The 53735-nt window shown below is 72.6% G+C and carries 52 protein-coding genes and 2 pseudogenes; 27 read left to right on the top strand and 27 right to left on the bottom strand.

Features of this window, described 5'->3' with window-relative positions; all coding sequences use genetic code 11:
• Nucleotides 1–190 (bottom strand): annotated as a pseudogene (locus BXA11_RS37735) (hypothetical protein); the annotation flags it as partial.
• A 152-nt stretch (nt 191–342) separates the two neighbouring features.
• The gene (locus BXA11_RS37740; RefSeq protein WP_076442474.1) at nt 343–1941 is read right to left on the bottom strand and encodes an MFS transporter; all 1599 of its coding nucleotides are present in this window, start codon (nt 1939–1941) and stop codon (nt 343–345) included.
• Nucleotides 1942–2089: 148 nt separating this feature from the next.
• On the opposite strand from BXA11_RS37740, the gene BXA11_RS37745 reads away from it, so the two are divergent.
• The 4 genes from BXA11_RS37745 to BXA11_RS37760 all read left to right on the top strand — a co-directional run bounded on the left by BXA11_RS37745 (nt 2090) and on the right by BXA11_RS37760 (nt 4845).
• On the top strand, nt 2090–2695 hold the full coding sequence (locus tag BXA11_RS37745) for a helix-turn-helix domain-containing protein (RefSeq protein WP_083744866.1): 606 nt from the start codon (nt 2090–2092) through the stop codon (nt 2693–2695).
• Nucleotides 2696–2827: 132 nt separating this feature from the next.
• A complete protein-coding gene (locus BXA11_RS37750; protein WP_076442478.1) occupies nt 2828–3700 on the top strand; it encodes a class I SAM-dependent methyltransferase in 873 nt (290 codons plus the stop codon).
• A gap of 197 nt (nt 3701–3897) precedes the next feature.
• A complete protein-coding gene (locus tag BXA11_RS37755) occupies nt 3898–4539 on the top strand; it encodes a gamma carbonic anhydrase family protein (RefSeq protein WP_076442480.1) in 642 nt (213 codons plus the stop codon).
• Nucleotides 4540–4668: 129 nt separating this feature from the next.
• On the top strand, nt 4669–4845 hold the full coding sequence (locus BXA11_RS37760; RefSeq protein WP_197042922.1) for a hypothetical protein: 177 nt from the start codon (nt 4669–4671) through the stop codon (nt 4843–4845).
• A 64-nt stretch (nt 4846–4909) separates the two neighbouring features.
• Here the strand turns inward: BXA11_RS37760 and BXA11_RS37765 are convergent, their stop codons facing one another.
• The gene (locus BXA11_RS37765) at nt 4910–5452 is read right to left on the bottom strand and encodes a winged helix-turn-helix transcriptional regulator (protein WP_076442482.1); all 543 of its coding nucleotides are present in this window, start codon (nt 5450–5452) and stop codon (nt 4910–4912) included.
• A 107-nt stretch (nt 5453–5559) separates the two neighbouring features.
• On the opposite strand from BXA11_RS37765, the gene BXA11_RS37770 reads away from it, so the two are divergent.
• Together BXA11_RS37770 and BXA11_RS37775 are read left to right on the top strand one after the other, a co-directional pair.
• Nucleotides 5560–7014, top strand: coding sequence for an MFS transporter (locus BXA11_RS37770; RefSeq protein ID WP_063754729.1), 1455 nt, complete (start codon nt 5560–5562; stop codon nt 7012–7014).
• Between the two features lie 232 nt (nt 7015–7246).
• The gene (locus BXA11_RS37775) at nt 7247–7561 is read left to right on the top strand and encodes a hypothetical protein (protein WP_239105306.1); all 315 of its coding nucleotides are present in this window, start codon (nt 7247–7249) and stop codon (nt 7559–7561) included.
• A 7-nt stretch (nt 7562–7568) separates the two neighbouring features.
• Here the strand turns inward: BXA11_RS37775 and BXA11_RS37780 are convergent, their stop codons facing one another.
• Nucleotides 7569–8141, bottom strand: a complete 573-nt coding sequence (locus BXA11_RS37780; RefSeq protein ID WP_076442484.1) for a CGNR zinc finger domain-containing protein — start codon at nt 8139–8141, stop codon at nt 7569–7571.
• Nucleotides 8142–8162: 21 nt separating this feature from the next.
• On the opposite strand from BXA11_RS37780, the gene BXA11_RS37785 reads away from it, so the two are divergent.
• Nucleotides 8163–8606: a VOC family protein gene (locus BXA11_RS37785; protein WP_076442486.1), complete on the top strand. Its 444-nt coding sequence runs from the start codon at nt 8163–8165 to the stop codon at nt 8604–8606.
• A 4-nt stretch (nt 8607–8610) separates the two neighbouring features.
• Here BXA11_RS37785 and BXA11_RS37790 read toward each other — a convergent pair whose 3' ends face one another.
• The 5 genes from BXA11_RS37790 to BXA11_RS37810 form a co-directional block, all read right to left on the bottom strand.
• Nucleotides 8611–9216, bottom strand: coding sequence for a response regulator transcription factor (locus tag BXA11_RS37790; RefSeq protein WP_030511877.1), 606 nt, complete (start codon nt 9214–9216; stop codon nt 8611–8613).
• On the bottom strand, nt 9213–10337 hold the full coding sequence (locus BXA11_RS37795; protein WP_076442488.1) for a sensor histidine kinase: 1125 nt from the start codon (nt 10335–10337) through the stop codon (nt 9213–9215). The genes BXA11_RS37790 and BXA11_RS37795 overlap by 4 nt, the downstream gene beginning before the upstream one ends.
• A gap of 20 nt (nt 10338–10357) precedes the next feature.
• Nucleotides 10358–11083: an ABC transporter permease gene (locus tag BXA11_RS37800; RefSeq protein ID WP_076442490.1), complete on the bottom strand. Its 726-nt coding sequence runs from the start codon at nt 11081–11083 to the stop codon at nt 10358–10360.
• Nucleotides 11083–11979 (bottom strand): ABC transporter ATP-binding protein, encoded by an 897-nt coding sequence (locus BXA11_RS37805; protein WP_030511880.1) that lies wholly within the window; start codon nt 11977–11979, stop codon nt 11083–11085. Before BXA11_RS37805 ends, BXA11_RS37800 begins: the two co-directional genes overlap by 1 nt.
• Before the next feature lie 109 nt (nt 11980–12088).
• Nucleotides 12089–12823, bottom strand: coding sequence for an alpha/beta fold hydrolase (locus tag BXA11_RS37810; protein ID WP_076442492.1), 735 nt, complete (start codon nt 12821–12823; stop codon nt 12089–12091).
• A 42-nt stretch (nt 12824–12865) separates the two neighbouring features.
• Between BXA11_RS37810 and BXA11_RS37815 the strand changes: the two genes are divergently transcribed.
• Nucleotides 12866–13885, top strand: a complete 1020-nt coding sequence (locus BXA11_RS37815; RefSeq protein WP_076442494.1) for a helix-turn-helix transcriptional regulator — start codon at nt 12866–12868, stop codon at nt 13883–13885.
• On the opposite strand, the gene BXA11_RS37820 is transcribed toward BXA11_RS37815, so the two are convergent.
• Nucleotides 13867–14706 carry a helix-turn-helix transcriptional regulator gene (locus BXA11_RS37820; protein WP_076442496.1) on the bottom strand — a complete coding sequence of 280 codons (840 nt, stop codon included), beginning with the start codon at nt 14704–14706 and terminating at the stop codon, nt 13867–13869. The two genes, BXA11_RS37815 and BXA11_RS37820, sit on opposite strands and share 19 nt — an antisense overlap.
• Before the next feature lie 220 nt (nt 14707–14926).
• Here BXA11_RS37820 and BXA11_RS37825 point away from each other — a divergent pair, with 220 nt between their 5' ends.
• The gene (locus BXA11_RS37825) at nt 14927–15688 is read left to right on the top strand and encodes an SDR family NAD(P)-dependent oxidoreductase (protein WP_076442498.1); all 762 of its coding nucleotides are present in this window, start codon (nt 14927–14929) and stop codon (nt 15686–15688) included.
• A gap of 57 nt (nt 15689–15745) precedes the next feature.
• Here BXA11_RS37825 and BXA11_RS37830 read toward each other — a convergent pair whose 3' ends face one another.
• The 4 genes from BXA11_RS37830 to BXA11_RS37845 all read right to left on the bottom strand — a co-directional run bounded on the left by BXA11_RS37830 (nt 15746) and on the right by BXA11_RS37845 (nt 20007).
• On the bottom strand, nt 15746–17107 hold the full coding sequence (locus tag BXA11_RS37830) for a glycosyltransferase family 4 protein (protein ID WP_076442500.1): 1362 nt from the start codon (nt 17105–17107) through the stop codon (nt 15746–15748).
• A 116-nt stretch (nt 17108–17223) separates the two neighbouring features.
• A complete protein-coding gene (locus BXA11_RS37835) occupies nt 17224–17907 on the bottom strand; it encodes a class I SAM-dependent methyltransferase (protein WP_076442502.1) in 684 nt (227 codons plus the stop codon).
• Between the two features lie 121 nt (nt 17908–18028).
• Complete coding sequence (locus BXA11_RS37840) at nt 18029–19312, bottom strand: erythromycin esterase family protein (RefSeq protein WP_076442504.1); 1284 nt, start codon at nt 19310–19312, stop codon at nt 18029–18031.
• 44 nt (nt 19313–19356) lie between these two features.
• Nucleotides 19357–20007 (bottom strand): CatB-related O-acetyltransferase, encoded by a 651-nt coding sequence (locus BXA11_RS37845; protein ID WP_076442506.1) that lies wholly within the window; start codon nt 20005–20007, stop codon nt 19357–19359.
• Nucleotides 20008–20167: 160 nt separating this feature from the next.
• Here BXA11_RS37845 and BXA11_RS37850 point away from each other — a divergent pair, with 160 nt between their 5' ends.
• Nucleotides 20168–20779: a TetR/AcrR family transcriptional regulator gene (locus BXA11_RS37850; protein ID WP_239105307.1), complete on the top strand. Its 612-nt coding sequence runs from the start codon at nt 20168–20170 to the stop codon at nt 20777–20779.
• A gap of 133 nt (nt 20780–20912) precedes the next feature.
• Here the strand turns inward: BXA11_RS37850 and BXA11_RS37855 are convergent, their stop codons facing one another.
• A complete protein-coding gene (locus BXA11_RS37855) occupies nt 20913–22037 on the bottom strand; it encodes an Rv2578c family radical SAM protein (RefSeq protein ID WP_076442510.1) in 1125 nt (374 codons plus the stop codon).
• Nucleotides 22038–22172: 135 nt separating this feature from the next.
• Here BXA11_RS37855 and BXA11_RS37860 point away from each other — a divergent pair, with 135 nt between their 5' ends.
• Nucleotides 22173–22430, top strand: a complete 258-nt coding sequence (locus BXA11_RS37860) for a DUF3040 domain-containing protein (protein ID WP_030511891.1) — start codon at nt 22173–22175, stop codon at nt 22428–22430.
• 102 nt (nt 22431–22532) lie between these two features.
• On the opposite strand, the gene BXA11_RS37865 is transcribed toward BXA11_RS37860, so the two are convergent.
• Both BXA11_RS37865 and BXA11_RS37870 read right to left on the bottom strand, forming a co-directional pair.
• On the bottom strand, nt 22533–23765 hold the full coding sequence (locus BXA11_RS37865) for an RNA polymerase sigma factor (protein ID WP_076442512.1): 1233 nt from the start codon (nt 23763–23765) through the stop codon (nt 22533–22535).
• Nucleotides 23743–24087, bottom strand: a complete 345-nt coding sequence (locus tag BXA11_RS37870) for a YciI family protein (RefSeq protein ID WP_030511893.1) — start codon at nt 24085–24087, stop codon at nt 23743–23745. The genes BXA11_RS37865 and BXA11_RS37870 overlap by 23 nt, the downstream gene beginning before the upstream one ends.
• 225 nt (nt 24088–24312) lie before the next feature.
• Here BXA11_RS37870 and BXA11_RS37875 point away from each other — a divergent pair, with 225 nt between their 5' ends.
• On the top strand, nt 24313–24813 hold the full coding sequence (locus tag BXA11_RS37875) for an SRPBCC family protein (RefSeq protein WP_076442514.1): 501 nt from the start codon (nt 24313–24315) through the stop codon (nt 24811–24813).
• A gap of 125 nt (nt 24814–24938) precedes the next feature.
• Here BXA11_RS37875 and BXA11_RS37880 read toward each other — a convergent pair whose 3' ends face one another.
• Together BXA11_RS37880 and BXA11_RS37885 are read right to left on the bottom strand one after the other, a co-directional pair.
• Nucleotides 24939–26561 (bottom strand): penicillin-binding transpeptidase domain-containing protein, encoded by a 1623-nt coding sequence (locus tag BXA11_RS37880; protein WP_076442516.1) that lies wholly within the window; start codon nt 26559–26561, stop codon nt 24939–24941.
• A 58-nt stretch (nt 26562–26619) separates the two neighbouring features.
• On the bottom strand, nt 26620–27243 hold the full coding sequence (locus BXA11_RS37885) for a lysophospholipid acyltransferase family protein (RefSeq protein WP_051762661.1): 624 nt from the start codon (nt 27241–27243) through the stop codon (nt 26620–26622).
• 176 nt (nt 27244–27419) lie between these two features.
• On the opposite strand from BXA11_RS37885, the gene BXA11_RS37890 reads away from it, so the two are divergent.
• The 5 genes and pseudogenes from BXA11_RS37890 to BXA11_RS37910 all read left to right on the top strand — a co-directional run.
• Nucleotides 27420–27977 carry a TetR/AcrR family transcriptional regulator gene (locus BXA11_RS37890; protein WP_076442541.1) on the top strand — a complete coding sequence of 186 codons (558 nt, stop codon included), beginning with the start codon at nt 27420–27422 and terminating at the stop codon, nt 27975–27977.
• A 28-nt stretch (nt 27978–28005) separates the two neighbouring features.
• Nucleotides 28006–28590 carry a DUF4865 family protein gene (locus BXA11_RS37895; protein WP_239105310.1) on the top strand — a complete coding sequence of 195 codons (585 nt, stop codon included), beginning with the start codon at nt 28006–28008 and terminating at the stop codon, nt 28588–28590.
• 290 nt (nt 28591–28880) lie between these two features.
• The gene (locus BXA11_RS37900; protein WP_231514163.1) at nt 28881–29414 is read left to right on the top strand and encodes a GNAT family N-acetyltransferase; all 534 of its coding nucleotides are present in this window, start codon (nt 28881–28883) and stop codon (nt 29412–29414) included.
• Nucleotides 29414–30412 carry an NAD-dependent epimerase/dehydratase family protein gene (locus BXA11_RS37905; protein WP_076442520.1) on the top strand — a complete coding sequence of 333 codons (999 nt, stop codon included), beginning with the start codon at nt 29414–29416 and terminating at the stop codon, nt 30410–30412. The genes BXA11_RS37900 and BXA11_RS37905 overlap by 1 nt, the downstream gene beginning before the upstream one ends.
• Before the next feature lie 4 nt (nt 30413–30416).
• Nucleotides 30417–31553 (top strand): annotated as a pseudogene (locus BXA11_RS37910) (pyridoxal phosphate-dependent decarboxylase family protein); the annotation flags it as partial.
• A 322-nt stretch (nt 31554–31875) separates the two neighbouring features.
• Here the strand turns inward: BXA11_RS37910 and BXA11_RS45140 are convergent.
• Nucleotides 31876–32781 carry an alpha/beta fold hydrolase gene (locus BXA11_RS45140; RefSeq protein ID WP_076442522.1) on the bottom strand — a complete coding sequence of 302 codons (906 nt, stop codon included), beginning with the start codon at nt 32779–32781 and terminating at the stop codon, nt 31876–31878.
• Between the two features lie 66 nt (nt 32782–32847).
• Between BXA11_RS45140 and BXA11_RS37920 the strand changes: the two genes are divergently transcribed.
• Together BXA11_RS37920 and BXA11_RS37925 are read left to right on the top strand one after the other, a co-directional pair.
• Nucleotides 32848–33393 carry a helix-turn-helix domain-containing protein gene (locus BXA11_RS37920; protein WP_030511903.1) on the top strand — a complete coding sequence of 182 codons (546 nt, stop codon included), beginning with the start codon at nt 32848–32850 and terminating at the stop codon, nt 33391–33393.
• Nucleotides 33390–34094 carry a sulfite exporter TauE/SafE family protein gene (locus tag BXA11_RS37925; protein WP_239105308.1) on the top strand — a complete coding sequence of 235 codons (705 nt, stop codon included), beginning with the start codon at nt 33390–33392 and terminating at the stop codon, nt 34092–34094. Before BXA11_RS37920 ends, BXA11_RS37925 begins: the two co-directional genes overlap by 4 nt.
• A gap of 126 nt (nt 34095–34220) precedes the next feature.
• Here the strand turns inward: BXA11_RS37925 and BXA11_RS37930 are convergent, their stop codons facing one another.
• Genes BXA11_RS37930 through trpB form a run of 3 tightly spaced genes read right to left on the bottom strand, consistent with a single transcriptional unit; the run spans nt 34221 to nt 36990 of the window.
• Nucleotides 34221–34976, bottom strand: coding sequence for a GntR family transcriptional regulator (locus tag BXA11_RS37930; RefSeq protein ID WP_030511905.1), 756 nt, complete (start codon nt 34974–34976; stop codon nt 34221–34223).
• On the bottom strand, nt 34973–35788 hold the full coding sequence (trpA, locus tag BXA11_RS37935) for a tryptophan synthase subunit alpha (RefSeq protein ID WP_083744868.1): 816 nt from the start codon (nt 35786–35788) through the stop codon (nt 34973–34975). Before trpA ends, BXA11_RS37930 begins: the two co-directional genes overlap by 4 nt.
• Nucleotides 35785–36990, bottom strand: a complete 1206-nt coding sequence (gene trpB / locus BXA11_RS37940; RefSeq protein ID WP_076442524.1) for a tryptophan synthase subunit beta — start codon at nt 36988–36990, stop codon at nt 35785–35787. Before trpB ends, trpA begins: the two co-directional genes overlap by 4 nt.
• 239 nt (nt 36991–37229) lie before the next feature.
• Between trpB and BXA11_RS37945 the strand changes: the two genes are divergently transcribed.
• The 3 genes from BXA11_RS37945 (at nt 37230) to BXA11_RS42810 (ending at nt 40947) form a co-directional block, all read left to right on the top strand.
• Nucleotides 37230–37610: a PLD nuclease N-terminal domain-containing protein gene (locus BXA11_RS37945; protein WP_076442526.1), complete on the top strand. Its 381-nt coding sequence runs from the start codon at nt 37230–37232 to the stop codon at nt 37608–37610.
• Between the two features lie 62 nt (nt 37611–37672).
• Entirely contained in the window at nt 37673–40234 is a 2562-nt protein-coding gene (locus tag BXA11_RS37950) for an AfsR/SARP family transcriptional regulator (protein WP_083744869.1), read from the top strand.
• Nucleotides 40231–40947 (top strand): tetratricopeptide repeat protein, encoded by a 717-nt coding sequence (locus BXA11_RS42810; RefSeq protein ID WP_143734764.1) that lies wholly within the window; start codon nt 40231–40233, stop codon nt 40945–40947. Before BXA11_RS37950 ends, BXA11_RS42810 begins: the two co-directional genes overlap by 4 nt.
• 28 nt (nt 40948–40975) lie before the next feature.
• Here the strand turns inward: BXA11_RS42810 and BXA11_RS37955 are convergent, their stop codons facing one another.
• A complete protein-coding gene (locus BXA11_RS37955; protein ID WP_076442528.1) occupies nt 40976–41788 on the bottom strand; it encodes an ABC transporter permease in 813 nt (270 codons plus the stop codon).
• An 83-nt stretch (nt 41789–41871) separates the two neighbouring features.
• The gene (locus BXA11_RS37960) at nt 41872–42843 is read right to left on the bottom strand and encodes an ATP-binding cassette domain-containing protein (RefSeq protein WP_083744870.1); all 972 of its coding nucleotides are present in this window, start codon (nt 42841–42843) and stop codon (nt 41872–41874) included.
• Nucleotides 42844–42995: 152 nt separating this feature from the next.
• Here BXA11_RS37960 and BXA11_RS37965 point away from each other — a divergent pair, with 152 nt between their 5' ends.
• Nucleotides 42996–43652: a maleylpyruvate isomerase N-terminal domain-containing protein gene (locus tag BXA11_RS37965; RefSeq protein ID WP_076442548.1), complete on the top strand. Its 657-nt coding sequence runs from the start codon at nt 42996–42998 to the stop codon at nt 43650–43652.
• A gap of 16 nt (nt 43653–43668) precedes the next feature.
• On the opposite strand, the gene BXA11_RS37970 is transcribed toward BXA11_RS37965, so the two are convergent.
• Nucleotides 43669–46446: an ATP-binding protein gene (locus tag BXA11_RS37970; RefSeq protein ID WP_239105309.1), complete on the bottom strand. Its 2778-nt coding sequence runs from the start codon at nt 46444–46446 to the stop codon at nt 43669–43671.
• A 190-nt stretch (nt 46447–46636) separates the two neighbouring features.
• Here BXA11_RS37970 and BXA11_RS37975 point away from each other — a divergent pair, with 190 nt between their 5' ends.
• Nucleotides 46637–46993 (top strand): VOC family protein, encoded by a 357-nt coding sequence (locus BXA11_RS37975; RefSeq protein WP_030511914.1) that lies wholly within the window; start codon nt 46637–46639, stop codon nt 46991–46993.
• Nucleotides 46994–47070: 77 nt separating this feature from the next.
• A complete protein-coding gene (locus BXA11_RS37980; protein WP_076442535.1) occupies nt 47071–47682 on the top strand; it encodes a VOC family protein in 612 nt (203 codons plus the stop codon).
• 138 nt (nt 47683–47820) lie between these two features.
• Here BXA11_RS37980 and BXA11_RS37985 read toward each other — a convergent pair whose 3' ends face one another.
• The gene (locus BXA11_RS37985; RefSeq protein WP_076442537.1) at nt 47821–49194 is read right to left on the bottom strand and encodes an FAD-binding oxidoreductase; all 1374 of its coding nucleotides are present in this window, start codon (nt 49192–49194) and stop codon (nt 47821–47823) included.
• 335 nt (nt 49195–49529) lie between these two features.
• On the opposite strand from BXA11_RS37985, the gene BXA11_RS37990 reads away from it, so the two are divergent.
• Together BXA11_RS37990 and BXA11_RS37995 are read left to right on the top strand one after the other, a co-directional pair.
• Nucleotides 49530–53036: a S8 family serine peptidase gene (locus tag BXA11_RS37990; protein WP_076442539.1), complete on the top strand. Its 3507-nt coding sequence runs from the start codon at nt 49530–49532 to the stop codon at nt 53034–53036.
• A gap of 403 nt (nt 53037–53439) precedes the next feature.
• Nucleotides 53440–53735 (top strand): hypothetical protein (locus tag BXA11_RS37995; protein ID WP_143734765.1); only part of this gene is annotated, 296 nt, incomplete at its 3' end.

The raw sequence follows: 53735 nt of genomic DNA on the forward strand, positions 1-53735 counted from the left end.
AACCCCAGCCGAACAGCTTGTCCAGGAAGGCCCACAGGAACACCCAGCCGACGGCGATGCGGGCGGCGGCCCACACGTACCGGACCGGGCCGGCGGTTGTGGTCTGCGTCGTCGCCATGGGCGCGGGGGTCTGGGCCGGGACGGGGGGAACGGCGTCGTACACGGGGTTGCGCCTCTCGATGGTGGCCATGACCGGCCCCTTTCAACGTCTTTCTCTCTTTTCGACATCTCAAGGAAACCGCGATCACCGGCCGTGCCGCAGGAGCCGTACGGCACCCCGCGGTCGGCTCGAAGTCCCGTGATCGTGGGACTTTCGGTCCACGCCCGTCAGCGAGGCCGCGGTCACCGGACGGCGACGGTCTCCGTGGTCTCCGCCTCGTCCGCGATGGCGAGGTCTGAGCCCTTCGGCCCGCGAAGAGCGATGTAGACGAGCAGCACGCCCATGACGGCGGCGCCTGCCCACATGGCCTGCTGCCAGCCGTCGACGAAGGACTGCCGTGCGGCGTGCAACAGGTCCTGGGCGTGGCTACCAGTGCTCGGGGCCACCTCGACGGCGTTGGCGATGCCTTCACGTGCGGTGTCCGCCGTCCCCTGGGGGATGCCGCCGAGCCTGTCGTCGATGGCGCTGCGGTAGCCGACGGCCAGGAGCGCGCCGAGCATCGCGACGCCCAGGGCGGTGCCGAATTCGCGGGTGACGTCGTTGAGGGCCGAGGCAACACCCTGCTTGGCGCGGGGCAGGGAGCCGGTGATCGCCTCGGTGGAGGGCGTCATCGACAGGCCTATGCCGAGGCCCATGGCGAGCATGCCGGCGAGGATGGACAGGTAGCCGCCGTCGAGGGAGACGAACAGCGCCATCAGCGCGAGGCCGAGGGCGGACAGGGCGATGCCCACGGTCATGGTGGAGCGCGCGCCGATCTTGGCGGCCGTCTTGGGGGCCAGGCCGGACGTCGCCATCATCATGATGGCCATGGGCATCATCGCCACGGTGGACAGCAGGCCCGACCAGCCCAGCACGGCCTGGAAGAACGGGAAGAGCACGACGGCGATACCGGCCTGGACGCCGAAGACGACGAGCAGCGTGATGGAGCCGCCCGCCAGGCCGCGCTCACGGAAGAGGCGTACGTCCAGCAGGGCTGCGTCACGGCGGTGCAGCTCCCAGGCCACGAAGACGACGGCGGCGACGACGCCGACGGCGAGGCCGATCAGGGAGACGGGGTCGGTCCAGCCGCGCTCGGGGCCTTCCTGCAGGACGAAGATGAGTCCCATCACGGCGATGGCGGACACCACTGCGCCGACGGTGTCGAAGGATCGGGTGGAGCGTTCGCGGGAGTCGGGCACCGACCTCAGGGTCATCGCCAGCGCGACGACGGCCAGGGCCACGGGCAGCACGAACAGCCACCGCCAGCCCGCGACGTCCACGAGGAACGCGGAGAGGAACATGCCCAGGATGCCGCCGCCTCCGGCGACGCCGGTCCATACACCGACGGCCTTGCCCCGTTCCTCCTCGGGGAACGTGGAGGTGATGACGGCCAGCGTGATCGGCATGATCATCGCGGCGCCGACGCCCGCGGCCACGCGGGCGCCGATCATCACTGCGGCCGATGGGGCGAGCCCGGCGACGACGCCGGCCGCGCCGAAGACGATGAGTCCGGTGAGCAGTATGGGCTTGCGGCCCCATCGGTCACCGATCGCGCAGAGCGGCAGCAGCAGAGCGGCCAGGGCAAGGGTGTGGACATTGATGATCCACAGGACGGTGGTCTGCGAGGCGCCCCACTCGACGGCCAGGTGGGTCTGGGCGACGTTGAGGCCGGACACCGACGCGATGACGGCCATCAGCGCGATCGACACGGTGATCAGGATGGCGCGCAGCTGACGCGCATCCGGCGTACCCGCGCCGCTTACCGGCGCGGACGCCGCCTGGGGAGGCTGGTTGCTACTCATGTTTTCCTCTCAGAAAGGGCATGCGGAATCAGCGCCGGGACAGGACTTCGCGCGGATCGCCGGCTGCGGTCCGCTCGGATCAGACCGACGGGCGGATGGGGATGTCCCAGTTAAGCCCGTATTGCGGCCATGGCATAGCATGTTGCCTATGACGCAAGAAGGCGGGGCGCTGGACGGCCTCGTACGCAAACGGATCCGCGCACTACGCGTCGCGCAGGGCTGGTCCCTGGAAGAACTGGCCACCCGCGCCAACCTCAGCCAGTCGTCGCTGAGCCGGATCGAGAACGGACAGCGCCGCCTCGCCCTGGATCAGCTCGTCACCCTCGCCCGCGCCCTGGACACCACCCTCGACCAGCTCGTGGAGAGCGCCGCCGACGACGTCGTCGTGAGCCCGATGATCGACGGCGCACACGGCCTGATGCGCTGGGCCATCAAGGGCGACCCCGGCATGAGCGTCATGCGCCGGCGCATGACCGACCCGCCGCCGGACAATCCCGCCCGTATGCGTGCCCACCCCGGCCGCGAATGGCTCCTCGTGCTCTCCGGCACCGCGATCCTCATGCTCGGCCACCGCCGGTTCCGCATCGAGACCAACCAGGCCGCCGAGTTCCCCACGATGATGCCGCACGCGATCGGAGCCGAGGGCGGCCCGTGCGAGATCCTGGGCATCTTCGACCGCGACGCCCGCCGCGGCCACCAGCGCGACGCGGGCGAGACCGATGAGGGCGACGGCGTGCGCGGTCCCCGCGAGTAGCACCCTCGTGAGTACGGAGTTCCGCCGCCGCATGAGGGACGGTCTTGCGCCGCGCGCAGCACATCACGCCACCTGTTTGCGTATTTCGCAAGGAGTCGTGCGGCACGCGCATGAGGTGCTTACGGTGATGTCATGACCTCAGCGCACGAGCACATCACTCACCACGGCGGCTCGCACGGCCACCACCAGGAGCACGACGACAGCGGGCAGGCGGAGATCCTCGACCTGGACGCCGAGGTCCTCGCCGAGCACATCGCGTCAATCACCGCCTGGCTGCCGCTGAAGGCCGAGCCGCGCCGGATCGTGGACCTGGGCTGCGGCACCGGCGCGGGCACCTTCGCGCTCCTCGAACGCTTCCCCGAGGTGCACGTCACCGCGGTCGACGCCTCCGTCGGTCACCTGCAGCTCCTGCGTGAGAAGGCGTGCGCCCGCGGCGTCTCCGACCGGGTGCGCACCGTGCAGGCCGACCTCGACACCAGCCCCTGGCCCGACCTCGGCGCACCGGACCTGGTGTGGGCCTCGGCGTCGATGCACCACCTGGCCCACCCCGGCCGCGCACTGCGTGGCGTCTACGAACTTCTCGCGCCGGGGGGACTGTTCGCCGTCGTCGAGCTGGACGGCTTCCCCCGCTTCCTGCCCGCCGACGCCCCCGAAGGCCGGCCGGGACTCGAGGAACGCGCCCACAGCGAGACCGACAGCCTCCACGCCGAGCACGTCCCGCACCGCGGCGCGGACTGGGGGCCGATGCTGGCCGCCGCCGGATTCACCGTCGAGGACGAGCGAACCATCACCGTCCACATCGAGGGCGATCGCAGCGAGGCCGTCGGCCGCTACGCCCACCGCAGCCTGCGACGCATCCGCGGTGCGGCCGCGTCCGCGCTCGGCCCTGAGGACCTCGCCGCCCTCGACGAACTCCTCGACGTCGACAGCCCGCACAGCATCCTGCGGCGCGACGACCTCGCCGTACGCACCGAGCGCACCGTCTGGGCGGCCCGCCGCGCCTGATGCCTGGGCTGCCCGATTGTCTATCGGGCAGCGGCGCGCTCACGCCGCGCTTCGAGCCGTCCGGAACTGCTCGGCTAGTGCCGCATCAGCCAACGTTCGCCCTGGAGTGCCTCAGATCGCGGATGGCACAGGTCTCGACGAACGCGATGTCTGAAACCCGCGAGCATGCCCGCGGTCGGTCGGGCGAGAATCCGCTCATGGTCGCTGAAACGCAGGCAACCCGCATCCGGCATCGCGGGCATGAACCGCAGGTCCATCCCACCGCCTACGTCGCCCCGACGGCCACGCTGGTCGGTGATGTCCGCGTGGGACCGAGGGCGCGGGTGATGTACGGAGCGGTGCTCGATGCCGAGGGGTCTCGGATCGAGGTCGGGGAGGCGGCGGTGATCTGCGAGAACGCGGTGCTGCGCGGGTCTGCGGTCGCCGGCGATCAGCCGGTGCTTGTCGGTGACCACGTCTTCGTGGGGCCGCATGCCACGCTGCTGGGCTGCGAGGTCGGCAGGTGCGTCTATGTGGCGACCACGGCGACGGTTCTGCAGCGCGCACGGTTGGGGGCCGGCTCGGTTGTCGCTGTCGGCGCGCTCGTCCATGCGCGCACCGTTCTGCCGGACGAGTACTTCGTGCCGCCGCACACCGTGGCGCTTGACGCGCCGGTGCGGCTGCTGGCCCCTGGTGATCCGGGCTTGGCCGAGGCCGTCGGCCGGGTGGGCTTCGCGCAGGTGGCGTTCGGTGTCGACGCGGAGTGGACCGACCGGATCAGCCGGTACGAGCAGGTCGCGGAGGTGCGCGTCGCCGAGTTCGGCACGCACGCGGACGATGAGGTTCTGAATCTCGGCTAGCGCCGCATCAGTGACCCTTGTGCAGGCCCTGCCGCCTCGCCAGCTCGCCGTGCTCATCTTGCGTGACGTCCTGGAGTTCCCCGCCGTTTCTGTGCCGGCGTCTTTGGCTCGGGCCGCAGGCTCGACCTCGTGCCGACGCGGGCCAAGGGGAAACCCGCGCTGGGTGTCTACCTGACCACCTCCACCGGCATCCGCCACGGGACCGGCTTGTTCGTCCTCACCCTCGCCGGCGACCGGATCTGCGCCATGACGCGCTTCGACGACAGCGTGCTCCCGTGGTTCGGGCTACCGCGATCGCTCCCGTAGCCGGACCACCCGCCGTCGGGATCACGACTCGCCGGGCCGGGCCGCTGAGACGTCGAGCACGACGTCAACCCGCGGTGCCGTCAGTCAGCTGAAGCGGAGTCAGCAGACGGTGGGGACGGGCGAGCGCGCGCGAGACCGGGTCCTTTCGGAGGCTCGCATCCGCGCCGGGGCCGGGCCGTATCGTGATGTCCTCCGGGGGCACCGGCCCACCGCAGGCCGGGCAGTTGCCCGCGCGGTCCAGCCGGGTGCTGCAGGTGAAGTGGCTGAAGATCGTCCGCACCTTGCCGTTTGAGGCGTTGCGCTCGCCCCATTGGGCCAGCCCGTAGATCGGCTGCCAGAGTTCGCGGCCGGCCTGCGTCAGCACGTAGCTGTAGCGCACCGGCGACCGCAGATACGGCTGCTTGGTCAGCACCCCCGCCGCCACCAGTGCCTGCAGGCGCGTGGTCAGGACGGCACGAGGAATCTCCAGGTGCACGAGGAAGTCGTTGAACCGGTGCACGCCGTAGAAGGCGTCGCGAATGATCAACATGGTCCAGCGCTCGCCGACCACCTCCAGTGTGCGCGCCAGCGAGCAGTCCTGGAATGCGTAATCGGTGCCCAGTGCCATGGCGGAAGTCTAGCCGAGAGTTCGTTCACCAGACCGTGACTGGTAAAGTCCCCAAAGTTCGTTCACCGAACCGACACCATCTCCGTCGTCGATACCGAGGACCTGACATGACGCCGAGTCCGGCCACTTCCCCCCGCCACCGCCCCGGCCTCACCCTGCTGACGACCGGCTTCGGCACCCTCCTGGTGCTGATCGACTACACCGCCCCGCTGACGACCCTCACGCCCAACGCCGCCGCCCTCCGCATGGGGCCTTCGGCGCAGACCTGGGTGCTCACCGGAACACTGGTCGGCTTGGCCGCCCTGCTTCTCACGATGGGCAGTGCCGCCGACGACTACGGCCGCAAGCGGGTGTTCGGGGCCGGCGCGGTCCTCCTCCTGATCTCCACCCTGCTCTCCGCGCTCGCGCCCGACACCGCCGTGTTCCTCGCCGGCCGGATACTGCAGGGGTGCGCGGCGGCCGCGATCCTGGCACCGACCCTGGGCCTGATCGGGAACGTCTACCCCGCCGGGCCCGCACGGGTGAAGGCTCTCGGCCGGTGGAGCGCTTCGATCGGCCTGGGCATCGCCACCGGCCCGATCTACGCGGCGTTCCTGGAAGACGCCGGCGGCTGGCGCACGGTCTACGCGGTGCTGGCCGCGCTCTCCGCGGTGCTCATCCTGCTCACCGCCTACGGCCTGGACGAGTCCGGCACCGCCCGACCGCGCAAGCTCGACCCGTTCGGCGTGGTCACCCTCGCCGCGGGGTCGTCCTGCCTGGTCGCGGGCCTCGCCGAGGGCCGCGACGGCTGGGGCCGCGCCCCGGTCCTGATCCTGCTCGTCGTCGGAGTGCTGTTTCTCGTCGGGTTCGCGGTGGTTGAATGCCGAGTCGCCGAACCGATGCTCGATGTCACCCTCTTCCGCAACTCGGGCTTCGTCGCCTCGAGCGCCGGCGCGCTGTTCACCGGCCTGTCGATCGTCGGCCTGATGAGCTACCTGCCCACCGTGCTCCAGAAGTCCCTGGGCGAGACGTCGCTGACCGCGTCTCTGGTGCTGGCGATCTGGTCCGGACTGTCGGTGGTCTCCGCCCTCCAGGCTCGACGCCTGGCAGGAGTGGCCGCCACGACCCAGGTCGCCGGCTCGCTCCTGGTCTGCGGGATCGGTGAGGCGGCCCTACTGGGACTGCACGTGGGCAGCTCGTGGACGCACCTGGTTCCCGGGCTGGTCATCGCCGGCATCGGCAGCGGCATCCTCAACGCCGCGCTGGCCCGGCTGGCGGTCGGCAGCGTGCCTTCGCACCGGGCCGCCATGGGCTCCGGCGCCAACAACAGCTTCCGCTACCTCGGTTCGGCACTGGGGGTCGCGATCGTGGCCACCGTGGTGAGCCAGGCGACCTCGCCCCGGGGACCGGCGTATGCCATGGCCGACGGCGCCAACAGGGCCACGGCGGTCACGGCCCTCCTTTGTGCGATCGGTGCGACCGTCGCCCTGTGGGCGCGGATCGCCGGAGCCCGCGCCACGGCTGACGGTCCCTCCGACTCCGGTCGCACGGCCTCTCCTGCCTTCGACACCACAGGCTCGTGAAACGGAGTTCACGCCACAGGGCGGCAGGCACGGCTCCCATAAGCGGATCAACTCGGCCTGCCGGTGAGAGCGGTGCTCGAAGACTGGGAGTCCACGCGGCCATGGTGGCGCGAACCCTTCCCCGGCCCGCTCGACCACATCGTCTATCACTACCGGGTCCGGGCCTCCTTCACCCAGGGGCAGGGGGTCATAGAGGTGCGCCACCAGGACGAGGGGCTGGTTCGTCACCGCGGTGCTCGACGGCGAGGTCCGGATTGCGATCGTGCTCGACGACTTTTCCCCGCACCTGACCACGAAGAAGGACTCCCGGGTCGGCGACTGGGCCGCAGCCAGCAACGTTGAGTTCGCCTACACGCCGACCAACAACTCCTGGCTCAACCGCATCGAGGCCCAGTTCACCGCCCTGCGCTACTTCGCGCTGGACGGCACGGACCATGCCGGCCACAAGGAGCAGGGCAGCATGATCCGCCGCTACATCATCTGGCGGAACAAGCACGTCGCCTACGAACGGCTACGTGAAGTGGTTGACAGGGCGAACGGTGCCTGATGCGGCTCTAGCTTTCGCGGGAGCGGTGCGCGCGGACCTTGTGGCGGTTGCCGCACCGCTCCATGGAGCACCAGCGCCTGCTCCCCGGGCGTGAGGTGTCGACGAAGATGAGGGCGCAGTTGTTTCCCGCGCACTCCCGCACGCGATCCGCCATCGGGCCGGTGAACAGCTCGATCGCGTCCCTCGCGACGGTCGCGACCACCTGGCCCCCGGTCGCGGGGGCGGCCCAGGATCGATCCCCGTCCGCCGTCATCACGGGCGTCAGCGGTGGCGTCGACGCCGCGCGGTTGACCGCGTCCACGTCCGCCTGCCGTGGCGTGCGCCCGTGGACGCGGTCGCCGGCCAGCCCCCACAGGGCGGTGCGCAGGGCCTTCGCGCGGGCGAGCTCGCCGGCCGTCGTGTCCACCTCCTTCAGGCCGAGCCGGGACACGGCGGCCCACCGGGCCAGGTCGGCCGGCTCGTGCAGCGTCTCGTAGTGGGCGTAGACCCCCACGCCGCCGCTCACGAGGAACTCCAGGCACAGGGCGCCCGGGTCGAACCGGAAGGAGACCCCGTCACGCGGGTGTAGCGTCAGACTCATGTAACCACTATAAAGGGTTACATGACTCTCGAATGGAAGCTCGTCGTCGACTCCGCGGACCCGCACGCGCAGGCCGCGTTCTGGGCCGAGGCCCTGGGCTACGAGGTGGAGGACAACAGCGTGCTGGTCGGCCGTCTTCTGGCCGGCGGCGTCGTGGGGGAGGACGCGGTGACCCCCGACCACACGGCCTTCCGGACGCTGCGGGCCGTACGGCACCCGGGCGACCCGGTCGATCCGGACACCGGCACCGGCCTCGGCCGCCGGATCCTCTTCCAGGCGGTCCCCGAGCCGAAGACCGGCAAGAACCGCCTGCACATCGACCTGCACGCGGGCCCCGAGCGCAGGGACGCCGAGGTGGACCGGCTCAAGGCGCTCGGCGCCACCGTGCTGCATGTCGTCAGGGAGCCCGGGAGCCACCACGTGACCATGGCCGATCCCGAGGGCAACGAGTTCGACGTGCAGTGAGCCTCTACAGCCAGCCGTTGTGGCGGGCCAGGCGGGCGGCCTCGATCCGGTTCCTGGTGCCGGTCTTGCCGATGGCCGACGACAGGTAGTTGCGTACGGTGCTCTCCGACAGGTGGAGACGGGCCGAGATGTCGGAGATCGTCGAGCCGTCGGCCGCCGTCGCGAGGACGTCCCGCTCCCGGTCGGTCAGCGGACTCGGGCCGGTGCTGAGCGCGGCCGCCGCGAGTGCGGGGTCGATGACCCGCTCGCCGCGCAGCACGCGGCGGACGGCGTCGGCGAGATCCTCCACCGGGCCGTCCTTGACCAGGAACCCGCGCGCCCCGGCTTCCATGGCCCGGCGCAGGTAGCCGGGCCGCCCGAACGTCGTGAGGATGAGCACGGCGCATTCGGGCAGGCGCTCGCGCAGGTCGGCGGCGCTGTCCAGCCCGCCGCGGCCCGGCATCTCGATGTCGAGCAGAGCCACGTCGGGCCGGGTGCGCAGGGCGGTGTCCACCACCTCGTCGCCGTGGCCGACCTGGGCGACGACCTCGATGTCGTCCTCCAGGTTGAGGAGCAGGGCCAGCGCGCCGCGCATCATGCCCTGGTCCTCGGCCAGCAGCACCTTGATCACTGACCGTCCTCCTTCGCGTACGGCACGGCCACCCGGAGCAGGAAGCCGCCGTCCGGCGGCGCCGTGGTCTCCACGGTGCCGTCGGCGGCCTTCACGCGTTCACGCAGGCCGATCAGCCCGTTGCCGTGCCCGTGGGCCTCCTGCGGCGGGCCGTCGTCGCGGATCTCCAGCACCAGGAGCCCGCCGTCGTCGCGCAGGCCGATCTCGCAGGCCGACGCGCGGCTGTGCCGTACGACGTTGGTCACGCCCTCGCGCACGGCCCAGCCGAGCAGGGCGTCGGCCTCGGGACCGGGCCGTACGGAGGAGGCGCGGACGGTGACCTCGACGCCGGCGTCGGCGAGCGCGGCGCGGGCGGAGTCGAGCTCGGCGGTCAGTCCCCTGCCCCGGTAGCCGGTGACGGCGGCCCGCACCTCGGTCAGCGCCTGCCGCCCGATCTGCTCGATGTCGGTCGCCTGATCGGCCGCCGCGTCCGCGTCCACCCGCGCCAGCCGACGTACGGCCTCGGCCTTGACGACCATGATCGAGAGGGTGTGCCCGAGCAGATCGTGCAGGTCGCGGGAGAAGCGCAGCCGTTCCTCGGTCACCGCGGCCCGGGCCAGCTCCTCGCGGGTGGCCTTGAGCTCGTTGATGGCCTCCCACAGCCGGATGATGATGGCCGGAATGAGGCCGGCGGTGAACGTGCCCCAGATCATGGAGAGCACGCCGGTGAGGCCGGTGTCGGCGCGCACGGCCACGGCCAGGGCGGCGGCGCACTCGGCGAGCAGCACCACCGGCAGGATCTTGCCGCGCACGGTGATCCCGGTGGCGACGGCCAGCATCATGATCAGGTAGAGCCAGTTGCCCTCGAACCCGGCGGCGGACGCCAGGACCACCACCGCGAGCAGGCCCAGCGCCGGCAGGGCGCGCCGCCGGTCCGCGAAGGCGAAGTGCGTGGTGGCCACGTACAGCCCGGCGGCGGCCAGCGCGGCCGGCCATGCCAGCCAGAGGGGATGGGACCGGCCGTGTGCGATGTCCCACACGGGTGCCGCCGTCACGGCCACCCACATGTACATGCCCTTGGCGTCGGGGCCGCGCTCGCCCTCCCGCAGCGGGTCGAGCCAGGTGTCGCGTTCTGTCGTCATCGGCAACGTCACATTAGCGGTCAGGCCCGGCGACCGGCGCGGCGGTAGCCGTACACCGCGTAGACGCCGAACACGAGCAGCCAGGCCGACAGGAGGACGACCTGACGGAGGGTGGGGACGTCGCCGAACGCGATCCGCCAGGACAGGCCCGCGTAGCTGTTCGACGGGGTCCACTCGGCGATCGCCCCCAGCCAGGACGGGAACTTCTCGACCGGCACCCACAGGCCGCCGAGGATCGACAGCGTCAGCATGGTCGCGATGTTGGCCATCGCCGCGGACTGGCCCGACAGGCGGTAGCCGTTGCCGAGACCGAGCAGGGAGAAGGGCACGGTGCCCGCCCACAGGAGCGCGACGATCGCCAGCCACCGCTGCGGAGGGAGCGTGACGTGGTTGACCAGCACGCCGGCCATCAGTACGGCCGCGATGCTGGGCACGACGGCGACCGCTCCGGTGACGACCTTCCCCGCCACGACCTCGGCCGGGGTCAGCGGGGTGAGCCGCAACTGGCGCAGCCATCCCGCCGCGCGGTCCTCGGCGATGCCGCTGCCGTTGTTGAACGCGCCGCCGAGCGCGCCGTACGCCGCCATGCTGACCATCGTGTAGATCGCGGCGTCGTGCCGGTCGCCGGGGGCCAGGCCGAGGTTGGTGAAGATGAGGTACATGACGACCGGCATCACGATCCCGAAGATCACATAGCCGCCGTCGCGCAGGGTCCTGGTCAGTTCGAGCCGTACGTATCCCCACATCACGCGTTCTCCTTCGTTGTGAGGGCGACGAAGGCGTCCTCCAGATCGGCCGGGGCGACCTCCAGCTCGCGGACGGCGCCCGCTCGGGCGAGGGCCATGACGGTGGCGTCGGAGTCGCCGCTGCGCAGGTGGACCCGGCCGCCCCTGATCTCCATGTGGCGCACTCCCGGCAGGGTCGCGAGCCAGGCGGACTCTCCGTCGGCGGCCACGCTCACCGTGGTCAGCGCCGCCGCCCGCTTGATCTCCGCGCTGGTGCCGTCGGCGATCACCCGGCCGTGGCCGAGCACGACGACGCGGTCGGCGTGCTCGTCGGCCTCGTCCAGGTAGTGGGTGCTGAACAGGATGGTCTTGCCACGGCTGGCCAGCCCGCGCATGCCGTCCCAGAACTCGCGCCGGGCCTCCACGTCGAGCGCGGCGGTGGGCTCGTCGAGGACGATCAGGTCGGGGTCGCCGCACACCGCCATCGCGAACCGCACACGCTGCGCCTGCCCGCCGGACAACCGGTCCACCCGGCGGTCGCGCAGGTCTTCGATCCGGGCGAGCGCGAGCACCCGGTCGAGGGGGAGGGGAGCGGCATAGGTCCCGGACACGAAGGTCAGCAACTCGCGGACCGTGACCCGGGGGATCAGGCCGCCCTCCTGGGGCATCGCGCCGGCTAGGCCCTGCCGTACGGCCTGCTCGGGGTCGAGCCCGAACAGCGCGGCCCGCCCGGAGTCGGGCGGCAGCAGTCCGAGCAGCAGCGCGATGGTGGTCGACTTGCCCGCGCCGTTGGGGCCGAGGAGGGCCACCGTCTGACCGCGGGGGATGGCGAGGGTGAGCCCGTCCACGGCCCGTACGGGGCCGAAGCGCTTGGTCGCCGAGGTCAGGGACACGGCGTCGGCGGTTTTCGTGGTCATGGGGACGACGGTAGGCGGGCGCCGTCACCCCAGGTAGAGAGATCGATACGGCCCCGGGCGGGACAAATGTCCCACCCGGTGAATCTACAATGTAAAGGCGTCGGGTCGATTAAAGCAGCACGGCAAGAAGCGCGGCGAAATCACCAGGACGCGAGAGCATCGGCCAGTGACCGGTCGGCAGCTCACGCAGCTCCCACTCCGGCCCGCCCAGCGGTGCGAACGCCGGGTGTCCGGCCGCGATCAGCCCCTTGACCTGGGCGAGCGGGAACGAGCAGCTCACCAGCGTCTTCGGCAGCGCGGCGAAGGCGGCGGCGTCGTCACCCAGCGTGAGGGGCTGTGTGATCGTGCCGAGCGGCTGGCCGGTGGCCCGGGCGGCCATCAGCGCTCGCTCGCGCTCGCCCAGCCCCTCCAGGCTCGCGCCCGACTCCTGCAGCTCGTCCCAGGAGGGCATGGGGTAGCGCCAGCCGTCCTCGACGCGCTTCTCGACGAACTCCCGCCCGGTCAGGTCGATCTGGGCCATGCCGTCCGGCACCGGGCCGCTCTCGACGTACACGACCCGGCTCACGCGGCCGGCCGCGCGGGCGGCGGCCCCGGTGACCGCGGCGGCGCTCCCGCTGTGGCCGACGAGGACCACGTCGTTCAGGTCCTCGGCCTCGACGAGGCCGGTGATGTCGCGGATGTGGGTGTCCAGATCCAGGGTGGGGGAGGCGAGGTGGGCACGGTCGGCGAGGCCGGTGAGGGTCAGCGGGTGGACCTCGTGCCCCATGCCGCGAAGGGCGGCGGTCACGTCCCGCCACGCCCACGCGCCGAGCCAGAAACCAGGAACGAGTACGTATGTCGTCATGCGTCGACGCTAGAGCCGAATCAGGGCAGAATCGGTCCTGATATGTCCACAAATCGCGTTCTCGCCTTTCTGGAGCTGCTGCAGGCCAGGCCCGGGCTCACCGGTCCCGAGCTGGCCGAGCGCCTGGAGGTGGACGTCCGGACGGTGCGCCGCTACGTGCGCAGGCTTGAGGACCTCGGCATTCCGCTGGAGGCCGAGCGGGGACGCTACGGCGGCTACCGGCTCATGCCGGGATACCGGCTGCCGCCGCTCATGCTGACCGGCGACGAGGCCGCCGCCGTGGTGCTCGGGCTGCTCGCGGGCCGCCGCGCGGGCCTCACGGTGGGCGAGGGGGCGGCGGAGAGCGCGCTCGCGAAGATCCAGCGGGTGCTGCCCGACGCCCTGCGTGACCGGGTCGCCGCCGTGGAGGCCATGGTCGGCCTGACCACCCGCTCCGCCGCGACCTCCCGGCCGAGCGGCGCCACTCTGCTGACGCTGGCCGACGCGGCCCGCCGTCGTCTCCGCGTACGGCTGGCCTACCGGTCCTTCCGGGGACAGGACAGTGAGCGGACGGTCGATCCCTACGGGCTGGTGTTCCACTCGGGCCGCTGGTACCTGACCGGCCACGACCACCGCAGGGGCGAGGTGCGGACGTTCCGGCTCGACCGGATCGGCCGGGCGGAGACGACGGAGGAGGAGTTTGCCGCCCCGGGGGAGTTCGACGCGGTCGCCCACGTGATGGAGTCGCTGGCCTCGGTGCCGTACCGGTACGAGGTCGAGGTGGTGCTGGCCATGACGATGGAGGAGGCCCGGCGGCGGATCCCGCCCACGGTGGCCGCGCTCGCCCCGGTGGACGTGCGCGCGATGGACGGGAGCGCGGTGGACGGGAGCGCGGTGGACGGGAGCGCGATGGGCGGCGGCGTCCGGATGACCGGCCGCGCGGAGCGGCTGGACGGCATGGCACAGGTGCTGGCCGGTCTCGGCGTGCCGTTCACCGTGGTCGGCCCGCCCGAACTGCGCGAGGAGGTACGGGCCCTCGCCCGCCGTCTGGAGGGGTGGGCCGGTCAGGCCTCGAGGCGCTGACTGCCGATGACGGCGAGCAGGCGCAGCTTGTCATGGCTCTCGGTGCCCGGCGTGGCCGTGTAGACGAGCAGCGCCTGCGACTGGTCCGGGTCGAGCAGCGTCTGGCACTGCAGTTCCAGCACGCCGAGCTGGGAGTGCACGAGGCGCTTGGTGTCCGGGTGTCCCAGGCCGACCTCGTGCCTGTCCCAGAGCGCGGCGAACTCGGGGCTGCGGGCGAGGAGGTCGCGGGTGAGGGCGGCGGCGCGCGACCGGGGTCCCTCCCGCGTGGCGGCCTCGCGCAGCAGGGAGGTGAACACCCGTCCGTACAGCGGATGGTCGTCCTCCAGGTAGAGGCGTCGTTCGGCCGGGTCGGTGAACCACCGGTAGAAGAGGCTGCGCGCCATCCCGCTGAAGCCGGTCTGGTCGCCGAACAGGGCGAGAGCGGCCGGGGTCTGCCGGAGCGTCTCGCCGAGCGCCGTGGTGACCAGGGCGGGGGTGTCGCAGAGCCGGTCGAGCACGCGCATGATCCCCGGGTTCACGTGGTCACCCCGAACCGCCCGTTGCGGTGCGCTGTGGCCGGCGAGAAGGAAGAGGTGGTCACGCTCGGCGAGGGTCAGGCGCAGGCCACGGGCGATCGCGGCCAGCATCTGCTCCGACGGCTGAGGTCCTCTCTGGCGTTCCAACCGGCTGTAGTAGTCGCTGGACATGCCGCAGAGGGCGGCCACCTCCTCGCGGCGGAGCCCGCTGGTGCGCCGGCGCGGCCCGCGGACCATCCCGACGTCCTCGGGCTGCAGCGCCTCCCTGCGCCTGCGCAGGAAGTCCGCCAGTCCCTCGCGGTCCACCCTCGGCCTCCTCGTCTTCTCCCGTTCCCGCTCATCCTGTCGCGCCGGCCACCGCGTATCCACGGCCTGCCGATCCCCGGATAAACGCGCCCCGGCTGCGTGAGTCGTGGCCGCATGAGCCGTGGACATGTGGGCCGTGGCAGCCCGGCACGCGACCCGGTGAACTGGGCGTGGCGGCCCCGCCAGGGGGCCGTGTCCCCGATGACCAGGAGCTTCCATCATGACCTCTCAGCGAATCGCCCTCATCACCGGCGGCAACCGGGGCCTCGGGCGTGCCACGGCACTTGCCCTCGCCGAGCGCGGCGTCGACGTCGTCGTCACCTATCGGGCCGGCAAGGACCAGGCCGAGGAGGTCGTCGAGTCCGTGACCGGGCTCGGCCGCACCGCGGTGGCGCTGTCACTGGACACCGCGGTGGTGGCGGGGTTCGACGACTTCACCGACGAGTTGCGCCGCACCCTGCGCGAGCGGTGGCACCGGGACGACTTCGACTACCTCGTCAACAACGCCGGCATCGCGGTCACCGCGGCGTTCGCCGACACGACCGAGAGCGAGTTCGACGCCCTGATCGACGTGCACCTCAAGGGCGTGTTCTTCCTCACGCAGAAGCTGCTGCCCCTCATCGCGGACGGCGGCCGGATCGTCAACCTCTCGACCGGGCTGACCAGGTTCACGAGCGTGGGGCAGGCGGCGTACGCGTCGGTGAAGGGCGCGGTGGAGGTGCTGACGCGATACCTCGCCAAGGAGCTCGGGCCGCGTGGCATCACGGTCAACACCGTCGCCCCCGGCCCGGTGGCCACCGACTTCGCGGGCGGCATCATGCGGGACGACGAGGGGTTCCGCGCCATGCTCGCGTCGCAGACCGCGCTGGGACGGGTGGGGGAGCCCACCGACGTCGGGGGCGCGATCGGCGCCCTGCTCGCCGACGGGAGCGGCTGGATCACCGGTCAGCGCGTCGAGGTCTCCGGCGGCATCCTCCTGTGACCGTGGCGCCCCCGGCGGTCCTCCCGCGATCCCCGGACGCGGCCGCGCGCGCGTGGCTCAGGCGCTCTGGCTGAGGCGTGCCGTCCGCCCCTCCGGCGTACGGGCGGCGTGCGGCGCGGCGGCGTCGGGAGAGCCGGGCCGTTCCCCGGCGTCGTCCTCGCTCGCCCCGGCCGGCCCGTACGCGAGCGGGCCTGCGGGCGGGAGAGCGTGCCGCCGGGCCACCAGGCCGGACAGCAGGTCCTCCCAGCGCGCGCCGATGACGTCGAGGTCGTGGCGCGCGGCCGTCTTCAGCGCGTTGGCGCCCATCCGGCGGCGCAGGTCCTCGTCCTCGATCAGCGTGCAGATGGCGTCGGCCATCGCGTGGATCTTCTCCGCCTTCACCAGAAGGCCGTCGTGGCCGTGGGTGACCATCTCTCTGGGGCCGGTCGGGCAGTCGTAGCTGACCACGGGGACGCCCTTGCTCATCGCCTCAAGGATGGCCATCGGCATGCCCTCGTGGCGCGAGCTCAGCACGAACATCGAGGCGTCGGCGAGGACGGCGCCGACGTCCTCGGCCGGGCCTTCGAGGAACACCCGATCGCAGAGCCCGCGCTTGTCGATCGACGCCTGGAGCTTGTCCTGCCGGGGGCCGCCGCCGTAGATCCGCAGCGTCCACTCCGGGTGCCGGGCCGCCACGTGCGCCCAGGCGCGGATGAGCAGGTCGTAGCCCTTGCCCCAGGTCAGGCGGCCGACCGTGACGACGGTCTTCGCGGTGAGCGGCGAGACGCCGCCGTCGAGGCGGGGCGTCGCGTTGGGCACCTGCGCCAGCACGGCGGGCCGGTCCCTGCGCGCCTTCTCGAAGGACCGCTCGTAGGCGCGCAGGTCGGCCTGCGTGAGGGTGACGACCGCGTCGTGCCTGCCGTAGGTGCGGGTGATCTGCTTGCGCACCTGCGGCTGGTGCGAGGACAGGTTCCCGTGCTCCTGGGCGACCGTGATGATCTCCGGGGGTGCGAAGCGCGCGGCGATCAGGTTCAGGCCGGGCCGGGTCCCGATGAGGATGCCGCGGCGGCGTGAGCGGATGTAGCGGACCAGCCTGAGATCGGTGCGCAGGGTGAACCAGTGGTAGGCCGCCTCGTCCTTCGGCACCAGCCTGCTCGGGAACCGCGACAGCAGGCCCTTGCGGCGGGGCAGCCGGTCATCGAGGTAGCGGACCCGCACTCCAGGAGGAACGGGGAAGAAGGGCTCCTCGCGTTCCCGCACGACGCTCACGATCTCGACATCGTGGGTGCGCGCCAGATGTCCGGCGAGGTTGAAGACCGTGCGGATCGTGCCGCCCATGCCGTTGGCGTGCAGCAGCAGGATGCGGATCTCGTGACCGTCGGGCGGCGGCGCCGACCGGGCACGCTGCCGGTCACGGGCCTCCAGCACCCGTATGACCATCCTGGCCGCTTTCCTTGCCACCCTGCGGTGAAGAGAAGACACAGTCACGCCCCGTTCGTGTCAGCTGAAGATCCCCTTCCCTATGACGTAACCGGCAGTTGTCCCGTTGTTGTGAGCTAGGTCACACAGTGTGTGGAAACCCGATATATGGTTGTCCGTTTGCTGGGGGTGTCCTCCAGGAAGGCGGGCACGTGATGCACGCCGACCTGCTCGAACACACCGTCCGGAAGGTATGAGCAGGCGCGGTCGGGCACCCCGATAAGGACATCGCCGCCGGCCCGGGACAGGAACGGGGTCACCCGCCGGGCCAGCGGCTCCTCGTAGTACACGTCCCCCGCCACCACGACCTGCTGGGACGGCGTCCCGTCGAGCAGGTCGCCCTCGGCGACCCGCACCGTGACGCCGTTGGCGCGGGCGTTCAGGCCGACGGCCGCCAGCGCGTACGGGTCGACGTCGTTGGCGACGACCAGGGCGGCTCCGGCCAGCGCCGCGGCGACCGCGACCAGCCCCGAGCCGGTGGCGAGGTCGAGGACGGTGCGGCCCCGCACGATCTCGGGATGGTCGAGCACGTGGCGGGCCAGCGCCTGCCCTCCGGCCCAGGGACAGGCCCAGAAGGGCAGCCGCCCGGCGCGCTCCCACAACTCGTACACATGATCGTCGCCGCCCGCGGCCGGCCCTGTGCCGGGCGCACCGCTGGGCACGGCCCCGGGCGTGATCAGGCGCAGTCGTATCTCCGGCACGTACGGCACGGGCGCGAGCCTGGTGTGCGCGCGGACGAAGTCCTCGGCGTCGTCATCCACGGCCGCCGATCGTATCCGCACGGACAACCGTCCGGGGCTGCGCGCCCGCGAGGAGGATCGAAGCGGCCGGTGACGACGGTCGCGACGAACTTGCCTCATGGCCCCGAATCTCTCTGGGGCTTCAGTTCTCGATGTCGCCGGCGACGGTGGAGACCGGCGTGTTGACGATGCCGTCGAACGCGTCGAGGACGGGGGTGTGCACGTAGGCGCTCTGGATCCGGATGCGGTCGGGGCCTGCGCCGCCGGAAGACTCCGCACCCGCCCGGCGGAGATCGGCCATGCTCAGCCCGAGCCCGGCATCGGCGAAGGCGGCCTCGATGCTGCCCTGCTCGGGCGGCTCCAGCTCGGTGTTGTCGATGGCGAACCCGAAGCGGGCGTTCTCATCGGGACGCATATCAGCGGTGTGCCCGGTGATGCTGGTCAGGGCGAGGGCGACGTAGTCATCGGCCAGGCAGCGGTGGAGGTACTGTCCCATGGGGAGTCCGGTGAGGTGGCCGTCGAAGGAGACCGGCGTCTTCTGAATGTGGGCGTTGTGGGCCGCCAGCACGATGCGGGTGCCGGGGCCGAAGCGCTCCAGGTGCCACAGGACCGACCCGGCCATGTAGACGTCGCGGGCCGAGGTGTCGGCGGTCAGGCCGGTGCCGGCGTACAGGCCGGCCATGGCCCGAAAGCCGTAGTCGGCGTGGCAGGCGGCCTCGATCCGGCGCAGAGCGATCTCGTAACTGCGCCGGTCGCTGCGGGAGACGTACAGCACCTCGACGGCACGGAACCGGATGAGCAGGCGCATCAGGATCGCACTGAGAGCGTCCTGCTCGGCGGCGGCCAAGCGGGTCCAGGCCGGCGCGGCCGAGGCGGCGGACGCTCCGGCGAACGACTCGGCGATCCGCATGGCCTGCTGGACCAGCGGGAGGGTCTCGGGGTCGATCCGCCGCAGGTAGTCGGCGACGGGGGTCAGGGCGGGCAGCAGCGAGCCGCCGGCTGCGGGGACGTCGATCCCGGCGAAGCGCACCGGCACCTCGGCGGTGGCGTTGTGCCGGCGTATCCAGCGCAGCGGCTCCGCGACTCCCACAGGAATGGCCGCGGCGAGCTGGGCGTCCAGGTCGTCGTCCGTCCCCTGGCCCTGGGCCCAGGCGTCGAGGGGGAAGCCCTCGCTGAATCCGTACTCGAAGGCCAGGACGGTGAAGCCACAGCGTTCGGCCAGGAAGCGCAGGATGCGCCGGCGCAGCAGCGAGAACTCGGTGATGAAGTGCGAGTTCTCGCCGAGCGCGACGACGCGCGCGTCGCCGACGATGTCGCGCAGCGGTTCCAGGTCGTCGAGCGGCGCCGCCGGGTCGAGGTGGGTGAGCGGGACGGCATGGGCGCGAAGCAGGTCGGCGAACGGGTTGTGGGGTGAGGAGGCAGGCATGCTGATGACTCGATTCGCAAGTGCTGGAACTCTGAAGCGCCGGATCATTCGTGGAGTACCGGCGCCGCGTTCTCCAGGTCGTCGATGCTTCCGGACATGATCGTGCGGATGTGGCCGGTGATGTGCTGGAGCGGCCAGTCCCACCAGGCCAGCGCGAGGAGGCGCTCGATGTCCGCGTCGCCGTAGCGGCGGCGGATGAGCCGGGCGGGGTTGCCGCCGGCGATGCCGTAGTCGGGGACGTCGTCCGCGACGACCGAGCCGGAGGCGATGATCGCTCCGTGGCCGATGCGTACGCCCGGCATCACCATCGACCGGTATCCGAGCCAGACGTCGTTGCCCACCACCGTGTCGCCCCGTCCGGGCAGGCCCGTGATGAGGTCGAAGTGCTCCGCCCAGGAGCCGCCCATGATCGGGAACGGGAACGTCGAAGGCCCGTCCATGCGATGGTTGGCGCCGTTCATGATGAACCGCACGCCCTCGCCCAGGGCGCAGAACTTCCCGATGACCAGCTTCTCCGGCCCGTAGTGGTAGAGCACGTTGCGGGTCTCGAACGCGGTCGGATCGTCCGGGTCGTCATAGTACGAGAACTCGCCGACCTCGATCAGCGGCGAGGTGATCAGCGGCTTCAGCAGCACCACCCGCGGTTGGCCGGGCATCGGATGCAGCACGGTCGGGTCGGGGGGCACAGCCGGCATCGCGCGTCGTTTCCTTCCTGGCCAACGCTTCGGATGAGAGACGATGGCATCACTACTGCGACAATTGGTGCGTTAAGATACTGACACGCCGTCGTTCCATTGAGCAACCGGACCACCAGCGATGACTTCTTCCGCACCAGAGCCGGAGGGCGCCAGGCCCGTGCCACCGCCCCAGCGCCGCCCCGGCGGCCGTAGCGCCCGTATCCGCAGGCAGGTGCTCGACGCGGTGCTCGCCGAGCTCGGGGAGCACGGTTATGACGGGCTCACCGTCGACTCCGTCGCCGCCCGCTCGGGTGTGCACCGCGCGACGGTGTACCGGCGCTGGGGAGACGTCGGCGGCCTGCTCGCCGACGTCCTGGACGCGGCGGGCGACGACGCCTGGCAGCCCCCGGACACCGGTTCCCTGGAGGGCGACCTGGCGGCACTCAACCGCGAGATCCAGGACGCGCTCGTCGCGGAGCCGCCGATCGTGGCGGCCCTGATCGCCGCCTCGTTCCGCTCCGAGCAGGCCGACCACGCCCAACGGCGGCTCTGGGAGGACCGGTACGCCCGGTGCGAGGTCATCGTCCGCCGGGCCGTCGAGCGCGCCGAACTCCCGCTGGGCACGGACGCCCGGCGGCTGCTCATCGCCGCCACCGCGCCCGTGTATCACCAGTTGGTGCTTCTCCGCACGCCGCCCGGCCCGGACCTGCCCGGCCAGGCGGCCAGAACCGCCGCTCTCGCCGCATCCGCCGGCGCCTTCGCCGTGCCGCCACCGGCCGGTGACACCTGACCGGCCCGGTCCGCTCCGGGGCCGAGCAGAAGCGGCCGCGCCTCCGCCTATCCCCCTGACGGCCGCCTACCGCCGGCGCCCGCCTACCCCCGACGGTCGCTTACCGCCGCCGGCTGCCTACCCCGACGCCCGCCTAAAGGAGCGTGAGCTGTTCGGGCGGCGCGGCCGGTGCGGGCGCGGGAGTCGGCCGCTCACCGGGCCGTTGCCCGGCACGAGTGCCGCGCGTCCCCGCCGCGGCGCCGCGACGTGCCCCTGCCGCGGCGCCGCCACGTGCTTCTGACGCGCGATCGCCGCGCGAGGCCGACCGGCCGATGCCGTGCTTCCGGGCGAGCTCGCGCACGGCATGGCCGATCCGTTCCTGGTACGCCTTGGGCGCGTAGGCGCCCCGGCCGTACAACTCGAGATAGCGGGGGACGAGCCGGGGGTGCTCGCGCGACAGCCAGGCCATGAACCACTCGCGCGCACCCGGCCGCAGGTGGAGCACGATCGGCGTGACGTGCGTCGCGCCGGTCTCGGCGATGTGGCGCACGGTGGTCTCCAGCGCCTGCGGGGAGTCGCACAGATAGGGCAGGATCGGCGCCATGAGCACCCCGCAGGGGATGCCGTGCTCGTTCAGCGTGGCGCACACCTCCAGCCGTTTGCGTGGCGAGGGGGTGCCCGGCTCGACGGCCCGCCACAGCGACTCGTCGGTGAACCCGATCGAGACGGCCGTGCTGACGTCGGTCACCTCTGCCGCCTCGGCGAGCAGCCCGAGGTCGCGCAGGATCAGTGAGCCCTTGGTGAGGATCGAGAACGGGTTGCGGGCGTCCCGCAGGGCCTCGAGGATGCCCGGCATCAGCCGGTAGCGGCCCTCGGCCCGCTGGTAGCAGTCGACGTTGGTCCCCATGGCGATGGGGTGCCCGCCCCACCGTGGCGCCGCCAGTTCCCTGCGTACGAGGTCGGGGGCGTTGACCTTCACGACGATCTTCGAGTCGAAGTCCCGCCCGGCGTCCAGGTCGAGGTATTCGTGCGTCCTGCGGGCGAAGCAGTACGTGCACGCGTGGGTGCAGCCGCGGTAGGGATTGATCGTCCACTCGAACGGAACCCGGCTGGCCGACGGGACCCGGTTGATGACCGACCGCGCGTGGATCTCGTAGAAGGTGACGCCTCGGAACTCCGGGGTGTCGAAGGTGCGGGCCACGGCCGACCGGGCGAACAGGGGAGTCGTCTCTCCCTGCCCGCCTTCCCCCGTTTCGAGCCGCAGCCCGTCCCACCGCACCCTCCGATTAGAACAGAGGTTCGATGGAGATCGCAACATGCAACGCGTCGTAAATCGCGGCCCTCGAAACGGCTAACGATCTTCATCGTTGGGCAGAACGTCGGCACATACCTTGCGTTCTGGGAGAGTTGCGCGATGGCCTGGTCGCAGGACGAAGAGCGGATGCTGGCGATGATCGAGCGGCACCTCACCGACGAGGACCCGAAGCTTGCGGCCAGGCTGGAGTCGTTCAACCACCGTGCGGAGCATGGACGGCAGGGGCGAGGCGCGGGCCGCCGCCGGCCGGGCCGCTCCACCGTGATCATCGCGGTGAGCTGGCTGCTCATCGCCACCTTGATCGCGACCCTGCTGGTCATGGCCCTGCGGCACGACGCCGCCGCTCTCCCGGTCTAGAGGGGTCCCGGAGCTTTCCCCGCCGAGCGGAGCCAGGACCGCGCGGGCGGGGGCCGCGCGTCCCCTCGGCGGCCACGCCGGGCACAGCCGGTGACGCACCCGTCATCCGCCGGCGCGGCCGGGCTCGCTCCGGACGGAGGGTGCGGTCTCGGCCAGCCGCTCGGCGAGGAAACGCTGTTCCGGCTCGGTCTGCGCGAGGTCGAGCGCCCGGCCGTACGCGTCGTGAGCCTCGGCGTCGCGGCCGGCGCGACGCAGGAGCTCGGCGCGGGTGGAGTGGAAGTATCGGTAGTGGCCCAGGTCGAGGCGGTCGAGGACGGCCAGGCCCGCCTCGGGCCCGTCGATCTCGGCCACGGCGATGGCCCGGTTCATCTCGGCGATCGGCGAGCGGGTCTGCCGGGCGAGCGTCTGGTACAGCGCGGCGATCTGCCGCCAGTCGCGGGGTTCCTGGAGGTGGAGGTCGGCGATGGCCCCTTGGACCAGGTAGGGGCCTGAGCGCCCTCGTGCCATGGCCCGCCGCAGCAGTGACCGGCCCTCGTCGATCTGCCGTATGTCCCACAGAGAGCGGTCCTGGTCGTCGAGGGGGACGATCCGTCCGTCGCGCAGGCGGGCCCCCTTGCGCGCGTCGTGCAGCAGCATCAGCGCCAGCAGCGCGAGGACCTCGGGTTCGTCCGGCATCAGGTCGGCGAGCGCCCGGGCGAGGTGGATCGCCTCCGCGGTGAGGTCGACGCGGCCGCCGCCCCAGCCCTGGTTGAAGATCAGGTAGACCACGGCGAGGACGGCCGCCAGCCGGTCGGGCAGCTGGTGATCGGGCGGTACGGCGAACGGGATGCCCGCGTCGCGGATCTTGTGTTTGGCCCTGGTGAGTCGCTTGCTCATGGTCTCGAACGGGACGAGGAACGCCAGCGCGATCTCGTCGGTGGACAGGCCGCCGAGGGTGCGCAGGGTGAGCGCCACCTGCGCGTCGAGGGCCAGCGCCGGGTGACAGCAGGTGAAGACGAGCTCCAGACGCTCGTCCGGGATGGTGGCGGCGTCGTCCATGAGTGCCTCCGGCGGCTGTGGCCCGGTCTCGGTGTCGCGGATGAGCAGCTTCGTCTTGCCGGCCAGGACCTGCCGCCGGCGCAGGTCGTCGATGGCGCGGTTGCGCGCGGTCGTGACGAGCCAGCCGGTGGGATTGGCCGGTTCCCCGTCGCCCGGCCAGCGTTCGGCGGCGACGGCGAACGCTTCCGCGGCCGCGTCCTCGGCCAGCTCGATGTCGCCGAGGATCCCGACCAGGGTCGCCAGCACGCGGCCCCATTGGTCGCGGAAGACGGCGTCAAGCGCCACGGAGGCGCCCATCGAGGATGGGCCGCACCTCGATCGCGGTGCCGGGCCTGGTCGTCCCCAGCAGTTCCCTGGCGGTGGCGAGTGCCCCGTCGAGGTCGTCGGCCTCGATCAGGATCAGGCCGGCGAGGTACTCCTTGCTGTCGATGAACGGCCCGTCGGTCAGCAGCACCCGTCCTTCGTCGTTGCGCAGCGTCGTCGCCGACCCGTCGGCGTGGAGCCGCGCCCAGCCGGTGACCTCCGGCCGGTCGAGCATGGTGGCGAGAGCACCCGGGATCGGGCGCGCCGCCCGGTCCGTGTCCTCCGCCGGGTTGTAGGCCAGCAATGCGTACTGCATGAGTCCTCCAGTCACGGGTCGGTGCCGCGTCAAGTATCAGACGAACGGCGTCGCCGTGGACGGACAGCGACCGCCGGCCGATTTTTTCCATCGGGGGTGTCCGTCCGGCGCTCGGCCGTTCGTCACTGCTGCGGAACCGTCCGGCGGATCCGCCCGGCGGACGGCAAGGCAGAGCCCGCAGGGGTCCGCAGGAACCCGCAGGAACCCGGAGAACGAGGAGAACCGATGACCACCGAACTCACGCCCAGCACCGGCACCGCCCGCATCGAGCGCATCTACGACGCTCCGGCGGAGCTCGTCTGGGAGCTGTTGACCACCGCCGCCGGCCTGGAGGAGTGGTGGGTCCCCGACGGGTTCGACATCCGGGTGAGCGAGCTCGACCTGCGGCCCGGCGGCCGGCTGCGGTACACCATGACCGCGACCTCGCCGGAACAGGTCGCGTTCGTGCGGGACACCGGCAACGCGCTGTCCACCGAGTTCCACAAGACGTTCACCGAGGTCGCGCCGCCGGCCCGCCTCGCCTACCTGTCGCTGATCGACTTCGTGCCCGGCCACGAGCCGTACGAGCACCTGACGACCATCGACATCGAGCCCGCCGGTGACCGCACGAACCTGGTCATGACGCTCGACCCCCTCCACGACGAGACCTGGACGCGGCAGCACCGCGCCCATCGTGGCAACGAGCTGGACAACCTCGAGGCGGCGATCAGGCGGCGCACGCTCTGACCGCACGCGCCCGGGCCGCGTACGAGACGCGGCGTGCCACGGTCACGGTGACGCCCAGATCCGGGTGACGGCTGGGTCCGGCGGGCGCCTGTCGCGCTCGGCGCCAGGCTCGCCCCGCCTCGGCCTCAGGACAGGGACTTGAGGAAGTGCGTGGCGACCGGGGCGGCCACCTCGCCGCCCATACCGCCCGCCTCCACGACGACGGCGAAGGCCAGGTCGCCGCGGAAGCCCATGAACCAGGCGTGCGAGTCGAGCTTGGGCCCGGTGCCGAACTCGGCGGTGCCGGTCTTGCCCGCCGTCCCCGCGGGCAGCCCGGCGCCGTGGGCGGTGCCCTTGGTGACGACCGCCCGCATCATCGACCGCAGGTTCTTGACGACGTCCGCCGGCAGCTTCTTGGGATCGGTCTTCTGCTCCAGCGAGGGCACCAGCGTGGGTGGCCGCCAGGAGCCGTCGGCCACCGCCGCGGCCACGGTCGCGATCACCAGCGGGCTCGCGGTGATCCTGGCCTGCCCGAACGCCTCCGCGGCGAGTTCGGCGTCGCTGGCGGCCTTCGGCATGCTGCCGGGCGTCGCCGGGACGCCGATGCGCAGCGGCTGGTTGAAGCCGAGGTCCGTCGCCATGTCGTACAGCTTGCGCGCGCCCAGCTTCTGCGCGGCGAGCGGGGCGAACGTCGTGTTGCACGAGTGGGCGTAGGAGTCGAGGAACGACAGCGACCCGAACGCCTCGTGGTCGGAGTTGCGGATCTTCAGCCCTCCGACGACCGCCTCCTCGGGGCAGGTCACCCGGCTCGACGGCGTCAGTCCCTCGGCCAGGAGCCCGGCGGCCGTGACCGTCTTGAACGTGGATCCGGGGGCGTACTTGCCGTCCAGCGCGCGGTTGAACCCGCCCCTGTTGTTCACGACGGCGAGGATCTCGCCCGTCGAGGGTCTGATGGCGACGAGCGAGGTCGGTTTGTCCAGGTCGCGTACCGAGTCGGCGGCGGCCTTCTGCACCTTCAGGTCGAGGCTGGTCCGCAGGTCCTTGCCGGGGGAACCCTCGACGCTGTGCAGGGTCTTCCGGCTCTCGCCCACCACCTGGATCTCGGTGGTGGGGGTGCCTGCGAGCTGCTTCTGGAACGTCTCCTGAAGGCCGCCGCGGCCCACGGCGTCGCCCTCCTTGTAGGCCGTGCCCAGCTTCGCGACGTCCTTGTCCTTCGCCTTGTCCAGGAAGCCCACGAGCTGCTGCACCGAGCCGCCCACGTCGCCGCCGTCGATGCGGTCGCCGTTGGCATCGGTGACGGCGGCCCGCTGCGGCCACGACGTCTTCAGCGCCAGGTGGTTGGTCCCGTCGAGCGCGGGATGGACCGCGGACGGCGACCAGTCGACCTTCCAGTAGTGGTCCTTGACCACGAGCCTGAGCGAGCCCTTGTAGGTCCAGTCGCCGACGTTCTTCACCGTGGCGGTGGCCGTGTAGGAGGCGGTCGCCCGGTCGTCCTCAGCCGCGCCGGCCCGTACGTCGCGGACGGCGACCTTGGCCACTCCGAGGTTCTTGGTGAGCTCGGCGTACGCCGCGTCGAAGCCGGCGGCGGGTGAGGCGAGCTCGGCCTTCATCGCCGCGAGGTCGCCCCTCGACCAGGCCGCGGTGAACCGGGCCGCGGTCTCCTGTGGCGTGCCGCGCGTGTGCAGCACGTAGTAGGCGCCCCCTGCGGCCCCTCCGGCCAGCACGACGGCCACGGCGGCCGAGATCGCGACGGTACGTCCTCGCGGCACACGCACCCCCAATGACGGCCCTGTGGTCGGGTTCAGAGCCTAGCGCCCCTCCCGACAATCACACTCCGGCTTCGCCGGCGCCCTTGACGCTGGCGGCGTACCGGGGGACGTACTCCTGGCCGGACAGGCGCTGGATCGCCGCCATGACCTCGTCGGTCACCCTCCGCCGGTCCCTGGCGCTGCCCGGGTCGCCGGTGAAGGACATCGGCTCGCCGAACCGCACGCCGATGCTGTGCAGACGCGGCACCGAGGTGCCGGGCGGCAGCACCTTCTCGGTGCCGAGCATCGCGACGGGCACGACCGGGGCGCCGGTGGTCAGCGTGAGCCAGGCCACGCCGACCTTCCCCCGGTAGAGCCGGCCGTCAGGGGAGCGGGTGCCCTCGGGATAGATGCCGAACACCTCGCCCGCCTTCAGCACCTCCACCGCGGCGTCGAGCATGTCCTGCGCGGCGGAGACGTTCTCCCGGTCGATCTCCATCGCCCCCATCGAGCGCATCCACGCCGCGAAGAGGGGGTTGCCGGTGAAGTACTCCTTCTTCGCCACGAACCGCACCATGCGCGGCACCAGGGCCGGCATGAAGAACGAGTCGAGCACGGACAGGTGGTTGGAGGCGATGATCGCGGCCCCGTGCGCGGGGACGTGCTCGCGTCCCTCCATCCGCGGCCGCCACAGCGCGTGCATGACGGGAACGCTGACGAACTTCAGGGCGGGGTAGAGCACGGCCTCTCCTTCTCCGGTCCGACGGACATACCCTAGGCCGCCCGGACCCCTGTTCAGGTGTATGACCCCTGCAACACACTGCCTCGTGTTTTGTACGGCTTCACCAACACTCCGCTGTACCTACTAGTATGTACGACGTGAGCACGCCGGACCGTCTGATCGAGAGCACCCGCGAACTGCTGTGGGAACGCGGCTACGTCGGGACCAGTCCGCGGGCCATCCAGCGGCGGGCGGGAGCCGGTCAGGGCAGCATGTATCACCACTTCTCCGGCAAGCCTGATCTCGCGCTGGCCGCGATCGGCCGTACGGCGGAGGAGATGCGGGCCGGGGTGGAGGAGATCCTGGGCGGCCCGGGCACCGCCGTCGAGCGCGTGTCGGCCTACCTGCGGCGCGAGCGGGAGGTGCTGCGGGGCTGCCCGATCGGCCGGCTCACCCAGGACCCCGACGTCATGGCCGATCCGGCGCTGCGGCGGCCGGTGGAGGAGACCTTCGCGTGGCTGCGCGACCGGCTCGCGGCGGTGCTGGCCGAGGGGCGCGACCGGGGCGAGCTCGGCGCCGGTCTCGATCCGGGACCGACCGCGGCGACGATCGTGGCGGTGCTGCAGGGCGGATACGTCGTGGCCCGCGCGGCCGGCACGTCCGAGCCGTTCCACCAGGCCGTCGACGGCGTGCTCGCCCTGCTGTCCCGCCCCTGAGCCGCCGGAAGAGGCCGCCGTGTACGCGATGCAGTACGAGATCACCCTGCCTGCCGACTACGACATGAGGATCATCCGCGAGCGGGTGGCCACCCGCGGCCACGCCCTCGACGAGCGGCCCGGGCTCGGCCTCAAGGCCTACCTGATTCGCGAGCGGGGCGTGGCCGGGTCGCCGGTCAACCAGTACGCGCCGTTCTACCTCTGGCACGACACCGGGAGGATGGGTGAGTTCCTGGTCGGCGGCGGCGGCTTCCAGGGCATCGTCGGCGACTTCGGCAGGCCGGTGGTGCAGCACTGGACGGGCCTGGCCGGCGAGGCGGGCCAGGCCCGCGGGGCGGCGCCCCGCGCGGCGTCGCGCCGGCTGACCCAGATGCCCGCCACGGCCGGCCTGACGGAGCAGGTGGCCGGCGCCCTCGCCGAACTGCGTGAGCTGGGCCGTGCCGAGGGCCTGCACACCGCCGCCCTCGCCGTGGACCCGCACCACTGGCGGCTGCTGACGTTCGCGCTGTGGGAGCGGGAGGTGCCCGGCGCGTACGCGGGCGCAGAACGCTACGAGGTGCTGCACCTGTCCGCGCCCGGCCTGGTGAGCCTGCCCCGGGGCAGGGCCTGGTGAAAGCCACGGAAAACCGTGAGGAAAAGACACGGTGAAAGACACGGCGCCCCGCGAGAACGAGTCTCGCGGGGCGCCCACGTCGAGGGCCGATGTGGCGGTCGCCTCCTCGGCGAGATGCACAACACGGCTCCAGCCGGACGGTATTCCGTGAAGGCGGTGATTGCGGCCCGGGGGACACAAACCACATCGGCCACGAATGACTCTAGCCGACTTCCGCCTCTGCTTTCTCCCGCCCCCCGCATCGGTGTCCGTCATCAGCGGTCAAAGCCTGCGTGCACTATCGTCGGCGGGTGGCGATTTCGATCGGAACGGAGCGGCTTGTCCTGCGGCGCTGGCGCGAGGAGGACAAGGAGCCCTTCGCCGCTCTGAACGCGGATCCGGTCGTCATGGAGCACTTTCCTGCCACGCTCTCCCGGGAGGAGAGCGACGCTCTGGCCGAGCGCATCGATGCCGGGTTCGACGCGCACGGGTTCGGCCTGTGGGCGGTCGAGGCGGACGGGGAGTTCATCGGCTTCACCGGGCTGTCGGTCCCGAGGTTCACCGCCCGATTCACCCCGTGCGTGGAGATCGGCTGGCGGCTCGCCCGCTCCGCGTGGGGCCGGGGGTACGCGACGGAGGCGGCGCGCGCGTCGCTGGAGGACGGGTTCGGCCGCGCCGGCCTTACCGAGGTCGTCTCGTTCACGGCGGTGCCGAACGTCCGCTCGCAGGCGGTCATGCGGCGGCTCGGCATGACCCGTGACCCGGCCGAGGACTTCGACCACCCGGCGCTCCCCGAGGGTCACCCGCTGCGCCGCCACGTTCTGTACCGGATCAGGAGGCAGTGATGAGCGGCACGCGGTTGCTGGTGCTGGGCGGCACGACATTCGTCGGCCGGTGGGTGGTCACGGCCGCCGTGGAGCGCGGCTGGCACGTCACCACGTTCACCCGCGGTCGCGCCGGGTGGTCCCACCCCGGGGCCGAGGCGGTGACCGGCGACCGGCTCCGCCCTGCCGATCTGGCCTCGCTGGCGGAGGGCCGCTGGGACGCCGTGGTGGACACCTGGGCCGGAGCGCCCCGGGTCGTGCGTGACAGCGCCCGTGCGCTGGCCGGATGCGCCGACAGGTATGTCTACGTCTCCAGCAGGGCGGTGTACGCGCCCCCGACGCCGGCCGGCCTGAACGAGGACTGGCCCACCGTCGAGGCGTCGGCGGACGCCGAGGACGTCGACTACGCCTCCAACAAGCGGGGCGGGGAGATCGCGGTAGAGGAGGCGTTCGGCGACCGCGCCGTGCTGGCCAGGGCCGGGCTGATCCTCGGGCCGTACGAGCGTCCGGGGCAGCTGCCGCACTGGCTGCTGCGGGCCGCGCGCGGCGGGGAGATGCTCGCCCCGGGCCCGGCCGACCAGCCGTTTCGCTATGTGGACATCCGCGATCTCGCCGCCTGGCTCCTCGACGCGGCCGAGCGCGGCGTGCCGGGCCCGGTCAACCTGGTCAACCCGGAGGGGCACGCCACGACGCGGGATCTGCTGGAGTCCGCGGTCGCGGTCACCGGCGGGCTCGCCGAGCTGGTCTGGGCCGAGCCCGAGGTGATCGAGGCGGCGGGGATCGACCGGTGGGCGGCGCTGCCGGGATGGATCCCGCCCGGTCCCGGGCTTGCCGGGTTCATCAGGACCGACGTCGGCCGGGCCATGGCGACCGGTCTTCGGTGTCGTCCGGTGATGGAGACCGTCGCCGACACCTGGGCGTGGCTGACCGGGTCAGGCGAGATCCCCGCGTTCCCGCCCGGGATCGAGCCCGCCGAGGAACGGACCCTGATCGATGCCGTGCGGCGGTCGGCGCCGTGACGCCATGACGGACGACCTGCGCGAGGCGGCACGTCAGGCCGCGGACGCGGCGACCGCCCACCTGGCCGCGGTCCCCGGCGGCCCGGTGTGGCGTCCGGTGGCCGGCCCGGACCTCGAATGGCTGACCCGGCAGCCGCTGCCCGCCGTGGGGCGCCCGCTCGCGGAGCTGCTCGGCGACGTCGACCGGCACGTGCTGCCCTACCCGATGGGCAACGGGCACCCCCGGTTCTTCGGCTGGGTCAACTCCCCGCCCTCGGCGGCCGGCGTCGTGGTCGCCCCGCTGGCCGCGGCGATGAACCCGAGCTGCGCCGGGGGCGAGCACGCGGGGGTCCTGCTGGAGCGTACGGCCGTCCGGTGGCTGGCGGAGCTGGCAGGCTTCCCCCACCGGCCGGGCGGCGGGCTGCTGACCAGCGGGGCGTCCATGGCCACCGTCGTCGCGCTCGCGGCGGCCCGCCAGCGCGCCGTCCCGGACGTACGGGAGACGGGCCTGTCCGGGCACCCTCCGCTGGCTCTCTATCTGTCGGAGGAGGGTCACAGCTGCCTGCGCAAGGCGGCCGAACTGCTCGGCCTGGGCAGCCGGCAGATCCGCACCGTCCCCGTCGACGACGCGTTCCGCATGGACACCGCCGCGCTGCGCCGCCTCGTCGTGGCGGACCGTGAGGCGGGCGTGCGCCCGTTCTTCGTGGCGGCGAGCGCGGGGACGGTCAACACCGGAGCCGTCGATCCCCTGGCAGACGTCGCCGAGGTGGCGCGCGAGCACGGGCTGTGGTTCCACGTCGACGGCGCCTACGGCGCGCTCGGCGTGCTCGCGGACGAGTGCCGGCCCGCGTACGCCGGGCTGGAGCTGGCGGACTCCCTCGCGCTGGACCCGCACAAGTGGCTCGGCGTCCCCGTCGACTGCGGATGCGTCCTGTTCCGCGACCCCTCCGATCCGCGCGCGGCGTTCAGCCTCGTCCCGCCCTACCTGCGGGACGACGACGCCGGAGAGCTGGGGTGGTTCTCGGAGTACGGTCCGGAGCAGACCCGGCCGTTCCGCGCGCTGCGCGTGTGGGCCACGATCGCGCACCTGGGCGGCGACGGCGTCGCCGGGCTGGTGCGGCACACCACCCGGCTGGCGCGCGTCCTGGCCGCGATGATCGAGGACTCCGGCGACTTCGACCTGCTCGCCCCGGTCGTCACCTCGGTCGTCGCGTTCCGGCACCGGCCCGCCGGCCTCGACTCCGCCGCCGTGGAGACGCTGAACGAGGCGATCCCCGCCGCCGTGCAGCGGCGCGGGCGCGCCTTCCTCACCGGCACCCGGCTGCGCGGCGGCCCTGCGCGCCTGTGTGCTCCACCCGGACACGACCGAGGCCGACCTCGCCGTTCTGCTGGAGGAGATCCGGGCCGTCTCGTGATGCCTTGGGTCGGGACAGCAGGGGTCAGGACGGCAGGGGTCAGGACGGCAGGGGTCAGGACGGCAGGGGTCAGGCGGCCGCCGTCAGGTTGCGGATCGCCCGCAGCACCTCCTCGGCCCGCTCGACGTGCAGGTACTGGTGGGAGGCGCCCTCGATCACGCGCTGCCGTCCCCTGGGCACGGAGCGGGCGATCGCCGCGTGCAGGGCGCGCACCCCGTCGTGCGCCTCGCGCATGACCTCCTCCGGCATGAACTTCGCCCAGTAGGGGTTCGCGCCGCCCGCGGTCAGCACGATCAGCGGGACGTCGGGCAGCGGGCCGCCGCCGCGCAGCTCGTCGTAGACCTCGGTCTCGAAGTTCTCCGTCTCCCGCAGGCTCGTCCGCCACGACGCCAGGTGGTGGCCGATCAGCGCCTCGCGCACCGGCGCGGGCCACTTGGCGTACAGGCCGGCGTACGCCTCGCGGGCGGCCCGGCGCTGCTCGTCGGTCAGTTCCGGCATCCGCGCCGGGTCGGGCCGCATCCGCTCGGCCAGCTCGGCGGCCTGCGCCGGCATGTGGTCGAGGATGTCCTCGTGGCCGGGGTCGAGCAGGAGGAGGCCGGCGACCTCACCCGGAAAGAGCTGCGCGTACCGGCGCGCGTAGAACGCGCCGAGGGAGTGGCCGACCAGGAGGAACGGCCCGGGAACCGCCGCGGCCCGCAGGAGGTCGCGCAGCTCGACGGCGACCTCGGCCGCTCGGCGGGGGAGGGGAGCGGACGTGCTCCAGCCCGTGCCGCCACGGTCGTACAGGACGCTCGTGGCGAACGCCGCGGCGCCCTCCTGGACGTTCAGGAAATCGAGGCCCACCAGGCCCGCGCCGGGCAGGAACACCACGCTCGGCCCGCCCGCGCCCGAGCGGTGCAGCATCAGCCGCCGTTCCCCGACGTCGTACAGGCGCCCCAGCGGCGGGGCCGTTGTCTCCGATGCCGGTCGTCCCATGCCGTTCTCTCCCTACTGATCGTTCGCATTTCTGCGAAAGGTAGCACATGTGCGATCATTTGGGCCATGGACGTGATGGAGGTGCTCGCGCATCCGGTGCGGCTGCGCGTCGTGCAGGCTCTCGCCGGTGGGCGGGTTCTCACGACCTCGCAGCTGTGCGCGCGCATATCGGACGTGCACAAGGCCACCGTCTACCGCCACGTCGCGGCGCTCGCCGACGCCGGCGTGCTCGAGGTGGACGGCGAGCACCGGGTGCGCGGGGCGGTGGAACGGCGTTACCGGCTGCGCGAGCGTGTGGTGATCGACGCCGACACCGTGGCGGCGATGTCGCCCGAGGACCACCGGCGCACCTTCACCACGGCGATGGCCGCACTGATCTCCGAGTTCGACGCCTATCTCGGTCTGGACGGCGCCGATCCGATGGCCGACGAGGTGGGTTACCGGCAGCACGTGTTGTGGCTGAGCCGGGAGGAACGCGCCGAGATGATCGCGGAGTTGCGCGCGGTCATCGTCGCGCGGATGAGGAACGAGGCCGCACCGCACCGCAGACGGCACCTGCTCAGCCCGATCCTGTTCCCGGTCGAGACGCCCCCGCCGGACGCCGGGGCGTGACCGGCCTCGGCGACGTCGCGCTGCTGGCCGCCGCCGGGATGCTCGCCGGGCTGGTCGGCACCGCGGGCGGGATCACCTCCCTCATCTCCTATCCGGCCCTGCTCGCGGCGGGTCTTCCCGCCCTCGCGGCGAACGTGGCCAACATCGTCGCGCTCGTCGCCTGCTGGCCCGGCTCGGCCCTGGCCTCGCAGCCCGAGCTGCGGGGGAAGGCGCCGTGGCTGCGGCGGTGGGTGCCGCTGGCCGCGCTCGGCGGGGCGGCGGGGTCGGCGTTGCTGCTGTCCACCCCGCCCGGTGTCTTCGCCCGTGTCGTGCCGTTCCTCGTGGCCGCGGGGTCGCTGGCGCTGCTCGCGCAGCCCCGGCTCGCCCTGCGTCACGAGCGGCGCGGTTCACCCGACGCCGTTCTGCCGCTCGGGCTGACCGCTCTGTCGGTCTACAACGGATATTTCGGCGCGGGGTCGGGGGTGATGATCCTCGCCCTCCTCCTGGTGACCGCCGAGCCGCGGCTGCCCGCCGCCAACGCCCTGAAGAACATGCTCCTCGGAGCCGGCGCCCTGGTCTCCGCCGCCGGATTCGCCGTCTTCGGGCCGGTCGACTGGGCCGCCGTCGCCCCTCTCGCCGTTGGCCTGTTCGCCGGGTCCACACTCGGTCCGCTGGTCACCCGCCGCCTGCCGCCCGGGTGCTGCGCTGGCTGGTCGCCCTGATCGGCCTCGGGCTGGCGGTCCGCCTGTGGGTCGCGCCGGGCGTCTGACCGCCGATCCGGTGCAGGGACACCCGTGCCGGCCCGGCGCGACGGCCGAGGTCTGTACGCCCCCGTTCCCCGCCACGACTCAGCTGGTGGCGCCCCAGGTGAGAGACAAACCGGTGGCGGCGCGTTCGGTGCGGATCTCCATCATGCTGCCGAGGATCGTGGCGTGGTCGGACACCACGGGCGTGGCGTCGAGTGTGTAGGTGATCCGGGCGCTGAGGAGCACCGGGCTGCCCGGCGGCTCGTGGAGGTGGCGGGCGGCGGAGGGGTCGAGCAGACCGGGCCGCACCACTTCGGACGCCCGGGCGACCGTCACCCCCGCGTCGGCGAGGGCCGTGTAGAGGGAGACGACGGTGAAGTCGCGGTCGCGGATCCGGTCGGCCACCGGGCGGCGGACCCAGGACACCTGGTGCACGGCGGGACGTCCTCCGAACTCGCGGACCCGCTCCAGCCGCAGGGCCGTTTCGCCGGGACGCAGCCGCAGCTCCGCGGCGATCCGGGCGGGGGCCCGGCGCACCGCCCGCCCGGCCACCGCGGTGCGCACGTCGTGGCCCTGCTTACGCAGGTCGTCGACGAGGCTGCGGAGCGAGTCGAGCTGGTACGCCAGGTGGGGCGGGGCGACGAACGTGCCCCTGCCGGGCTGCTGCACGATCAGCCGCTCGTCACTGAGCTGCCGCAACGCCTGACGCAGCGTCATGAGGGTCACCCCATAGGAGGCGCTCAGCTCCCGCTGCGGCGGCAGGGCCTCCCCCGGGGCGTAGTGTCCCGACCGGATCTTCGCGGCGAGGTCGGCGGCGATGGCGCGGTATCTCGCCTCGTGCCCGGCGTCGGGGGTCATCGTGGTGGGTCACACTCCTGGTCGAGGGCTTCCCGCAGGGTCGTGAGGAAGGCCCGCAGGTCGTCCGGTCCGGCCCCGTCGAGCACCCGCCGCATGACGGCGGCGCCGACCACCACGCCGTCGGCGTGCCGGCGGGCTTCGCGTGCCTGATCCGGGGTGGAGATGCCGAATCCTAGCAAGACCGGCCGATCGGTGACGCGCCTGATCCGCTCGGTGAGCTCCGCCGCCGAAGCGGCGAGGACGGCCCGCTCACCGGTGGTGCCCATCAGCGACACCGCGTAGACGAATCCGCGGCTGCGGCGCGAGATCTCCGCCAGCCGCGGCTGCGGGGTCGCGGGCGAGGCCAGCAGAGCCGGCTCGACCCCGGCGGCGGTCGCCGCGTCGCTCAGCTCGCCCGCCTCGTGCACCGGCAGGTCGGGCACGATCAGGCCGCCGACACCGGCCCGGCGCAGCGCGGCGCAGAACGCCCCGGGGCCGTCGTGCAGCACCAGGTTGTAGTAGGTGCTGGCGACCAGCGGCACGCCCAGGTCCGGCAGGCCGGCCAGGTCGGCGAGGATACGGCGGACGCTCGCCCCCCGGGCCAGTGCCCTGTCGCTCGCCTCCTGAATGGTGACGCCGTCCAGCGTGGGGTCGGAGAAGGGCAGGCCGACCTCGATGGCGTCCGCCCCGGCGTCGGCGAACGCCCGCAGGTAGTCCGTCCAGCCGGGCGTGATCCCTCCGGTGACGTACGGCAAGAGCAGGCCGCGGCCGGTGTCCCGGCGGGCGCGCAGGTGGCGTTCGACCGCACCCGCGGCCACGGTGGAGTTCGTCACAGCAGCTCCTTCAGGGTTGAGACGTCCTTGTCGCCCCGGCCGGACAACGTCATCAGCACCGTCGATCCCGACGGCAGCTCACCGCCGCCCGCCGCGCGGATCACCCAGGCGAGGGCGTGCGCGGATTCGAGCGCGGGGACGATGCCCTCGGTGCGCGCCAGCCGCACCGCCGCGCCGACCGCCTCGTCGTCGGTCACCGTGACGTAGCGGGCCCGGCCCAGGTCGCGCAGGTGGGCGTGCTCCGGGCCGACCCCCGGGTAGTCGAGCCCGGCGGCGATGGAGTGCGCCTGGGTGATCTGCCCGTCGTCGTCCTGCAGGAACAGCGAGCGGCAGCCGTGCAGGACACCGAGCCGGCCCCGGGCCGCGCCGGCGCCGCCCTCCGCCTCCACACCGACCAGACGCGCCGGGGTGTCGGCGAACCCGGCGAACGTGCCCGCCGCATTGGAGCCCCCGCCGACGCACGCGACCACGTGGTCCGGAACGCCGGTACGCAGCTCGGCGGCGAACTGCCCGCGGGCCTCGTCGCCGATGACCCGCTGGAACTCCCTGACCATCCACGGGTACGGATCCGGCCCGATGACCGAGCCGACGCAGTAGTGCGAGTCGCCGGTCGCGCCCACCCAGTGCCGCATGGCCTCGCTGGTCGCGTCCTTGAGCGTACGGCTGCCCGTGATCACCGGGATCACCTCGGCGCCCAGCATGCGCATCCGGAAGACGTTCAGCGCCTGCCGCTCGATGTCGCGCTCGCCCATGAACACCGTGGCCTCCAGCCCGAGCAGCGCCGCCGCGGTCGCGGTGGCCACCCCGTGCTGGCCGGCGCCCGTCTCGGCGATCAGCCTGCGCCGTCCCATCCGGGTGGCCAGCAGGGCCTGCCCCAGCACATTGTTGATCTTGTGGGATCCGGTGTGGGTGAGATCCTCGCGCTTGAGGTAGAGCTGCACGCCCAGCTCCTCCGACAGCCGGCGGGCCGGGGTGAGCGGGGTCGGCCGCCCGGCGTGCAGGGCGAGCAGCCGCGCCAGGTCGCCGCGGAACCCCGGATCCGCCCAGGCCTCCCGGAACGTCTGGTCCACCTCGCGGCACGCCTCCACCAGGGACTCCGGCGCGTACCGTCCGCCGTACTCGCCGAATCGGCCCCGGGTTCCCGGCTCGCCCATCGTCCCGTCCGGCGGGACCGGTTCACGCCACGGCAGCAGGTTTCGCATGCCACGCTCCTATCGTTCTATAACTCAACAGAGAGTTCTATAACAGTCTCCCTAGCAGTGGAGTGTGGCACGGGCGGCGCGGACGCGCCACCCCCGATGCGTGATCCATGCGTCATGTCCTCGTGGCCTGACCCAGGTGCGGGCCGTCGCATCGGGAAAGATCACGTACCGGGGAAAGTCCCGTCAGACGAAGATCGGAGCCGCTACGCTCTGCGCGTCTGAAACTGGGAGGATTCGGGATGCCCCTCATCTATGGCGGGTTCGGTCTGGTTCTGCTCGCCTTATGGATCTTCTGCCTGCTCGACGTGATCGTCACGGCGGAGGAGGACTGCCGCAACCTGCCCAAGGGGGCGTGGATCCTGATCGTCCTGTTACTCCCCGAGGTGGGGTCGATCCTGTGGCTGCTCGCGGGCCGGCCGCAGACCGTGACGCGGCCCGGCGGGCTGCCGTACAAGGGCAACACCGGGCGCTTCCCGGAGTACGACCGGCCGGGCCGGTTCGTCCCCGCCAACCCGGACGACGACGAGGAGTTCCTCCGCCGGTGCCGGGAGCGGGCCGAGGAACAGCGCCGCGCCTACCGCGAGCAGCAGCGCCGGACGGAGAAGGACCAGGACCAGTAGTGGCGGGCCTCCGCCGCCCGCCTCGCGGGAGAGGCCCGCTGCACTCGTGAGACGCTGACGGCGTGCGGATCGCGCTTCTCGGCCCCCTGGAGGTACGCGACGACACCGGCGCGCCGGTCGAGATCGCCGGGATCCGGCTGCGCACGCTGCTGGCGCGGCTCGCGCTGTCCCCGGGCCGCCGGGTCCCGGCGGAGGCTCTGATAGACGCGGTGTGGCCGGACGAGCCGCCGGCGGGGGCGACCAACGCGCTGCAGTCGCTCGTCTCCCGGCTGCGCCGTGCCCTGCCGGCGGGTGAGCGGACCCGGCTGCAGTCCCGGCCGGCCGGGTATCTGCTGTCGCTCGCCCTGGACGAGACCGACGTGGGGCGGCTGGAGGCTCTGGTGGCGGCCGGCCGGACGGCCAGGGACGGGGACGGGGACGGGGACGGGGGCTCCGAGGGTCTCGCCCTCGCGGCGCGGCGGTTCGCCGAAGCGCTGGCGCTGTGGCGGGGGGAGCCGCTGGCCGATCTGGAGACGGCCGGATTCGCCGCGGTGGCCGCCCGGCTGATCGAGCTGCGGCTGCGTACCATCGAGGACCTGGCCGAGGTCCGGCTCGACCTCGGCGACACCGGAGACCTGGTCTCCGAGTTGGAGGAGCTGACCGCCGCCCACCCCTTCCGCGAGCGGCTGTGGGCGGCTCGCATGCGGGCGCTGTGCGCGGTGGGGCGGCCTTCGGAGGCGCTGGCCGCGTTCGAGGAGCTGCGCCGTACGCTCGCGGAGACGCTGGGCACCGACCCTTCGCCGCCCGTACGCGAGCTGCACCTGGCGATCCTGCGCGGCGACCTGCGCCCGGCGTCGGCCGCACCGCCGGAGCGGCCGGCCCGCCGGACGAACCTGACCGTCCCGCTGACCGGCTTCGTCGGCCGGGAGCAGGAGCTGGACCGTGTGGGGAAGCTGCTCGACGAGGCGCGCCTGGTGACCCTGGTCGGGCCCGGTGGCGCGGGCAAGACCCGCCTCGCCGTCGAACTGGCCGCCGCGCGGGTCGAGCGACACCGCGACGGCGCGTGGATCGTGGAGCTGGCGAGCGTACGCGACCCCGCGCAGATTCCCGCGGCCGTCGCCGCCGCGCTCGGGGCCAGGGAGGGCGGGCTGCCGCGCCCGAACCCCGCCGAGGCCGAGCCGCACCCGCCGCGCGGCCCCGTGGACCGGCTGGCAGAGGCGTTGCGGGACCGGGAGCTTCTCGTCGTGCTGGACAACTGCGAGCACGTGATCGACGTGTGCGCGCAGGTGGCCGACGCCGTCACCGGGCGGTGCCCGGGGGTGCGTGTCCTCTGCACCTCCAGGGAGCCGCTCGCCATCACCGGCGAGACGCTGTATCCGGTCGGGCCGCTGCGTACGCCTCCCGCCGACGTGACCGTGGACCGGGCGCCGGACTTTCCGGCCCTGCGCCTGTTCGTGCAGCGGGCCTCGGCGGTACGCCCCGGCTTCGCCCTCACCGCCGGGAACCTGCCCACGGTGGCCGAGGTGTGCCGCCGGCTGGACGGCCTGCCGCTCGCCATCGAGCTCGCCTGCGCGCGGCTTCGCACGCTGCCGATCGAGGAGATCGCCGCCCGGCTCGGGAACCGGTTCCGGCTGCTCACCGGCGGCAGCCGCACCGCGCTGCCGCGCCACCAGACGCTCCAGGCCGTGGTGGAGTGGAGCTGGGACCTGCTGGGTGAGCCCGAGCGGATCCTGGCCGGGCGCCTCGCCGTCTTCGCGGGCGGCACCACGCCCGACTCGGCCGAGGCGGTGTGCGCGGACCCGGTGCGGCTGCCGCGCGAAGACGTCGTCGTCGCTCTCGCGTCGCTGACCGACAAGTCGCTCGCGGAACTGCTGGAGGTCCCGGGTGCGCCGCCTCGATACCGGATGCTGGAGACCGTCCGCGCGTACGCGGCCGGGGTGCTCGCCGAGTCCGGGGAGGCCGAACGAATCCGGCGCTCGCACGCGGCGCACTTCACCGACAGGGCCGAGCGGGCGGAGCCGGGCCTGCGCGGCGCCGGCCAGCTCGACCATCTGGGCTGGCTGACCAGGGAGTACGACAACCTCACCACCGCGCTGCGCTGGGCGGTGGACAGCGGCGACGCCGAGCAGGCGGTCCGGCTGGCGGCGGCGCTCGGCTGGTTCTGGAACCTGCGCAGCGCGCACCACGAGGCGGCGGCCTGGCTGAGCGAGGTGCTGGCGACGGCGAGCACGTCCCCGGACGGCGCTGGCGACGGCCGGGGCGTGCCGCGTGCGACACTCGCCATCGCCCATGCCTACGACGCCATGCACAACTTCGCGGTGGGCGACACGGAGCGCGCCGTACGGTCGGCGATGGCCGCGACCCGGCTGGCCGAGGGCGAGGTGACGAACCACCCGGCGATCGCCCTGCTGGTCGTGCTGTATCGGATGCACCCCAGTCATCCCGAGCCCGGCGGGGAACAGGCCGTCGCCCGGCTCCGCGAGCTGGCGGGCCACTCCGATCCTTGGCTGGCGGCCGCGGCCCGGCTGTTTCACGGGCTCGCCCTTGCTGCCTTCGGAAACGCGGCCGGCGCCGCAGAGCACCTGGCCGCCGCGCGGACGGGGTTCGGCGCGGCGGCGACCGGTGGGGAGAGGCGGCCGCGGTGAGCGCTCTCGGCACCTGCCGGAGCCTCGACGGCGACCACGCGGGCGCGATCAGCGCCCTCACCGAGGCGATGCGCCTGCTGCGGGAGCTCGGCTCCGACGGCGACATCGCCGGGGTGCTGGTCGAGCGCGGGCTGGAACGCGTCCGCGCGGGAGATTTCGCGGGCGCGGCGGCCGACCTGGAGCGGGTCCGGACGGGAGAGGCGGCGCGCCGCTCCTCGCAGATGCCGGCCCTCGCCGAGATCGGTCTGGGCGAGCTGGCCCGGCGGTCCGGTGATCTCGCTCGCGCCCGGTCCCTGCTCACCGGCGTGCTGGGTCGCATCGCCCCGGTGGACGGCGACGCGCGGCCGATCCGGGCACGTGCCCTGATCGCCCTGGGCCGTGTCGCCGCCGCCACCGGCGACCTCGGCTCCGCGCGCGCACACCTCGACGACGGCCTGCGCCTCACCCTGGCGGTGGGGGACCGGTCGGCGATCGCGAACGCGGTCGAGGCCCAGGCGGAGCTGGCGATCGCGGCGGGAGAGCCGGCCGAGGCCGCCCGCCTGCTCGGCCTCGCCACCTCGGTACGCGGCACCGCGGACAAGGGCAGCCCCGACGTACGACGCGCGGAGACGGCGGCCCGGGCGGCGCTCGGCGACGCGCACGACGCGGTGTACCTCGCCGCCGCCGCACTCGGCACAGACACCGCACTGGCCGCCCTCGGCCCGACCGCCTGATCGACGCCTCCCTCGTGGCGCGCGGGACTCAGGTGCGCCGTCGGTAGGCCAGCACCGCGAGCGGCGCGAACACCACCGCGATCGCCGCCGTCCACAGCAGCGAGATCGGCACGGTACGGCCCAGCGGCAGATCGAGCATGAGGCCGCGCGCCGCGTCCGACAGTCGCGTCACCGGATTGATCCTCACCCAGGCCTGCAACCAGCCGGGCAACTGCCCGGTCGGGACGAACACGTTGCTGCCGAAGGTGAGCGGGACGATCAGGACGAAGCTGAACCCGCCCACGCTCTCGGGACTCCTCGCCAGCAGCCCGACGAGCGCCGCCGGCCAGCACACCGACAGCGAGAACAGCAGGATCAACCCGCAGGCGGCCAGCACGGAGAGCGGCGCGGCGTGCGGCCGGAACCCGAGGACGGCGCCGACGGCGAGGACCACCAGCAGACAGATCGCGTTGCGCACCACGTCGCCGAGGACGCGACCGATCAGCGGGGCCGCGCGGGCGACCGGCAGGCTGCGAAACCGGTCGTAGATCCCCGACCGCACGTCGGAGTTCAGCCCCGCGGCCGTGTTCATCGACGAGAACACCAGCGCCTGCACCGCCACTCCGGGCAGCACGTACCGCAGGTAGGCGTGCCAGTTCCCCGCGACCGCGTTGCCGAACAGGAACGTGAACAGCACCACGAAGGTGATCGGTATGAGCGACAGGTCGAGCAGTTGGTCCGGCGAGTGCCGGATTTTCAGCAGGCTCCGCCAGGCGAGCGTGAACCCCTGTCGCAGCGCTCGCAGGGGCCGGTGACGGCCCGCCCGCTCGCCCTCCTCAGGAACGGTTTTCAGTGGCCTCATGACCCTCCGAACCGCCGACCCGCCCGGTCCCGCTCCGTCCCGCGTCACGTGCCGTCCCCCATCCGGTCCGGCTCCGGCCCCGGTCACTTCTCCACCTCCGGCCGCCCTGCGCCGCGCCCCGTCAGGGCGAGGAACGCCTCATCCAGGCTCGCGAGGCGGAGGCCGAGCTCGGTGACGGCGACGTCGTCGGCCTCCAGGCGGCGGGCCGCGGTGGCCAGGGCCACGGTGGCGGACCGGCCGGGCTCGATCGGGGCCGAGACGAGCCCGCCCTCCCTGGCAGGCCGCGACCCGGTCGCCTCCGCCACGATCTTCGCCACCGCGTCCGTGTCCGACGGGTCGGCCGGCCGTACGTCGAGGGTCTGGCCGCCCACCTTCGCCCTGAGTCCCGAGGGGGTGCCGACGGCGACCACCCGGCCCTGGTCGAGCACCACGATCTCGTCGGCGAGCCGGTCGGCCTCCTCCAGATATTGGGTGGTGAGCAGCACGGTGGTCCCCTCGGCGACCAGCGCACGGATCATGCTCCACACCTCGCCGCGAGACCGTGGGTCCAGCCCGGTGGTCGGCTCGTCGAGGAACAGCACCCGAGGGTGCCCGACCAGGCTCAGCGCCAGGTCGAGGCGGCGGCGCATGCCGCCCGAGTAGGTCTTCACCTGGCGCCGCGCCGCCTCGGTCAGCTCGAACCGCGCGAGCAGTTCCCCCGCCCGGTGCCGGGCCGCCGCACGAGACAGGTCGAGCAGGCGGGCGATGAGCACCAGGTTCTCCTGCCCGCTCAGGTCCTCGTCGACCGCCGCGTACTGGCCGGTCACCCCGATCAGGTCGCGCACCCGCTCCGGCCGTCGCAGCACGTCGATCCCGGCCACCTCCGCCCGCCCCGCGTCGGGCCGCAGCAGGGTGGCGAGCACCCGTACGGCCGTCGTCTTGCCCGCGCCGTTCGGCCCGAGCAGCCCGAGGATCGTGCCGGGCGGCGCGGCGAGATCGACCCCGTCGAGGGCGGTCGTCCGCCCATACCGCTTCACCAGGCCCTCGGCCCGGATCGCGTGCATCGTCGAGTTCATGCCACCGAGGCTGGCCCGAGCCGCTGACACGGCGAGCACACCGTGAGCACACGGCGAGCACACGGCGAGCACACGGCGAGCACGCCGTGAGCACGCGAGCCGTGCCCCGAATGCGTTTGTCCGCCATCGAGGCATCGCACTACCGTGCCAACGTGGATCTCTTCGCGCACTCGTGGGCGGCGTTGCGCAGGGCGGTCGCCGAACTGCCGGACGAGGACTTCGCGCGGCCGTCCGGCTGCGCCGGCTGGCTCGTACGGGACCTCGTGTGCCATCTGGTGATCGACGCTCAGGACGTCCTGATCACGCTGGCGACCCCGGAGGAGACGGAACCGACCCGTGACGCGGTGACCTATTGGGAGGTCTCGGCGACGCCGCCGACCGGCGACGATCCGCTCGACGCGCTGATCGTCCGGCTGGCCGCCGCCTACGGGGAGCCTCGGCTGCTCACGTTCCACCTCGACGACGTCGGCTCCGCCGCGGGCCGTGCCGCGGGGCTCGCCGACCCGCGACTGCGGGTCGGCACCCGTGGCGAGGTTCTCACCGCCGGCGACTACCTTTCGGCGTACGTCCTGGAGTGGACGCTGCACCACCTCGACCTGGTCGCAAACCTCCCGGACGCGGCGGGACCGCCCGCCGCGGGGCTCGCCCGGTCCCGCGAGATGCTGGAGAAGATCGCCGGCGCCGCCTTCCCCGCGTCGTTCTCCGACAAGGACGCGCTGCTGGTCGGCACCGGGCGGCGTGCCCCGGCCGACGCCGAGAAGGCGGAACTGGGCGACCTGGCCGCGAGGCTCCCCCTCGTGCTCGGCTGATCGCCCGGGCGCGCGCCTACAGGGCAGGGGCCGTCGGGGCGAGGCCGAGGGCGGCGAGCGCGGCCGCGCCGCGGAAGGCATGGCCGCCTCCGGCGAGCACCAGGGTCCGTGCGGACTGGTAGCGGCAGCCGGCGGCGTCGAACGCCTCCGCCGTGGCGAGCAACGCCTCCTGGTCGCCGTCGAGCAGGGCTCGGGCCCGCTCCACGATCGCACCGGCGACCGGGTTGCCGGCCACGGCGGTCCGGGCCTCGGCGAGGCAGTCGCGGGCGCGGGGGCTCCCGGCGAGCACGGCGGCCTCGGCGCGCAGCGCGACATACCAGTGATGCCAGATCCAGGTCACCCACTTCCACACCTGCCTGGGCTCGGGGGCCGTCCGCTCCAGCGCCTCCGGTGCCTGCCCCCGGTGGAGCAGGAGCATGGCGTCGAAAACCGCCCCGTAGCCGTAGACATGCTCCGGCGAGGTGCCGAGCCGATCCATGATCTCCCGCCATTCGCGCCGGGCGTCGTGGTCGTCGCGCAGGCCGTGGATCATCGCCACACCTGCCGCCGCCGGGGCGAGGATGGACCGGGCGGGGCTGCCTGCCCGCCGCCACGCATCGAGGAACCGGACGCTGCCGGTGAGCACCTCGTCGACGTCGCCCGCCAGCGCGGAGACCATCAGCAGCCGGCAGGTGGCGCGGTGACCGCTCTCCGCCAGCGACGGGTGATCGGCCAGCTGCCGTGCCCAACGGCGGGCGCGCGGCACATCTCCCGCGCCGAGGCTGGCCTCGGCGGCCACACCGAGCGCGTCGATCAGCTCGTGGGTGCCGGCCGGCGAGATCGGCAGGGACGCCAGGAGCGTGATCCGGCGGCGGGCCGTGGCCGCGGTGGCGAACGTGTCGCCGGCCCAGCTCTGCGCGCCGGTGAGCGCGTCGAGTGCGGCCGACTCGGCGAGCGGGTCGCCGGTCCGGTGCGCGAGCTCGACCGCGCGCTCGGCGCGCGCGACCGTCTCCGGCACGGCGTTGCCGGCCGGTCCCTGGACGGCTCCGAACGCGTCGGTGAGCACCGCGGCCTCGGCCAGTGCCACCGCGGCCTGCGCGGCCGGGTCGTCGCCGGCCGGCTCCCGTGCTTCGGTGATCAGCGCGAGCGACTCCTCCTGGGACGGGAGCCGTACGAACGTGGTCGAGAACCGGAAGGCGATGGTGGCGGCGGTCGCCAGGTCGGCGGCGGCGCCCGCGGTGTCGCCCGCGCCGCGCGCGGCCTCCGCGGCCGCGAGACGCAGGCGGTACATGTCATCGCCGGTCGTCCGGCAGCCGGCCACGGCCGCGGCCTGCCGGAGCATCGACGCGGCGACGGAGGGGTCGGCCGCGAGCTCGGCCGCCTGTTCGTAGCGCCGCTGGGACTCGCCGGTCAGGTGACGGGTGAAGGTGAGCTCCGCCAGGTGCCGGGCGAGCTCGCAGGCGTCCGCGCGCTGCTCCGGCCGCTCGGCCGCCCACGCCAGGGCCGCGCGCAGGTCGTCCGCCACCAGGTCGAACCGGGCCCGCCAGTCCTGTCGCACCACTGCCAGGGCGGCGGCCTCGGCCAGACACCAGCGAAGGTGCCGGGATCGGGCGTCCACCAGCTCACCGGCCTCGGCGAGCCGCTCCGTCGCGTACTGGCGGATGGTCTCCAGCGCCCGATACTCCGTGCCGCCCGGGGAGGCCGCCACCACCAGCAGGCTCTGCTCGGCGAGCCTGGCCAGTCCGTCGGCGACCAGGCCCGCCTCCGAGCCGGTCACCTCCGCCGCCGCGGCGGCGGTGAACGGCGCCGCGAACACCGACACCCGGCGCAGCAGCGCCCGGTCGGCCGGCTCCAGCAGGGCGTGGCTCCAGTCCAGCGCCGCCCGCACCGAACGGTGCCGCTCGTCGGCGCGGGAACCGCCGGTGAGCATCCGGAGCGGATGGGACAGGGCGGCGATGATCCCGTCGAGACCGAGCGTGGGACACCGAGCGGCGGCGAGCTCGATCGCCAGCGCCATTCCGTCCAGTCGCTCGCAGATCGAGGTGACCTGGTCGCGCAGCGGAGGATCGAGCGGCGATCCCACCGCCGCCGCCCGCTCCATGAACAACGTGACCGCGTCCGGCTCGCCGCCGACGGTCAGCGACAGCGGGGGGACCGCATACACCCGTTCGAACGGCACCATCAGCCGTGCCCGGCTGGTCGCCAGCACCGTCAACCGCGGGCACCTCGCCAGCAGCCGCTCGATGAGGAGGGCCACCCCGTGCACCACGTGCTCGCAGTTGTCCAGCACCAGCAGCGCATGACGGTCGGCCAGCGCGGCGAGCACGGACTCCGTCATGTCGCGGCCGGGCTGCTCGCCGAGGCCGAGCGCGCCGGCGACCGCGGTCGCGACCATGTCCGGATCGGTGACCGGGACGAGGTCGACGAACCACACCCCGTCGGGGCGTTCGCCGGCCGCCTCCGCCGCCACCGCCAGCGCGAGCCGGGTCTTGCCCACGCCACCGGGACCGACCGCGGTCACCTGGCGATGTTCCCTGATCATCCGGGTCAGCTCGGCGCGCTCGCGCACGCGGCCGACGAACGAGGTCGGCGGGGACGGCAGTACCGGCGCCGGACGCGAGGGCGCGGCGCCGGCCGGCTCGGGCGCGTGCCGGGCGAGCGCCCGCCGATCCTGCACCTCCAGCTTGCGCAGCAGGGAGGAGACGTGGCTCTCCACGGTACGCACCGAGATGGACAGCCGTGCCGCGATCTCGGCGTTGCTGAGGTGGGCTCCGATCAGTTCCAGCACCTCGGCTTCCCGAGGCGAGATTTCCACTCCTGTCACCACTGCCCCATCTTGTCGCATGCCCTCCGTACCCGATCCGCGGTGACCACAGAGCGCGGTCCGTGCCGTCGATCCGTGGCCGGTTTCCGTGATCACCACGGATGTGGGCCGGCCGTGCCGCGAGCAAAGCTGTGGACACGCGAACGGCGGGTCGGTGCGACCCACGACCACAGGAGTGACCATGACCGGCTCTTCCACCCAGGGCATCACGACCGTGCTGCATCCCGTGTCCGACCTGACCAAGGCCAAGGCGGTGTACGCGGCCCTGCTCGGTGTCCCTGCGCAGACGGACTCTCCCTACTACGTCGGTTTCGACGCCGGGGGCCAGCACATCGGGCTGGTGCCGGGCGGTGGACCGCAGGGCATGACCTCGCCGGTGGCCTACTGGCAGGTGCCGGACATCGAGGCGAAGCTGGCGGAGCTCACCGCCGCGGGCGCCACCGTGAAGGAGTCCGCGCACGAGGTCGGCGGCGGACGTCTGGTGGCCACCGTCACCGACCCCGACGGCAACGTCCTCGGCATCCTGCAGGACCGCTGAACGCCGGCCTCCGCCTGCCCTATCCGCCCTTGGCGGCGGCCGAAGAGACGACGACCCCCTCGCTGAAAGGACCTCCCATGACCTCCTTCGAATCCGTCACCCTCGAAGTTCCCGACCCCGCGGCCGCGGACGTCTTCTACGAAGCCTTCGGTCTGGGCTCGTACGTGAACGTACGCGCCTCGGATGCGCCGACGACCGGCTTCCGCGGGTTCGCGCTGTCCCTCGTGGCATCCCAGCCGGGCAACGTGGACGCCCTCATCGGCGCCGCCCTCGACGCCGGCGCCACCACGCTGAAGCCGGCCACGAAGAGCTTCTGGGGCTACGGCGGCGTCGTACGCGCTCCGGACGGGACGATCTGCAAGATCGCGACCTCGAACAAGAAGGACACCGGTCCTGCGGCCCGGCACGTCGACCAGGTCGCGCTGCTGCTGGGAGTGGCGGACGTCAAGGCGAGCAGGCGGTTCTACGTCGACCACGGCCTGACCGTGGCGAAGAGCTTCGGCGGCAAGTACGTCGAGTTCGACACCCCGGCGTCGCCCGTCACGCTGGCTCTCTATCCGCGCCGCGCCCTCGCCAAGGACACCGGTGTCTCCCTGGAGGGCGCCGGATCGCACCGGATCGTGATCGGCGGCGCTGCCGGGCCGTTCACCGACCCCGACGGGTTCGTCTGGGAGGCCGCGTCCGTCTGATGGGCCGAGCAGGGCGGCGTGCTCGACCAGGTGGCCATGGAGAGCCGCGTCGCGCTACTCGGGCCGCCGGCCCGGCTGCGGGCAGCCGTTCACCGTCGGCGCGCCGCACGGCGACGCGCCGGAGTGAACCCCGTGGCGTCAGGCCGGGGGGACGTTCTGGTTGAGCCGGAACAGGTTGCCGGGATCCCAGGTCCGCTTGATCCGGGCCAGCCGGTCGTAGTTGTACCCGTAGGCCCGGCGAACCCCCTCCGGCCCCTCGTCGCCGAGGTGGTTGACCTCCACCCCGGTCGCCCACGACCGGGTCGCCGTCCAGGTCCGGTCGGCCCAGTCGACGTGCCGGCGCGCGTCCTCGTCGCCCGTCCGCCAGGCGGCCCCGATCTCCAGGCAGTAGGAGGCCTCCCGGTGCCGGAAGGCGCTGGCGTCCGGGGCGACCCTGCCCGCGGCGCCGCCCATCGGCAGGAGGAGGACCCCGCTGTCCGGCGAGGTCAGGCCGCCGCCGGCCTCGACCACGGCGTCGATCAGGTCGCCGGTCGGCTGTCCGCCCAGGTGAGAGCGCATGTGGTAGGGCGTGGGCCGTCCCTGCGCGTCGAACATGTGCTGGAGGACCTCGAACGTGGTCGGCTCGACCAGGTCGGCGAAGGGCCTGCCGGCTCCGCGCACCGCGGCGAGCGCACGCTCCCCGTCGGCGAGGGGCCCGACATGACACATCGCCAGCGCGAGCACCGGCCTGCCGTGCAGCTCCTCCGGCACGAACGGCGCCGGCGGGGCGGCGAGGACGGCGGCCGCGACGTTGACCTCGTCGGGAGCGGAGGCGCCGTACTCGGATACGAAGCGGAGCACGTCGGCCGCGTCGTCCAGCCGGTGCAGGACCATCCCGGCGAGCAGCGTGTCGACCTGGTGCAGGCGCAGGGTGAACTCGAGGACGATCCCGAGATTGCCGCCGCCGCCGCGCAGGCCCCAGAACAGGTCCTCGTTCTCGTCGGCGCTCGCCCGGACGACCCGCCCGGAGGCGGTGAGGACGTCGGCCGCGACGAGATTGTCGCAGGCCAGCCCGAAGATCCGGGAGAACCAGCCGTTGCCCCCTCCCAGCGTCAGCCCGGCGACGCCCACGTCGGCCACGTGGCCGCCGACCGGTGCGAGGCCGTGGCGCGCCGTCGCTGCGGCGAGCTCGCCCCATCGGACACCGGGACCGACCGCGGCCGTCCGCCGGTCGGCGTCGACGGCGATCCGCTTCATCGGACCCAGGTCGAGGACAAGGCCTCCCTCGGTCGTCGAGAAGCCGGGGAAGCCGTGCCCGCCACCGCGTACGGCGAGTTCGAGACCGGTCTCTCGGGCGAGGGCCAACGCAGCGACGGCGTCGGCCCGGGTGCGGCAGCGGGCGATCGCGGCGGGTTTGCGGTCGATCGCTTGGTTCCAGACGCGGCGGGCCGACTCGTAACCCGCGTCCTGAGGCAGGATCACCTCGCCGTCGAAGCCGTCGGCCAGGTTGCGTAACGCGATCTCGGGGTGCACGTCCCCTCCCTTACCTGGGCACACGGAGCCGACGGTCACGCCTCCCCGACGTCCCGGAGCCGCCGGCGGCAGGACCGTCCATGAGGACATCGCGGTGGATCTTGGGGTCGTTCCGCCGAGATGGGACGTCCGCGGCGGCAGGCGCACCTTTCGGCCGTCCTGAAAGCCCAGTAAGGGGTGATTGTTAAATCGAGTTGAACTCTTTGCCCCGGTATTGCCTACCTCGGCAAGATCCACCACGATACGTCCCCGGAGTTCACCTGAACCCCACTAATCCCTTTCCCCCCTGTGGGTACCTGTTTGCCCACATAGGAGAGCTTGTGTTACTCCCGCACATGCGGCGTGCGGTCCTGATCGGGACCGCCGCCCTCGCCCTGCTGCTCCCGCAGAACGCCGCGTCCGGCGCAGCATCGGCCACACCCGGACCGGACAAGGTCGATCGGGTGGTCCAGAACGACCTGTCCGCCCACGGAAAGGCCACCTTCTGGGTACGGCTCAAGGACAGCGCCGACCTCGGCGCCGCCCGTATGGCGAAGAAGAAGAACGACAAGGGGCGGCAGGTCTACCGGCTGAAGTCGGAGACCGCCGCGTCCTCCCAGGCCGGCCTGCGCAGGCTCCTCACCAGAGCGCACGCCGATTTCACCGCCTTCTGGATCGTCAACACCGTAAGGGTGACCGCTGACGCGAAGCTGGCCGCCGAGATCGCCGAGTTGCCCGAGGTCACGGCGATCGAGCCGTCCCGCACGGTGCCGCTGCCCGACCCGCAGCCGGCCACGGCGAAGGCCGCGACCGCCTCCGTCGAGTGGAACGTCGACCGCGTCAACGCCCCGAAGGTGTGGAACGAGCTCGGCGACCACGGCGAGGGCGTCGTCATCGCCAGCATCGACACCGGCGTCCAGTGGGACCACCCCGCCCTGGTCTCCCACTACCGCGGCACCCAGCCGGGCGGCGCCGTCGACCACAACTACAACTGGTTCGACCCGGCGCACGCCTGCCCCGGCCAGGCGCCGTGCGACGACCGCGGCCACGGCACCCACACCGTGGGCACCATGGTCGGCGGGGACGACGGCGCCAACGCGATCGGCGTCGCCCCCGGAGCCACGTGGATCGCGGCCAAGGGCTGCCTCCTCACGGGGTGCCCCGACTACGCGCTGCTCGCCGCCGGGCAGTGGATCCTCGCGCCCACCGACCTGAACGGTCAGAACCCCCGTCCCGACCTGGCGCCCGACATCGTCAACAACTCCTGGGGCGGCGAGGGCATCGACCTCTGGTACAAAGACATGGTCGAGGCGTGGGTCGCCGCCGGCATCTTCCCCGCCTTCTCGAACGGCAACGCGGGGTCGGACTGCGACACCACCGGCACGCCCGGCGGGTACGTCGCCAGCTACAGCGCCGGGGCCTTCGACTCCAGCGGCAAGATCGCGTACTTCTCCTCCAGGGGCCCGGGCGAGAACGGCGAGATCAAGCCGAACATCTCGGCCCCCGGCGTCGACATCCGCTCGGCGGTGCCCGGCAACGGGTACGGGCTGAAGTCGGGCACCTCGATGGCCAGCCCGCACGTCGCCGCGACCGTGGCGTTGATGTGGTCGGCCTCCCCCTACCTGCGGGGTGACATCGAGAGCACGCGGGCGCTGCTCGACCACACGGCGACCGACGTCGACGACGAGGGCTGCGGCGGCACTGCCGCGGACAACTTCGTCTGGGGCGAGGGCATGCTCGACGCGTACGCGGCCGTCAAGGCGACCCCGGCCGGCGAGCTGGGCACGCTGACCGGGACGGTCACCTCCGGCGGCTCGCCCCTCACCGGTGCGACCGTCGAGGTCTCCGGCCCGCTGGACCGCAGCGTCTCCACCGCGCAGGACGGCACCTACAGCCTGCCCCGCCTGCTCAGCGGCGACTACGAGCTCACCGTGCGGAAGTTCGGCTACGACGACGTCACCCGGACGGTCACCGTCGGCACCGATGAGACCGTCACCGAGGACGTCGCGCTCACGGCGGAGACCCTGAGCACGGTGTCGGGAACGGTCACCAGCGTGGGCCTGCCCGAGGTGGGCGCCACGGTGACCGCCGCGGGCACGCCGGCCACGGCCGTCACCGACGCCCGGGGCCACTACGAACTGCTGCTGCCGCACAAGACCTACGACCTGAAGGTCGCGGCGGACTCCCTGTGCGCCGAGGACGCCACCGTGCCTGTCACCGTGACGGGCGAGATGACCAGGGACATCGAGCTGGCGAGCCACATCGACGGGTTCGGCCACACCTGTAGGAGCGGCGCCGAGCCGTACGTCGAGGGCACCCACCTGGAGCCCCTCACCTACGACGACGAGACCCAGCGGATCACGCTGCCGTTCGCCTTCCCGTTCTACGGCAAGACCTACACCAGCGGCCTGGTCAGCACCAACGGGTTCCTGAGCTTCGGCGACAACACCTACGCCTTCCCGACCCATGTGCCACTGCCCTCCGGCAACGACCCGAACGCCGCCATCTATCCGTACTGGACCGACCTCGGGCTGTTCGAGGGCGAGGGCGGACTCTACACGGCCACGATCGGCGCCGCGCCGAACCGCACCTTCGTGGTGGAGTGGCGCAACGCCCGGTTCTTCGGCGTGGACGCGGTCATCTCGTTCGAGGCGCTGCTCGGCGAGGACGGCTCGGTCGGGTTCCGCTACCGCGGGATCGACAGCGACTTCAAGGCCGGGGAGAAGGCCACGATCGGCATCGAGAACGACGACGGCACCGACGCGTTCCAGTACTCGTCCGACCGCCCGGTCCTGCGTGAGGGCCAGAGCCTGACCGTCGCGGCCCGCGGGCACGGGCTGGTCGCCGGCACCGTCACCGACGCCAACGACGGCGGCCCGCTGTCCGGCGCGACCGTCAAGGTCGACGACGTCGCCTTCACCACGGGCCCCGACGGCGCCTTCCTCGGGCAGGTGCCCGCGGGCGACCACCACGTGGAGATCTCGGCGGACGACTACGGCACCCTCACCAAGGAGGTCAGCGTCGCCGCCGGCGGGCGGACCCGGGTGGACGCCGCCCTGGCCACCGGCCGGGTCACCGCGTCCACGGGCCAGGTCACCCTGGTGATGCCGGCCTCGGCCACCAGGAACGCGACCTTCGAGCTGTCCAACCCGGGCTCCGACGCGACGTACACCGTCGAGAACGACCCGGCGCAGACCTGGCTCAGCGTGACGCCGGCGAGCGGGAGCATCAAGGCGGGCGCGTCCGTGACGCTCCGGGTCACCGCCTCAAGCGCGCGCCTGTCCCCGGGCGCCGTCCGCACCGGCGTGCTGCTCGTACGCTCCTCGAGTGGCCGGGCGCCGGTCGTCCCGGTCAGCGTGGTCGTCGTGGTCCCGAAGGTCCAGGTCGCCGTCGAGGCGGGCGGCGACGGGAACGTGGTCGACGCGGCCGGCGACACGTGGACGGCCGACCGGGAGTACACCCCGGGCGGGTACGGCTACGTGGGCGACGACACCAAGGCGAAGACCTCGCCCACCGATGTCGAGGGCACGTCCGAACAGGAACTGTTCCGCAGCGCCCGCGAGGGCATGCGGGCCTACCGGTTCGACCGTCTTCCTGACGGCGTCTACACCGTGGAGCTGGGCTTCGCCGAAACCCGGCACAAGAAGGCGGGCAAGCGCGTCTTCGACGTCGAAGTCGCGGGCGCCCCGGTCATCCAGGGGCTCGACCTGGCCAAGGAGGCCGGCGAGAACACGGCGGTGACGCGCCAGTACACGGTGCGGGTCACCGGCGGCCGGCTCGACGTGGTCTTCCGGCCCCACAAGGGCGACCCCATCGTGAACGCGATCCGGGTCACCGAGCGTCCGGACAAGGCGGGCGCGTAACCGCCTCCGCTCCGAGACCGGCCCGCCCCTCCGGCGGGCCGGTCTTCCCGCACCGCATACTCGTGAGGGCGTACCTGCGGTGCGCCGGAGCGCTGCTCCTCGCGGCCTGCGGTCAGAGCGCCTTCGCGCGGCGCGGTGGCCAGGGCGGGCGCTTCAGTTCGGTATCCGGCGGGGGGCTGACGCGGCCGGCGGATTCTTGAGTGTCCGGCTTGACGATTTCCGCGCGGGCGTGCGATTCTGATTGCGGGATAGAGGTTGACAATTCCGGTACGTGTGGACATTTGTGTGCAGTCTGCTTTATGCTGCCCTTTCACGCTCGCCCTCGGCATCCCATTCCTTCCTGTCGAGTGAGCTGTCATCGGGCGCGCGTGCAGTCAGTCCGCGAGCCCCGGAAGGACATCTGTTGGCAGCCTCGCCCCACGCTCTCGCCGTACCGCCCGTTCCTCGTCGCGTCTCCTTCGCGCGTATCGAGGAGCCGCTCGAAGTGCCCGACCTTCTCGCCCTGCAGACCGAGTCGTTCGACTGGCTCGTGGGCAACGAGCGATGGAAGGGCCGGGTCGAGGCGGCTCGCCAGGCTGGGCGCAAGGACATTCCGCCCCAGTCGGGTCTCGAAGAGATCTTCGAGGAGATCAGTCCCATCGAGGACTTCTCCGGAACCATGTCTCTGTCGTTCCGGGACCACAGGTTCGAGCCGCCCAA

The sequence above is a fragment of the Microbispora rosea genome (genome assembly GCF_900156315.1).
In the GTDB taxonomy this organism is placed as follows: domain Bacteria; phylum Actinomycetota; class Actinomycetes; order Streptosporangiales; family Streptosporangiaceae; genus Microbispora; species Microbispora rosea.

What these genes read in the sequence shown, in the direction of transcription:
- BXA11_RS45140 (WP_076442522.1), bottom strand. Translation starts at nt 32,781, where the DNA reads ATGGGACGACCGGCATCGGAGACAACGGCCCCGCCGCTGGGGCGCCTG.
- BXA11_RS37845 (WP_076442506.1), bottom strand. Translation starts at nt 20,007, where the DNA reads ATGCCGGCTGTGCCCCCCGACCCGACCGTGCTGCATCCGATGCCCGGC.
- BXA11_RS37920 (WP_030511903.1), top strand. Translation starts at nt 32,848, where the DNA reads ATGGACGTGATGGAGGTGCTCGCGCATCCGGTGCGGCTGCGCGTCGTG.
- BXA11_RS37930 (WP_030511905.1), bottom strand. Translation starts at nt 34,976, where the DNA reads ATGACCCCCGACGCCGGGCACGAGGCGAGATACCGCGCCATCGCCGCC.
- BXA11_RS37895 (WP_239105310.1), top strand. Translation starts at nt 28,006, where the DNA reads ATGCAGTACGAGATCACCCTGCCTGCCGACTACGACATGAGGATCATC.
- BXA11_RS37805 (WP_030511880.1), bottom strand. Translation starts at nt 11,979, where the DNA reads ATGACCACGAAAACCGCCGACGCCGTGTCCCTGACCTCGGCGACCAAG.
- BXA11_RS37810 (WP_076442492.1), bottom strand. Translation starts at nt 12,823, where the DNA reads ATGACGACATACGTACTCGTTCCTGGTTTCTGGCTCGGCGCGTGGGCG.
- BXA11_RS37740 (WP_076442474.1), bottom strand. Translation starts at nt 1,941, where the DNA reads ATGAGTAGCAACCAGCCTCCCCAGGCGGCGTCCGCGCCGGTAAGCGGC.
- BXA11_RS37755 (WP_076442480.1), top strand. Translation starts at nt 3,898, where the DNA reads ATGGTCGCTGAAACGCAGGCAACCCGCATCCGGCATCGCGGGCATGAA.
- BXA11_RS37870 (WP_030511893.1), bottom strand. Translation starts at nt 24,087, where the DNA reads ATGCAGTACGCATTGCTGGCCTACAACCCGGCGGAGGACACGGACCGG.
- BXA11_RS37765 (WP_076442482.1), bottom strand. Translation starts at nt 5,452, where the DNA reads ATGGCACTGGGCACCGATTACGCATTCCAGGACTGCTCGCTGGCGCGC.
- BXA11_RS37825 (WP_076442498.1), top strand. Translation starts at nt 14,927, where the DNA reads ATGACCTCTCAGCGAATCGCCCTCATCACCGGCGGCAACCGGGGCCTC.
- BXA11_RS37865 (WP_076442512.1), bottom strand. Translation starts at nt 23,765, where the DNA reads ATGGGCGCCTCCGTGGCGCTTGACGCCGTCTTCCGCGACCAATGGGGC.
- BXA11_RS37785 (WP_076442486.1), top strand. Translation starts at nt 8,163, where the DNA reads ATGACTCTCGAATGGAAGCTCGTCGTCGACTCCGCGGACCCGCACGCG.
- BXA11_RS37990 (WP_076442539.1), top strand. Translation starts at nt 49,530, where the DNA reads ATGCGGCGTGCGGTCCTGATCGGGACCGCCGCCCTCGCCCTGCTGCTC.
- trpB (WP_076442524.1), bottom strand. Translation starts at nt 36,990, where the DNA reads ATGCGAAACCTGCTGCCGTGGCGTGAACCGGTCCCGCCGGACGGGACG.
- BXA11_RS37875 (WP_076442514.1), top strand. Translation starts at nt 24,313, where the DNA reads ATGACCACCGAACTCACGCCCAGCACCGGCACCGCCCGCATCGAGCGC.
- BXA11_RS37960 (WP_083744870.1), bottom strand. Translation starts at nt 42,843, where the DNA reads ATGAACTCGACGATGCACGCGATCCGGGCCGAGGGCCTGGTGAAGCGG.
- BXA11_RS37770 (WP_063754729.1), top strand. Translation starts at nt 5,560, where the DNA reads ATGACGCCGAGTCCGGCCACTTCCCCCCGCCACCGCCCCGGCCTCACC.
- BXA11_RS37955 (WP_076442528.1), bottom strand. Translation starts at nt 41,788, where the DNA reads ATGAGGCCACTGAAAACCGTTCCTGAGGAGGGCGAGCGGGCGGGCCGT.
- BXA11_RS37830 (WP_076442500.1), bottom strand. Translation starts at nt 17,107, where the DNA reads ATGGTCATACGGGTGCTGGAGGCCCGTGACCGGCAGCGTGCCCGGTCG.
- BXA11_RS37780 (WP_076442484.1), bottom strand. Translation starts at nt 8,141, where the DNA reads ATGAGTCTGACGCTACACCCGCGTGACGGGGTCTCCTTCCGGTTCGAC.
- BXA11_RS37885 (WP_051762661.1), bottom strand. Translation starts at nt 27,243, where the DNA reads ATGCACGCGCTGTGGCGGCCGCGGATGGAGGGACGCGAGCACGTCCCC.
- BXA11_RS37815 (WP_076442494.1), top strand. Translation starts at nt 12,866, where the DNA reads ATGTCCACAAATCGCGTTCTCGCCTTTCTGGAGCTGCTGCAGGCCAGG.
- BXA11_RS37745 (WP_083744866.1), top strand. Translation starts at nt 2,090, where the DNA reads ATGACGCAAGAAGGCGGGGCGCTGGACGGCCTCGTACGCAAACGGATC.
- BXA11_RS37905 (WP_076442520.1), top strand. Translation starts at nt 29,414, where the DNA reads ATGAGCGGCACGCGGTTGCTGGTGCTGGGCGGCACGACATTCGTCGGC.
- BXA11_RS37795 (WP_076442488.1), bottom strand. Translation starts at nt 10,337, where the DNA reads ATGACGACAGAACGCGACACCTGGCTCGACCCGCTGCGGGAGGGCGAG.
- BXA11_RS37975 (WP_030511914.1), top strand. Translation starts at nt 46,637, where the DNA reads ATGACCGGCTCTTCCACCCAGGGCATCACGACCGTGCTGCATCCCGTG.
- BXA11_RS37840 (WP_076442504.1), bottom strand. Translation starts at nt 19,312, where the DNA reads ATGCCTGCCTCCTCACCCCACAACCCGTTCGCCGACCTGCTTCGCGCC.
- BXA11_RS37750 (WP_076442478.1), top strand. Translation starts at nt 2,828, where the DNA reads ATGACCTCAGCGCACGAGCACATCACTCACCACGGCGGCTCGCACGGC.
- BXA11_RS37980 (WP_076442535.1), top strand. Translation starts at nt 47,071, where the DNA reads ATGACCTCCTTCGAATCCGTCACCCTCGAAGTTCCCGACCCCGCGGCC.
- BXA11_RS37800 (WP_076442490.1), bottom strand. Translation starts at nt 11,083, where the DNA reads ATGTGGGGATACGTACGGCTCGAACTGACCAGGACCCTGCGCGACGGC.
- BXA11_RS37945 (WP_076442526.1), top strand. Translation starts at nt 37,230, where the DNA reads ATGCCCCTCATCTATGGCGGGTTCGGTCTGGTTCTGCTCGCCTTATGG.
- BXA11_RS37860 (WP_030511891.1), top strand. Translation starts at nt 22,173, where the DNA reads ATGGCCTGGTCGCAGGACGAAGAGCGGATGCTGGCGATGATCGAGCGG.